General features: G+C 67.1%; 50 protein-coding genes, 4 pseudogenes and 2 riboswitches (1 of these 56 running past the window's edge). Of the genes and pseudogenes, 33 read left to right on the plus strand and 21 right to left on the minus strand.

Going from position 1 to position 57324, the window contains the following annotated elements; translation table 11 throughout:
* Positions 1-1175 precede the first annotated feature (1175 nt).
* Positions 1176-2717, plus strand: coding sequence for a hypothetical protein (locus ACRRRO_RS11330; protein ID WP_434080275.1), 1542 nt, complete (start codon positions 1176-1178; stop codon positions 2715-2717).
* 381 nt (positions 2718-3098) lie between these two features.
* Here the strand turns inward: ACRRRO_RS11330 and ACRRRO_RS11335 are convergent, their stop codons facing one another.
* The 6 genes from ACRRRO_RS11335 to ACRRRO_RS11360 form a co-directional block, all read right to left on the minus strand.
* On the minus strand, positions 3099-3686 hold the full coding sequence (locus ACRRRO_RS11335; protein ID WP_434080276.1) for an ABC transporter ATP-binding protein: 588 nt from the start codon (positions 3684-3686) through the stop codon (positions 3099-3101).
* Entirely contained in the window at positions 3683-4039 is a 357-nt protein-coding gene (locus ACRRRO_RS11340; RefSeq protein WP_434080277.1) for an ATP-binding cassette domain-containing protein, read from the minus strand. Before ACRRRO_RS11340 ends, ACRRRO_RS11335 begins: the two co-directional genes overlap by 4 nt.
* Entirely contained in the window at positions 4026-4976 is a 951-nt protein-coding gene (locus ACRRRO_RS11345; protein ID WP_434080278.1) for an ABC transporter permease, read from the minus strand. The genes ACRRRO_RS11340 and ACRRRO_RS11345 overlap by 14 nt, the downstream gene beginning before the upstream one ends.
* A complete protein-coding gene (locus ACRRRO_RS11350) occupies positions 4973-6445 on the minus strand; it encodes a glycosyltransferase family 4 protein (RefSeq protein WP_424798305.1) in 1473 nt (490 codons plus the stop codon). The genes ACRRRO_RS11345 and ACRRRO_RS11350 overlap by 4 nt, the downstream gene beginning before the upstream one ends.
* A gap of 287 nt (positions 6446-6732) precedes the next feature.
* On the minus strand, positions 6733-7791 hold the full coding sequence (locus ACRRRO_RS11355) for an LCP family protein (RefSeq protein WP_424798304.1): 1059 nt from the start codon (positions 7789-7791) through the stop codon (positions 6733-6735).
* An 84-nt stretch (positions 7792-7875) separates the two neighbouring features.
* Entirely contained in the window at positions 7876-9777 is a 1902-nt protein-coding gene (locus ACRRRO_RS11360) for a CgeB family protein (RefSeq protein WP_434080279.1), read from the minus strand.
* 390 nt (positions 9778-10167) lie between these two features.
* Here ACRRRO_RS11360 and ACRRRO_RS11365 point away from each other — a divergent pair, with 390 nt between their 5' ends.
* From ACRRRO_RS11365 to ACRRRO_RS11405, 9 genes are all read left to right on the plus strand, one after another.
* A complete protein-coding gene (locus ACRRRO_RS11365; RefSeq protein WP_424787324.1) occupies positions 10168-10362 on the plus strand; it encodes a hypothetical protein in 195 nt (64 codons plus the stop codon).
* On the plus strand, positions 10359-11105 hold the full coding sequence (locus ACRRRO_RS11370; protein WP_424798302.1) for a hypothetical protein: 747 nt from the start codon (positions 10359-10361) through the stop codon (positions 11103-11105). Before ACRRRO_RS11365 ends, ACRRRO_RS11370 begins: the two co-directional genes overlap by 4 nt.
* A gap of 314 nt (positions 11106-11419) precedes the next feature.
* A complete protein-coding gene (locus ACRRRO_RS11375; protein ID WP_424798301.1) occupies positions 11420-12655 on the plus strand; it encodes an MFS transporter in 1236 nt (411 codons plus the stop codon).
* A 180-nt stretch (positions 12656-12835) separates the two neighbouring features.
* Entirely contained in the window at positions 12836-14632 is a 1797-nt protein-coding gene (locus tag ACRRRO_RS11380; protein WP_424798300.1) for a DUF5635 domain-containing protein, read from the plus strand.
* A gap of 441 nt (positions 14633-15073) precedes the next feature.
* Positions 15074-15202: a hypothetical protein gene (locus tag ACRRRO_RS11385; RefSeq protein WP_434080280.1), complete on the plus strand. Its 129-nt coding sequence runs from the start codon at positions 15074-15076 to the stop codon at positions 15200-15202.
* 565 nt (positions 15203-15767) lie between these two features.
* Complete coding sequence (locus ACRRRO_RS11390; RefSeq protein WP_434081581.1) at positions 15768-16568, plus strand: ISL3 family transposase; 801 nt, start codon at positions 15768-15770, stop codon at positions 16566-16568.
* 518 nt (positions 16569-17086) lie between these two features.
* A complete protein-coding gene (gene ltrA, locus ACRRRO_RS11395) occupies positions 17087-18541 on the plus strand; it encodes a group II intron reverse transcriptase/maturase (RefSeq protein WP_424798346.1) in 1455 nt (484 codons plus the stop codon).
* Between the two features lie 27 nt (positions 18542-18568).
* Entirely contained in the window at positions 18569-19093 is a 525-nt protein-coding gene (locus ACRRRO_RS11400; protein ID WP_434080281.1) for an ISL3 family transposase, read from the plus strand.
* A gap of 108 nt (positions 19094-19201) precedes the next feature.
* Positions 19202-20536: an ISL3 family transposase gene (locus tag ACRRRO_RS11405; RefSeq protein ID WP_434080282.1), complete on the plus strand. Its 1335-nt coding sequence runs from the start codon at positions 19202-19204 to the stop codon at positions 20534-20536.
* Between the two features lie 148 nt (positions 20537-20684).
* On the opposite strand, the gene ACRRRO_RS11410 is transcribed toward ACRRRO_RS11405, so the two are convergent.
* A complete protein-coding gene (locus ACRRRO_RS11410) occupies positions 20685-21665 on the minus strand; it encodes an ATP-binding protein (RefSeq protein ID WP_434080283.1) in 981 nt (326 codons plus the stop codon).
* Positions 21625-22449, minus strand: a complete 825-nt coding sequence (locus ACRRRO_RS11415; protein ID WP_434080284.1) for an AlbA family DNA-binding domain-containing protein — start codon at positions 22447-22449, stop codon at positions 21625-21627. The genes ACRRRO_RS11410 and ACRRRO_RS11415 overlap by 41 nt, the downstream gene beginning before the upstream one ends.
* A gap of 289 nt (positions 22450-22738) precedes the next feature.
* On the opposite strand from ACRRRO_RS11415, the gene ACRRRO_RS11420 reads away from it, so the two are divergent.
* The 9 genes from ACRRRO_RS11420 to ACRRRO_RS11460 all read left to right on the plus strand — a co-directional run bounded on the left by ACRRRO_RS11420 (position 22739) and on the right by ACRRRO_RS11460 (position 30619).
* Positions 22739-22897, plus strand: a complete 159-nt coding sequence (locus ACRRRO_RS11420; RefSeq protein ID WP_424798324.1) for a hypothetical protein — start codon at positions 22739-22741, stop codon at positions 22895-22897.
* 211 nt (positions 22898-23108) lie between these two features.
* Positions 23109-23258: riboswitch (cyclic di-AMP (ydaO/yuaA leader) on the plus strand.
* Between the two features lies 1 nt (position 23259).
* A complete protein-coding gene (locus ACRRRO_RS11425) occupies positions 23260-24231 on the plus strand; it encodes a LysM peptidoglycan-binding domain-containing protein (protein WP_424798323.1) in 972 nt (323 codons plus the stop codon).
* A gap of 259 nt (positions 24232-24490) precedes the next feature.
* A complete protein-coding gene (locus tag ACRRRO_RS11430) occupies positions 24491-26536 on the plus strand; it encodes a serine hydrolase domain-containing protein (RefSeq protein WP_424798322.1) in 2046 nt (681 codons plus the stop codon).
* A 157-nt stretch (positions 26537-26693) separates the two neighbouring features.
* On the plus strand, positions 26694-27017 hold the full coding sequence (locus tag ACRRRO_RS11435) for an L-rhamnose mutarotase (RefSeq protein WP_424798321.1): 324 nt from the start codon (positions 26694-26696) through the stop codon (positions 27015-27017).
* A 46-nt stretch (positions 27018-27063) separates the two neighbouring features.
* Positions 27064-27222 (plus strand): alpha-L-fucosidase, encoded by a 159-nt coding sequence (locus ACRRRO_RS11440; protein ID WP_434080285.1) that lies wholly within the window; start codon positions 27064-27066, stop codon positions 27220-27222.
* A gap of 19 nt (positions 27223-27241) precedes the next feature.
* On the plus strand, positions 27242-28342 hold the full coding sequence (locus ACRRRO_RS11445; RefSeq protein ID WP_434081582.1) for an alpha-L-fucosidase: 1101 nt from the start codon (positions 27242-27244) through the stop codon (positions 28340-28342).
* Positions 28343-28533: 191 nt separating this feature from the next.
* Entirely contained in the window at positions 28534-29262 is a 729-nt protein-coding gene (locus tag ACRRRO_RS11450; protein WP_434080286.1) for an LCP family protein, read from the plus strand.
* Positions 29250-29597 carry a hypothetical protein gene (locus tag ACRRRO_RS11455; RefSeq protein WP_434080287.1) on the plus strand — a complete coding sequence of 116 codons (348 nt, stop codon included), beginning with the start codon at positions 29250-29252 and terminating at the stop codon, positions 29595-29597. Before ACRRRO_RS11450 ends, ACRRRO_RS11455 begins: the two co-directional genes overlap by 13 nt.
* 50 nt (positions 29598-29647) lie before the next feature.
* Positions 29648-30619 carry an NAD-dependent epimerase/dehydratase family protein gene (locus ACRRRO_RS11460; protein ID WP_424798318.1) on the plus strand — a complete coding sequence of 324 codons (972 nt, stop codon included), beginning with the start codon at positions 29648-29650 and terminating at the stop codon, positions 30617-30619.
* Here the strand turns inward: ACRRRO_RS11460 and ACRRRO_RS11465 are convergent.
* Positions 30616-31683, minus strand: coding sequence for a PucR family transcriptional regulator ligand-binding domain-containing protein (locus tag ACRRRO_RS11465; protein ID WP_424798326.1), 1068 nt, complete (start codon positions 31681-31683; stop codon positions 30616-30618). The genes ACRRRO_RS11460 and ACRRRO_RS11465 overlap by 4 nt on opposite strands.
* Positions 31684-31929: 246 nt before the next feature.
* Between ACRRRO_RS11465 and ACRRRO_RS11470 the strand changes: the two genes are divergently transcribed.
* The 7 genes and pseudogenes from ACRRRO_RS11470 to ACRRRO_RS11500 all read left to right on the plus strand — a co-directional run bounded on the left by ACRRRO_RS11470 (position 31930) and on the right by ACRRRO_RS11500 (position 37882).
* Complete coding sequence (locus ACRRRO_RS11470) at positions 31930-33249, plus strand: APC family permease (protein WP_434080288.1); 1320 nt, start codon at positions 31930-31932, stop codon at positions 33247-33249.
* Positions 33246-33416 carry a hypothetical protein gene (locus tag ACRRRO_RS11475; protein WP_434080289.1) on the plus strand — a complete coding sequence of 57 codons (171 nt, stop codon included), beginning with the start codon at positions 33246-33248 and terminating at the stop codon, positions 33414-33416. The genes ACRRRO_RS11470 and ACRRRO_RS11475 overlap by 4 nt, the downstream gene beginning before the upstream one ends.
* Positions 33403-34110: an SDR family NAD(P)-dependent oxidoreductase gene (locus ACRRRO_RS11480; protein WP_424797134.1), complete on the plus strand. Its 708-nt coding sequence runs from the start codon at positions 33403-33405 to the stop codon at positions 34108-34110. The genes ACRRRO_RS11475 and ACRRRO_RS11480 overlap by 14 nt, the downstream gene beginning before the upstream one ends.
* Positions 34111-34896, plus strand: a complete 786-nt coding sequence (locus ACRRRO_RS11485; protein WP_424797133.1) for an SDR family NAD(P)-dependent oxidoreductase — start codon at positions 34111-34113, stop codon at positions 34894-34896.
* Positions 34897-35024: 128 nt separating this feature from the next.
* Positions 35025-35890, plus strand: a pseudogene (gene speB, locus ACRRRO_RS11490) (agmatinase).
* Positions 35887-36732 (plus strand): polysaccharide deacetylase family protein, encoded by an 846-nt coding sequence (locus tag ACRRRO_RS11495; protein WP_434080290.1) that lies wholly within the window; start codon positions 35887-35889, stop codon positions 36730-36732. Before speB ends, ACRRRO_RS11495 begins: the two are co-directional and overlap by 4 nt.
* Positions 36701-37882 carry an O-methyltransferase gene (locus tag ACRRRO_RS11500; protein ID WP_434080291.1) on the plus strand — a complete coding sequence of 394 codons (1182 nt, stop codon included), beginning with the start codon at positions 36701-36703 and terminating at the stop codon, positions 37880-37882. Before ACRRRO_RS11495 ends, ACRRRO_RS11500 begins: the two co-directional genes overlap by 32 nt.
* Positions 37883-38011: 129 nt before the next feature.
* Here ACRRRO_RS11500 and ACRRRO_RS11505 read toward each other — a convergent pair whose 3' ends face one another.
* The 4 genes from ACRRRO_RS11505 to ACRRRO_RS11520 are packed head-to-tail and all read right to left on the minus strand — an operon-like array spanning position 38012 to position 40709.
* On the minus strand, positions 38012-38686 hold the full coding sequence (locus ACRRRO_RS11505; RefSeq protein ID WP_434080292.1) for a DUF305 domain-containing protein: 675 nt from the start codon (positions 38684-38686) through the stop codon (positions 38012-38014).
* A 36-nt stretch (positions 38687-38722) separates the two neighbouring features.
* Positions 38723-39541 (minus strand): acVLRF1 family peptidyl-tRNA hydrolase, encoded by an 819-nt coding sequence (locus ACRRRO_RS11510; protein WP_424797129.1) that lies wholly within the window; start codon positions 39539-39541, stop codon positions 38723-38725.
* 29 nt (positions 39542-39570) lie between these two features.
* The gene (locus ACRRRO_RS11515) at positions 39571-40512 is read right to left on the minus strand and encodes an NAD(P)-dependent oxidoreductase (protein WP_424797128.1); all 942 of its coding nucleotides are present in this window, start codon (positions 40510-40512) and stop codon (positions 39571-39573) included.
* Positions 40509-40709: a hypothetical protein gene (locus ACRRRO_RS11520; protein ID WP_434080293.1), complete on the minus strand. Its 201-nt coding sequence runs from the start codon at positions 40707-40709 to the stop codon at positions 40509-40511. The genes ACRRRO_RS11515 and ACRRRO_RS11520 overlap by 4 nt, the downstream gene beginning before the upstream one ends.
* Before the next feature lie 412 nt (positions 40710-41121).
* Here ACRRRO_RS11520 and ACRRRO_RS11525 point away from each other — a divergent pair, with 412 nt between their 5' ends.
* Positions 41122-42603: an NCS2 family permease gene (locus tag ACRRRO_RS11525; protein ID WP_434080294.1), complete on the plus strand. Its 1482-nt coding sequence runs from the start codon at positions 41122-41124 to the stop codon at positions 42601-42603.
* Between the two features lie 630 nt (positions 42604-43233).
* Positions 43234-43566, plus strand: coding sequence for a hypothetical protein (locus ACRRRO_RS11530; RefSeq protein WP_434080295.1), 333 nt, complete (start codon positions 43234-43236; stop codon positions 43564-43566).
* 62 nt (positions 43567-43628) lie between these two features.
* On the opposite strand, the gene ACRRRO_RS11535 is transcribed toward ACRRRO_RS11530, so the two are convergent.
* From ACRRRO_RS11535 to ACRRRO_RS11550, 4 genes and pseudogenes are all read right to left on the minus strand, one after another.
* Positions 43629-44315 (minus strand): YkoF family thiamine/hydroxymethylpyrimidine-binding protein, encoded by a 687-nt coding sequence (locus ACRRRO_RS11535; protein ID WP_424797125.1) that lies wholly within the window; start codon positions 44313-44315, stop codon positions 43629-43631.
* A 42-nt stretch (positions 44316-44357) separates the two neighbouring features.
* Positions 44358-44464, minus strand: a riboswitch (TPP riboswitch).
* A gap of 142 nt (positions 44465-44606) precedes the next feature.
* Positions 44607-45560 carry a hypothetical protein gene (locus ACRRRO_RS11540; protein ID WP_424797124.1) on the minus strand — a complete coding sequence of 318 codons (954 nt, stop codon included), beginning with the start codon at positions 45558-45560 and terminating at the stop codon, positions 44607-44609.
* Positions 45561-46189: 629 nt separating this feature from the next.
* Positions 46190-46393: a PLDc N-terminal domain-containing protein gene (locus ACRRRO_RS11545; RefSeq protein ID WP_424797123.1), complete on the minus strand. Its 204-nt coding sequence runs from the start codon at positions 46391-46393 to the stop codon at positions 46190-46192.
* A gap of 46 nt (positions 46394-46439) precedes the next feature.
* Positions 46440-48102 (minus strand): annotated as a pseudogene (locus tag ACRRRO_RS11550) (protein adenylyltransferase SelO).
* 107 nt (positions 48103-48209) lie between these two features.
* Here ACRRRO_RS11550 and ACRRRO_RS11555 point away from each other — a divergent pair.
* Entirely contained in the window at positions 48210-48968 is a 759-nt protein-coding gene (locus tag ACRRRO_RS11555; protein ID WP_424797121.1) for a DUF429 domain-containing protein, read from the plus strand.
* A 392-nt stretch (positions 48969-49360) separates the two neighbouring features.
* On the opposite strand, the gene ACRRRO_RS11560 is transcribed toward ACRRRO_RS11555, so the two are convergent.
* Positions 49361-50137, minus strand: coding sequence for a FadR/GntR family transcriptional regulator (locus ACRRRO_RS11560; protein ID WP_424787360.1), 777 nt, complete (start codon positions 50135-50137; stop codon positions 49361-49363).
* Between the two features lie 375 nt (positions 50138-50512).
* Between ACRRRO_RS11560 and ACRRRO_RS11565 the strand changes: the two genes are divergently transcribed.
* Positions 50513-51388, plus strand: coding sequence for a lysostaphin resistance A-like protein (locus ACRRRO_RS11565; RefSeq protein ID WP_424797120.1), 876 nt, complete (start codon positions 50513-50515; stop codon positions 51386-51388).
* 62 nt (positions 51389-51450) lie between these two features.
* Here ACRRRO_RS11565 and ACRRRO_RS11570 read toward each other — a convergent pair whose 3' ends face one another.
* The 3 genes and pseudogenes from ACRRRO_RS11570 to ACRRRO_RS11580 form a co-directional block, all read right to left on the minus strand.
* Positions 51451-52587 (minus strand): ABC transporter substrate-binding protein, encoded by a 1137-nt coding sequence (locus ACRRRO_RS11570; protein WP_424797119.1) that lies wholly within the window; start codon positions 52585-52587, stop codon positions 51451-51453.
* Positions 52588-52598: 11 nt separating this feature from the next.
* Positions 52599-53485 (minus strand): annotated as a pseudogene (locus ACRRRO_RS11575) (ABC transporter ATP-binding protein).
* Positions 53482-54872 (minus strand): annotated as a pseudogene (locus tag ACRRRO_RS11580) (FecCD family ABC transporter permease). The pseudogenes ACRRRO_RS11575 and ACRRRO_RS11580 overlap by 4 nt, the downstream one beginning before the upstream one ends.
* Here ACRRRO_RS11580 and ACRRRO_RS11585 point away from each other — a divergent pair.
* The 3 genes from ACRRRO_RS11585 to ACRRRO_RS11595 form a co-directional block, all read left to right on the plus strand.
* Positions 54871-55971 (plus strand): ferrochelatase, encoded by a 1101-nt coding sequence (locus tag ACRRRO_RS11585; protein ID WP_424797116.1) that lies wholly within the window; start codon positions 54871-54873, stop codon positions 55969-55971. The pseudogene ACRRRO_RS11580 and the gene ACRRRO_RS11585 overlap by 2 nt on opposite strands.
* Positions 55972-56018: 47 nt before the next feature.
* Positions 56019-56714, plus strand: a complete 696-nt coding sequence (gene hemQ, locus ACRRRO_RS11590; protein WP_424797115.1) for a hydrogen peroxide-dependent heme synthase — start codon at positions 56019-56021, stop codon at positions 56712-56714.
* A 323-nt stretch (positions 56715-57037) separates the two neighbouring features.
* Positions 57038-57324: the 5' portion of a MarR family winged helix-turn-helix transcriptional regulator gene (locus ACRRRO_RS11595; RefSeq protein ID WP_434080296.1), read on the plus strand. 169 nt of this gene lie beyond the right edge of the window; 287 of the gene's 456 nt are visible here — the first part of the coding sequence; it begins with the start codon at positions 57038-57040; its stop codon lies beyond the right edge, outside the window.

The raw sequence follows: 57324 nt of genomic DNA on the forward strand, positions 1-57324 counted from the left end.
ACTGGAATCCCTCAACCGCGTCGTTCGACGAAATGCCTGAATAGAAACGTGGACCAAATACATGAGTTTGCCCCGATCGCCCGATGACTTTGTCCCGGGTGCGACCGATGACCTCCCTGAGCGTTGGCCTGGGCGGGCAGTGAGGGCAAGTTTCGGCCGCCCAAGTCGCGTAGTCGCCCGTCCTATACCAATTAGAGGCGCCGCGCGGTTACCTAGCCCAGTGGCGACTATCTCCCCCAAGACCCCGGCCGTTTCGATAGAGTTCCCACTTTCGTCTATAAGTTCCACGTACCCGTAGTCTTCGTCGATTCGCATCCCGGTGTCGTGCATGCAGTTGTTAGCCAGAGCGACGTGTTCGGACTGGCCGTAAAGGTTTACGTGTGGCACTCCAAATACCTCCGACAAGGCGGATCGCGTGGACGGCGTAAGGATCTCAGAAGAACTCGCTGTGGCACGAATAGAATTCGAAGGGCGCCATCGCCTCGTGCGGAGTGCTTCAGTGTAGATTCGAAGTGCGGATGGGTATCCGCGCAGAAGGTGGGGTTTAAAGTCAAGGATCCGCTCATGATGGGCTCGCAGTAACGATGGATTGTCATCTGGAAGATTCAACCAAAGCGTTCTAGTTGTCGCACGCCAGGGTTGACCATCCCTACTTACGGGGCGACCAACGAGTACACAGATTCGGTCGTCAGTTCCGATTCCGAAGTCCTTCCAAATTGCATCTACGTGCAGGCGTTCCCGTAGCGCATCTCGGTCGTCTCTGTATAGACGTAAGGGCTGCCCGGTTGTGCCGCTAGTTCGGCGGATGGTTAGCGACGAAGGTTCGATTTCGTCAGCGACGATGAGTTTATCCGCACGTATGAGGTCGGACCGGTCTAGCAGCGGGAAGGATTCCAAGCAATTGCTGTGTGAGCACCGTTGCTGTCTCTCTCTGTAGAACGGAACGTGAGTGAGGGCGTACAACGCGAACTCCTCAGCCTTAGCGCGGCTGCCTTGGTTTCGCCTGAGTGTGGATCTGGGGTACATGACTTCACTCTACCTACTGGACTCGACGCGACGTATAGTTGACGATACTTTCTACGTACGCTTTCGCCATTGGTGTGTATGCGACTTAGCCCTTCGGGTAAGGTTGCTGTTAGGTTCGAGTCGATCTGGGCGTAAGAAAGGATGAGTCGATGAATATCACGCTGGCGGTTGTTCCGCGTAGCAAGAAGGCCGAAACCCGGTTGGATGGCTTGACCTATACTGCCGAGCAGGAACTCCAACGGATATTCGGGCACGACTCGCCCGTTGTGACCCGGCACGCAGGGGTGTATTTATACAACTCGGACGCGGGGGGTCGAACGTGGCGCGTTCCCACGAATCTTACAGGAAACTGGGGCCATCTAGCGTTCACTATGCCGCCGGTGTCCGTGATTGACGACATAGACGCCAGCACCTGGGAGGCCTCGATCACCGGCACGATTGTCGATACCTTTCGCCCCGAGACGTTATCACCGAATTATTTCGGCGCGCTCGCCTCTGATGCCGAACTTGTTGTCTGGACCGATCATTTAGGGGTAGGGCGCTGCTATTTGGTCGAGAACGAGCACTTCATTGCGGTCTCAAATCATATTGGGATCTTAACGCTGTTTTCGGAAACTCCTGTGAGCGTAGACGAGGGGGCGGTGTCGGGTTTTGTTCATTTTGGGTGGTTCCCGAATGATTCGACTCCAATCTCGGGAATTAAGCGTGTTCCTCCCGCTACAGAGATCCGAGTATTGGGCGGGCGCGTCTTTCGTCGTGAGTATTTGAATCACGCGGAACTGTTCGGCGCGAATTCAGAAAGAGCCGACTTCGATCAGACAGTGCAGCAAATGATGACTGTGAACCGAAACCTCGATGCAATCGTAAATGGAACCCCAACTGTGTTCCTCAGCGGGGGGCAGGACTCCCGCATGACAACTGCCACTTGGCTGGCCGGCGGAGCCTCTGCAAGGGTTCTCACTTATGGAGACTTAGCCGGCGAGGCCGAGGTCGCGACCGAATTGATGCGGCTCTATGCGGTCGATCATGACCTAGAGCGTCAGGGCGTGAGGCATGAAGTGAAGGTAAAGGGAACATCGACCGTAACCATGCCGCTTTCTCAAAGGCTCAAGAATGCGTTTGATATGTGGGATGGGGATGCCCCGCCAGTGAAGATCAGAGGCAACGTTCGTCCACTGAATCCTCAGTCGTTTTCTGTGAGTGGCCTAGGTGGCGAAATTATCCACGGTCATTATTATGGAACGGAGCGTTTGCGCGATCGTATCAGATCTTCTCGATACCCGTTAGAGTATCTGAATCGGGTTTATCTCGCGAAGGCTGTCGTTACCGACGAAGCTGTGGGATATATGGCAAACTTTATGGAAGAAAAGATGGCGCAGTATCGGCAACTAAAGCTTGACTGGTATGGTCACCTCGACTATTTCTTCCTCGAGGAACGGATGCGCCGAGGTGCTCCGCAATCACTACATACTGTCGCGCCGATACCGTTATGCGTGCCGGAGTTTCAAAGAATGGCGTTTCGGCTCTCGGTCGGAGATAAGGTGGGTAGGGTCGGCTTGTCGGAGTTGGTTGCCCGCGCCATACCGCGATGGTCGGGGGTGGAAACCTACAAGCCGACGCTGGAGGAGGCGCATGCCACGCAAAAGACGGGCAATCGCTTATGGGCTCACAGATCCGGACTACTTCTTTGAGATTCTGTCGAGGCCTGTAAATTGGTCACGCTATATGGACTTCAACGTTATTTGGGAGAACTTGCGCCTCATTGAAGAAGGTCGCATGACGCAGATGTATGAGTCTCGATTTACCTACGCTATCTGGATTGACGCCCTTTATGGGCATGTGGAGGGGCTTGAGCGGCGTCGCTCCGCCGCGCTACAAACGCGGAAGTCGGATAGACCGGGTACGTTAAACATCCAAGCTTTAAAGTACGACCGGTCTAAGGGGTGACGGGCAAGCGCAGGCGAGAACGTTTGGTTTGTTGGATGCTGTCCGACGTTAGGAGCCTGTCCTTTCCGTCCGGGTGTTCCTGCCACAATGGATCGGACTGGGGCACCTCCGGCCGCCAAAACGATTTACCTGGAGCGGCTTCTTGCATGCCGCGGCGGACCTGAAGCGACTCTCGGATTCTCAAGTACCGAGACCTCACTTATGCGTTGCTCCTTGATGGCGTTCTTCAGTAAGCCGTCTGCCGTTTCTGACTCGCCGTTTGCGATTTTCCACGACCACCAACGATACTTCTGGGCGGTCTCGTACGCGGGGCCATCCATTATGATGCGGCCTTGATGAAGCCATATTGCGCGTGTGCATAGTTCCTCGACAGTCTTTGCAGCGTGAGATACCAAAAATACGGTTCCAGCCCGCTTCCGCAGTTCCGTCATACGCTGTTCGCTACGCTCCCGGAAAACTGAATCGCCAGTGGCTAGGGCTTCATCGATGAGGAGGATATCGGGCTCCGCCGCCGCGGCGATCGCGAATCTCAAGCGTGAGCCCATTCCTGAAGAATAAGTCTTCATTGGGAGGTGGATCGACTTACCGATTCCAGCCAATTCGATAACTTCGGGGAGCAATCGTTCAACCTCATGGGGCGTCTTACCCATGGCAAGGAGTCCGATCCGTACGTTCTCCGAGCCAGAGAGATCTGGAAGTAGCGCGGCGTTCACGCCAGCAGCACGGGCGTAGATCCAGCCAGTACCGTGCCACGGGTAGGGGGTTCCAGACCGGCGATGATGCGTAACAAAGTGCTCTTGCCTGAACCGTTCCGCCCGATGATCCCGATTGACTCACCAGATCGAGCCAGTAGCGAAACTCCGCTCAATGCCCGGACAAGCACCTCGGGTTTCGTACCGAGGATCCGTTGTGAGGCGGTCCGCAGCCGGGACCCCTTGGTTCGCTCGGTCCTATCGCTTGAGGGCACCCGGTACCTCATGTGGACATCTGACAACGCGACCGTGGCAGCGCCGACAGGAACCCTGGTACCGGTCTTGGCCCTCTGTGTTTCGCTACTCGCGGCCATAGCGTTCCTCAGCGCGCCAGAAGAAGATTAATCCGGCGACGGCGGCGCCCACCGCCCAGGCACCCAGAATAAGCCAGGACCGCCCTTCAGGGGACGTTCCGTAGAGCAGCAGGTCTCGTGACATGTCTAGTACGATGAATACGGGATTCATGCCGAGGAGGGCGAGAATTTGTGGATCGGAGACGAACCGGTCGAAACTAAACATCACGGCGGATCCATAGAACCACAAACGCTGCACGAACTGAAACAGGTGCCTGAAGTCTGGAATTTGGGCGACGATCCGTGCAGCGAAGAAGGCCACACCCAGGTTGAAGACCGTATGAAGAACAAACACAGCGGGGAAAAGGAACCATCGCCACGTGATGTCCGCGTGGGGTGGGCTCATATCTGCAGCATCCGGCGAAGGAATCAGCACGATGAGCAGGAGCATAGTCCCAATGACGGGGAGCATGTTCAGCGCTTCTCGGAGCACGATCGAGATCGGCAGGGAGGCGCGTGGGAAAGTGAAGCCGCGGATCATCGACTTGGACCCAGTAATAGCTGTCGCGCCATTCATGAGTGAGCGGGCAGTGAATTGGAAGAGGAACACACCGATAATCAGGTAACCGACGAACCGGTCAATGCCGCGCGAAGTCTGCAGGAGTAGGCCGAAGATGAGGAAGTATATGGCGCCATTGAGCATCGGTTGGAGAACGAGCCATGCATTCCCCAGGATCATCCCCCGGCCGGCGGAGAAGGCGCGTGCCCGGGAGTCTGCCCAGATGAAGTGGCCCCGACGCCAGAGATCCAAGAGATACCTTTTGAGTGTGGGACGTTTGCCCACGGGTTTGAGGAACCAACTCCCGATCACCTCTTGTCGGGGTCCGTCGCTCTGGAGGTCCTGGACGAACCGGGCGTTGCCCTGGACCTTCTGTGGGGAACGTTGGTCCGTGCTCATCGCGTCGCCTTCACCTCCTCGTAGATCTCCGCATGGGCTAAGCCAGCGGTCCGCCAGGTTCGGCCGCGGGCGAAGGAACGGCCTGCTATAGCGTAAGCCGTTGCCAAGTCGCGGTCGCACTGCAGCGCAGCAATCTGATCCGCCAGCGCGCGAACGTCACCGGGGTGGAATGTCGTTCCCGCACCTGGTGCGGAAACAATCTCGGCCAGAGCAGGGACGTCGCTGGCAATCACTGGCCGCTCCAGCGCCATGGCCTCCATCGGCTTCAACGGGGTAACTATCCGAGTCACCGGCAGATCGCGCCGCGGAGCGATGAAGGCGTCCAATCCCTGATACCAGGTGGATACGTGGTGCCGGGGCACTCGCCCGGGAAACCGGATCCAATCCTGCAGGCCGAGCCGGCGAGTTTGGGCGATCAAATCAGGCCGCGCCACACCGTCACCGACGATGGCGCCCCGCACATCCAGCCCTTCAGCGCGCAGGGCGGCAATCGCCTCGATGAGTGTGTCGAAGCCTTCGTAGTCCACCAGCGAACTGACCGAACCCACCCAGAAACCTTCAGTAGGAAGCCCGAGTGCCTCCCGGGCCTGATGGGGAGCAAGGTTCTGCTCCAGCAGCGCCGGATCGACCCCATTCGGGATTACCGTGACATCTCCGGCTACTCGACCACGGGCGATGATGTCCTGGCGGAGCGTTTCACTGATCGCGACCACGTGGTCGGCGGCCAGGATCATCTCCGTCTCCTTCTCGCGCAGCAATCGGTAGCGCTCGCTGGCCTCGGCTGCCGATTGAACCGAGGGATGACGAGAGGCCAACCAGGTCTTCTCCAATTGCCCGCGCACCTCGTAGATCCACGGAACACCGAGCGCAGCGGCCAACGCTTGCGTCACGAGGGCGTTGGTGTAGTTAGTGGTGGTGTGGAGCACCGTGGGCGCAAACGATTCCACGATAGGCAACGCCTGCCGGACCATCTGCTGCAACCGCGTGGCAGGCAAACCGGCAAGCCGCGGCGTCAGCAGGCGATGGTAGGTGATGCCCTCGACCTCGTCGGAATCGCGGGCGCCGGTGAGCCCCACGGTGACGGGGTAGCCAATGCGCGTTAGCCCTGCCACGGCAATCCCTGCCTGAGCCTGGGCCTTTAACACTTCATGACTGCGAAAGGCGTAACCGCTGGCCGTGTGCGGCACGGAGTTCGTCAACACATGCAACGCGCGGATGTTGCTCCCGGGTGTCGGGCGGGTTCTAGCGAGGGGGATATCCAGCGCAAAGCCTGGGGCCAGGGTCGCGCGCTCGGAAGCCAGGCGAGCGGCATACCGCTGCCCGGCTCGCCCGGCCGGCCGAGCCAGGCGGATCGCCTCGGTGATGTCGCCGTCGTTCCACGCCGCGCGCGCCCGGGTAAGTGGTCGTGCTGAGTCCAACCCACCAGGTGCCAAGGCCACAGCACCGAGTTGAACGGCCAGTTCAGCCATGACATGCCGAGGCAGTGACCGCTTCGGTGCCGTCGCCGCTGCCAAAGTGCGTGCGGCGTCGTCGACCCTTCCAGCGATGAAGTGGGCCAGCGCGAGCCGTACTCCCGCAGAAGCTCCCACCGCTAGTACGCGGGAGAGGGCGGGTCGGATCCGGTTCGGCAGGCGCCGTGCGGTCTGGACCAGTAGCAGCAGTGGATCGTCAGCGCCCTGCTGCAGCGCGGTCCGGGCGATCAGGAGGAGATTCCGCAGGACTTGGAGCGGTCGGGTGCGCGTGGGGGAGGTAGGCACTACGGCGTGTAATCCGTGCCGTAAGTGCCCACGTACTCATCCATGGAGTCCGTGCGCAATGCCTCGCCCAGATCAGCGGTCTGCGGCCGGTTCACCACATTGACCGACTGGCCCTGCTCCGTACCGAAACCTGTGACCGGGGCCATCAGCGACACCACCGAGTCCGTATCGAAGTCCTCCAGTGCCGCGGCGAGTGTGAGGGTGTCCGCCACGGAGAAGTCACCGGTGACCTTGACGTTCTGATAGAGCATCTCTACCAACTCCGGGAACTCCTCGGGCTCCTCGGTCATCTTCTCCTGGATTCGCTCCAGCATGCCGACCAGGGCGGCCCGGCCGCGTTCGGTGCGGTCCAGATCGCCCAGCGGCATCCCCTGGCGCTGGCGGACGTAGATCAGCCCATCGGTGTTCTCCAGGCGGATGCGACCGGCCGGAAACTCCACGTACCGTCCGGTGCTCTCCACGGTGACCGAGGTGGCGTATTGATTCTCCACCTCGAAGTACTCCAACCACCGGGTGAGGTTAATGAAGGAATTCATGTTCGTCTGCACGGTGAAGTCGATGTCCAGGCCGCCGAGCAGGTCATCCAGGGTCGCGTGCATGGTGTCCAGCCCACCGCGCGGGTAAGCGGAGTTGAGTTTCCCGTTGCCGAAGCCGGGGATGTGCACCCACGAGTCCCGGCTGAAGGAGACCAGGTAGACGTTCTCCCGGTCCTCCGGGACGTGGGCCAGGATCATGGTGTCCGGGTTGCCGACCATGGCGTCGGGGTCCCGGTCGTCCGTGCCCAGCAACAGAATGTTGACCGGCCCCTCGGGCAGTGGGTCCTGGAGTTCGGGCTCCGGTTCCGGTTCAGGTTCAGGTTCGGGTTCCGGCTCCGGTTCGGGTTCGGGCTCCGGTTCCGGCTCAGGTTCGGGTGCAGCGCTGGTGGTCTCCTCCGGCTCGGGCTCCTCCGCGGATGAGCATGCCGTGAGGACCAGTGCCCAACTGAGCACGATCATCAGCAGCGCCAACCCCCGGCGCGGCCGGCGGTCAGTGCGGCGCAGTGTCACGGGTGCAGCCACGACGATCCCCCCTGGTTGGGTCCTGAGCGTAAAGGGTCATCGTACGCAGGCGCTGGTGCATGCATCGGTAACTACCTGTCTGCCCTACACCATCACGTGGGCAGGGTTGTGGCCGTAGAACTGCACATCCGCGTTGGCCAGCAACTCGGTATCGGTGGTGTTCCAGGTGTGCCGGTGGTCGCCAATTCCGGAGGTGGTGGCGCGGCGGTGCTGGATGAAGTTGAACCTGTCGGCCGAGTAGATCGTGGCGCCGGCCGCTGAGGCCGCGTCGAGGAACCCGGTGTCCTCCCCGCGGGGCACGGCAGGGAACGGGTGGGATAAGGCCAGGTCGCGGCGAGCCACGATCGTCGGACCGGCGACGAAGTCGGTGTAGCGGTGCTCGCGCTCGGGGAAGCGCAGCACGGTGGCGTCCGGGTCGGCGAGGTACATGAAGTGCGCTTGTTTGCCGACCACGTCGGCGCCGGCGTAGTCCATGGCATACACCTGGTCGGACAGGTACTGCGGCCCGTACAGATCGTCGTCGTCGACCTTCGCCACCACGTCCCCAGTGGCCGCCCGAGCCAGGATGTTCAAGCACTCACCCAGCGGTGTCTGGGCGTCTGCGCTGAGGAATTCCATTCGCTCGATGCCGTGCTCGTTGGCCTGGGCGCGGGTTTCGGTCTCGGGCAGGTCGAATCCGTGGGCGAGGAGCAGGAGTTCGTAGTCGACATCCTGCTGGGCTGCGATGGTGGTCAGGACGTGCTCGATCTGGGCGGGACGGTTGGTGGACACCAGAATCGAGACCGTGGGGCGGCGCTGCACGCTGTGCTCGGCGCCGATTCGGTCCAGGAGAGCGTCCACCCGGCGGGTGTAGGTGTGCTCGGACCAGATCCGCCGCTGGGCCCGGTGCACCATCCGGTCGCGCAGTTCACGGCTGCGGACCAGGGCGCGCAGGGTGTGTTCGGCCTCCTGGCGATCGTGCACCTGGGCGACCATGTCTGCGGTGAAGTAGTTCTCGATCGCGGGGCTGGGCGTAGAGACCACGGGGGTGCCGCTGGCGGTGATCTCGAAGATGCGCCGGGCGCACATGCTGGGGGAGTCCACGACGGAGTTGACGTTGAGGAACACCTTGTAGGCGCGGTTCGCCGAGAGCATCCGGTCATAACTCAGTGAGCCGACCACACGCTGATCCAGCGGTGGCGGGAACTGGTAGCGATCATCCGCGCCCAAGTACCGGGAGAAGATCTCCAGGCCGGTTTCCATCCTCGGGCTCACGGCCTCGGCGGCGCCCAGGAGAAGATCCATCTGCTCACGCCGCTCGGGGTAACGGTGGGCGAAGTACATGCCCGCGAAGGCGATGTCGCGGTGCTGGTGGCCACCTGAGGGACGCACCGGATTGTGGATCGACTGCTGGGCGGCGGCGAAGGGCAGCAGGCCGATGCGCTCGTGGCCCAGGTCGCGGCGGTAGTCATCAAGGCGGTTGGCGTCGGTGGTGAAGACGTGGTCGAAGAGCCGTGCCGAGTCCAGGAAGTCGGCGTAGTGGGCTGGGTCTTCCTTATTCCAGAACACCGTGGGGACCCCGTTGGCTTTGCACCACTCGACCAGTTCGACGAACTGCGGGCGGGGAGCGCTGGTTCCGGTGAGGTGGTACTGCCACGCGTCGGCATTGCCGTGCCAGGCCGACTCCACGAACAGCATCTCCACCGGGTGCTCGGTGAGCGTCTTCCGCCAGGAGGAGGGGGTGAGCTCGACCTGGTCCCACTCGTGGCTGAGGGCCAGGCGGGAGAAGTCATCGAGGATGACGGCGACCCGCATCTGCCTCCGCGGGGGCCGTTCCGGGAGCGGCCACGGGGGGAAGGTCAGGTGCCCATGGGCGTCACGCTGGCCCTCCAGCAGCGAGGGGGTGTGGCGGGTGGTGGTGCTGCGGTTCAGGTACTTGCGAAGTTGCCGGTGGCCCCCCGTGCGCAGATGCCACAGGGCGACGCGGGCTCGATGGAGCCTAGACAAGGCAGGAGGTTTCCGACGCTGGGTGATGGCCCTCGTGGGTGCCGGGAAGGCGGCGTGATGGCCGCGCTGCGAGATCGCCCTCCCGGGATGCTGCCTCCATGATGTGCCAGCATAGTCAACCGATGCAGGCGGGATTGTGCGGTTGCGGGTCATGCGCGTAGGGGTGGGCGTCGTACGCAACGGGGGTTTCGTGGTCGTCAGTCGACAAGTCCAGAGCGAGGCACTCTGAATTGTCGGTTGGTGTAGCGACCCAGCAGGGCGCGACCGTCCGTGTCGTTGAGCGGTATGTGCCGTTCTACTCTGGCAAGATTGGTGTAGCGCAACGCTGGATTAGGCCGCGATGTCAGACCTCGGCGCAATCATGTGGCGGACGCGTGTGGAGGAGCGACCATGGCACCGAAGACTGCAGTTCGAGTGATGACTGTCGAGGAGGCGAAGGAGTTGCGCGCTGATTTGGTGCGCCGTTTGCCGTTCTCCGAAGAGGAATTGCGCCATCGCGCGCAGCGGTTCGATCTTGATCCTCGGCAGTTGGCGGCCTATGACGAGATCGAAGACCTGGACTACCTACTCAAACACGCCGGATGAGCCAGCTCGCGGTTCAGGCTCGTCAGTTCGCTGATGAGTTGACCGCGACGATCGACGGAGTCGTGGTCGGTAATTCCCAGCCCTTCGACGCGTCTCTGGTAGCAGGTGGTGTGGGGGTGACTGTTCGACAAGAGCCTGGTACGGGCATCCCGTTGTCGGTAGACGGTGACACGACCATGTCCCTGCGAGTGCATTACCGTTGCGCTCTCGATTCATCCGAGAAGTTTCTTCGTGTTGAGAAGTCGACGTTCGCCCTCCATTACGGTGCTGAGGCCGACGGGCCACCGATATTTCGATACGACTACGACAGGGACATGCCGCATCCGCTCCCGCGAGCCCACCTCCAGGTTGATGAGGGCGCGACCTCCGATATCTCCGGGTTGTTCTCCTTGGCTGGATCCGGAACGTCTCGAGCGCGCCGGGTCCGGAAACGATGGGAGCGGGACGACTCGCACGGGCGACAAGGCGACCTGCACTTCCCACTTGGCGGGGATCGCTTCCGGCCGAGTGTGGAGGATGTGCTTGAGATTCTGGTGGACGCGTTCGGCGTGGATTGCGAACGGGGGTGGCGGTCGGTCCTCCGAAGAGGCCGCGTGCGTTGGCGCCGTATACAACTCATGGCAGCCATTCGAGACAATGCACAGGTGGCGGCGGAGGTGCTTGAATCTGAATTCGGCTATAAAGTGATTCCTCCCGCGGGCGGGCACCCGGCGTCGAAGGACGAGAACCTCCGTCGGCTCTGATCTGCCACCAACGAGCCAGTGGCCAGGCGCCCCCGGGTGCGGGCGGTACCAGACAGTTGTGCACATGCGCACGGGTGGGCGTCGGCCGCAATGGGGGTTCGTCGTCGGTCGTGAGGATCTGCGTGCGCGCGGAAGGTGGACGCGATGTCCGAGGCCAGTTTCATCACTCCAGCGACTAAGGCTCGGCGCGCACGTCAAGGGCCGCCCGTGCATCGTCGTCGGCGCGAGTGTCCTACTGCGGATGCACAGGAGGTGGGTGTGCCAAGGAACGGGGGATCGTCCCTCGTTGATGCCGTGCGGGAGAATGCGTGGCGATGACCCCTTCTGACCGATCGAGCACCGTGGTCTCCCTGCGCGCCCTGCTGCCCGGGGTCTATTTGCCCACGCTGTTGTTTGAGATCGGCGTGGGCGCGATGATGCCGATGATCGCGGTGTCCACCACCAGCCTGGGCGGGAGCCTGTCCACCGCGGCACTAATGGTGTCGCTGCTGGCGGTCGGCAAGATCCTGGCCGACGTGCCCGCCGGTGCACTGGCCGCGAAGGTGGGGGACCGGCCGGCGATGGTGGCGGCCTCGGGGTTGGCGGTGCTCGCCCTGGCCGGGCTCGCCCTGGCACCGAACCTGGTCACCTTGGCGATCGGGGTGCTGCTAGTGGGGGCGTGCGAGGCGGTGTACGGACTGGCCCGCCAGTCCTACCTGACCGCCGTGATCCACCCACTGCGCCGCGCCCGGGCGCTGTCCACCCTGGGCGGGGTGGCCCGGATCGGGTTGTTCCTGGGCCCGTTCGTGGGCGCCCTGGCGATGGCTGGGTCGCAGGAGCCATCCCGGTCCTACTGGGTGGGAGTGGTGACCTCCCTGGCCGCGGCCGCCGTCGTCGTCGGTGTTCGTGACCCGGCCAAGCACCTGGCGCACACCGCCGCTCCGAGGGGCGGACGCCCGGCGGTGCTGGCGGTGTTGCGCGAGCACCGGCGCGTCTTCGTCACCCTCGGGGTCGCAGTGCTCGGGGTGAGCGCAGTGCGCGGGGCGCGCAACACGGTGCTGCCGGTGTGGACCGAGTCCCTCGGTTTCGACCCCTCCACGACGTCGTTGGTGTTCGGGTTATCCGGGGCGATCGACATGCTGCTGTTCTACCCGGCGGGCAAGGTAATGGACCGGTTCGGGCGGCTGTGGGTGGCGATCCCCTCCATGGCAGTGATGGGCCTGGCGATGCTGCTGTTACCGCTCACCTCCACGCTGGTGGGGGTGTCGGTGGTGGCGATGGTGCTGGGGTTCGGCAATGGCATCGGCTCGGGGATCCTGATGACGCTCGGGGCCGATACCGCACCGCCGGGCCAGCGCGCCCAGTTCCTGGGGATCTGGCGGCTGTTCGCCGACACCGGCGGGGCAGCTGGCCCTTTGGTGGTGTCGGCAGGCGCGGCGCTCGGATCGCTGGCCGCCGGGATCGTGTCGATGGGGGTGCTCTCGGGCGCCGTGATTGCGGCCCTGGGGCGGTGGGTGCCGCGATGGTCGGTGCACGCCAATGCGCGGACGCGGCGGGAGGCGGGGGTGTGAGGGTCGTGTTGTTCGTGCGGACGCCTGCGATGTCGACTACGGGCTTGCGCGCCAGTCTCGCCCGCTTGCCTCACTGCGATGATCCCCCCGTTGCGGCGCCACGGCAGCGGTCGCGATTCAACAACAACATGCCAACCGTGGCTGTAGTTTAAGTTTAGGCACCCTGCTAAACTTAAACTTATGATCGATTCGCGCGACTCGATTCACTTCCAGCCGGGCACCGAACTTATCGTGGACCGCAACCGAACGGAGATGGCCGTAGAACGTTGCCTCGAGGCAATCCGTCATGGCAGTTTGCCGGATGCAGCCGAGCGACAACGAGTGGATGTCAAGGAAGAAGCGGGCCGGCGGGGTTCGGGCGGTGTGTTGCTGCCCGGAGAGCCAGAGAATGTTAAGGCTGCTGATCATCTCGCAGATGAAGTGGCAGCGATGGCGAACACTCCTGGCGGAGGAGCACTGATCATCGGAATCGAGAACAAGACCGGGGATCTTCTCGGTACTGAACTCGACGCGGAATGGCTTCGGCAGCAGATCTACCGTCGGGTCGACCTCGCTCCGGACGTCGTCGTGCGCTACGAGCAGGGAATCCGCCTCCTGGTCATCTATGTGCCGGAGGCGCGGGAGCCAGTCGAAGATACGAGCGATCGGCTCCGATGGCGCGTTGGGCCAGAGTCCGTTCCGATTGACCGAGGCCAATGGTGGCTCCACCGTCAAGGCCGATCCGGGTGGGACCAAATGGCTAGGCCAAGTTCGATGGCGATGGACAACGTGACGCAGGCAGCGCTCGCTGTGGCGCGCGAACATCTGGAGCGGCGAGAGGCCCAGGACGAAGCCAGTCTCGAATTGTCGGTGGCGGCACCAGCGGAGATGTTGCGCCGACTCGGGCTTCTCACCGTTGATGGTTTTCTCACAGAAGCGGGCGCGCTTTTGTTTTGCCCCGCTCCACGGGCTTGGCTGAACTGGTCACGCCTCGATGTGGAAGGCGGTGACGTCCTCGCCCGGGAGGAGAGTTTCCAGGGGATGAGCCTGCTGGAACAAATCGCACGCGTTGAGGCGCTGTTGGATGCGGCGAATGATCGTGTCACCCTCGAAGGCCGATTCGCCGAGGGCGTAGTGCGGCTCGTACCGAGCAGGTCCGCCAGAGAAGCGATCCTCAATGGCATCGTCCACCGAGATTGGAATCAGCATGCTGCCACCACTGTCACCTGGGTCGAGGAGGACAGGTCGCTGACGGTTGTATCGCCAGGAGGTTTTGTCGGGGGCGTCACCAGTGACAACCTACTCACACAACGATTCAGCCGATCCCCTGCGTTGGCAGACGCTGCCCTAGCGCTCGGATTGGTGGACAAGCAAGGGATCGGGGTGGACCGGATGTACCGCGAAATGGTCACTCTTGGACACCAGCCGCCCTTCATCGCCGAGGAGCCGGGGCCCCGCGTCCGCACTCGGCTCGTGGGTGGGACACCTGTCATCCCGATCATGCGACTTACGAAGCGCCTTCAGCCTGCCGCCAGGCAACGTGACGTACAGGTTGCCCTCATCGTTCACACGCTCCTGTACACCCCATTCGTCGATGCAGCGCACATTGCAGCAGTTCTGCAACGAACGCCGCCTGAGGCAGTCGAGGCACTCGAAATTACCGCGCGCTGCGTGCTTGAGGCTCAGCCGGTCATTGAGCCTCACAAGGACGTCTGGGTGTTGTCGCGCGCGGCTCGGAAGGCAGTCCTGGGCAACCGAAACGACACCGTGGACCTCAAGCGCCGAGGGGTGCTTTGGTATGTGGCGCCGACCGCCGACGAGGCAAGACGAGTGGTCCAGGAATGGGGCGACCGCCACGACCGCATCACCTCAGGCGATTTTGCGGTGCTGAGCGGCCTGACGCAGCAGGGCGCGCTAGGGGTGCTCGAGCGTCTAGAGGGCGACGTCCTCACTCGCGGCGACGGCGCTGGAAGGAGCGCACACTTCGTGTTTGCTTAACAGTTTTCGCCAGATCAGCAACAAGATCGCCACCTCCAACTTCTCTTTCAGATTAGGGGCCCACCGTAAATTTAAACTCTCAAGGAGTTGTCACGATCCGTCGTCATTGACTGGATCTGCTCTGACGGGCGGAGCGGTCGGGCAGGACCGTGACGTGCACGCACACCCTGGTCGGGCACCGAACCGAGCCGTTGGACTCTTAAGGTGAGCGCCGCCGTCGTCCGCCTTTGACTGTAGGAAGGAGTACCCCGAGCGGTAGGGAACAATGCGGCGTAGATAGACGCCCACGACCCCACGCCCCGAGCGCCGCAGTCTCGCTGCGGGCGTTGCTGGCAGGGGTGTATCTGCCCACGCTGCTGTTCGAGATCGCCGTGGGGGCGATGATGCCGATGATCGCGGTGTCCACCACTGCCCTGGGCGGGAGCTGCGACGGCGGCGGTGATGGTGGCGTTGTTGGCGGTGGGCAAGGTCCTAACCGATGTGCCGGTTGGGGCGCTGGCGGCGAAGGTGGGGGACGGGCCGGCGATGGTGGCGGCCTCGTGGATGGCAGAATCCGTCATTGCTGTGTAGGACGAATCGTTCAAGGTTGGTGCCGTTTTCGACCAGAGAGGACGGTCTGGGAGGACTTCGACCGCGTCTACGAGGGGGGCCACCTCGAACCGGACCTGATTGGGTCCTTTATGTTCGTGAACTCGCCCTCGACTACGGCACGCACAATCCGGCCTGGCACCGCACGGAGAACCGTCCCGGGTTCTCGGGCGCGGTGATCGCGGCGCTGGGGCGGTGGGTGCCGCGGTGGTCGGTGCATGCCAATGCGCGGACGCGGCGGGAGGCGGGGGTGGAGTGATGAGCGTCGCAGACGCGTCGGTTCAACCTGGGCGCGACGAGCGCTTCCTGGGCCTGTGGATACCTCGCATGTCGAACTTATTCGGCTCTTCCGGTTTGAGGGTGCGTTGAGGGGCTGATCGAGTGTGGCGTGGTGGGCCGTGAGCGGGTGGGCCTTGGGTGAGGATTGGAGGTGCTAACCAGTCCGATCCGAACACCCAAGGCCCGCGATGAAATCTCTACCTGCTCTGCCGCTGTTTCTGGTTGCCCTGTTGCTGATGTCATCTGTCGCACCGCGGAGTTGGACCTGATGATCACCGGGGCCAGCATCGACGCCGCAGACGTCACCATCATCCAGGCCCGACCGCGCCAGGGGTTGCCGTTCTGCCCGTCCTGCGGGGCCGAAGGGGTCCTGCGGGATCACGTGGTGCGGGTGCTGACCGACGTACCGGTGGCCGGCCATCCCACCAGGTTGCACGTGCGCCTGCCTCGCTATCGGTGCACCGGGACCCAGTGCCCGCAGCGGATCTTCCAGCAACGGCTGGACTGCGCCGCGGTGGGGGCCAAGACCACCAACCGGTGCACCCGGTGGATCCTGCAGCGCTTGGCGATCGACAAGATGAGCATCAGCGCCGTGGCCCGGGCCCTGGGACTGGGATGGGACCTGGTCAATAACCTCGCGGTCGATGCCGCCCGCACCCTGGTCTATGACGACCCGACCCACCTGGAAGGGGTGCGGATCTTGGGGGTCGATGAGCACAAGTGGAAACACGTGCGCGGCGGCGGTGAGGACTCGTATGTCACGATCCTGGTAGATCTGACCCCCACGATCGAGGGCACCGGGCCGGCGCGGCTGCTGGATGTGCAAGCAGGCCGTTCGGCGAAGGTACTCACCGACTGGTTGGCCGAGCACACCCAGGAGTTCCGCGACCGCATCGAGGTGGTCACCATGGATGGCTTCACCGGCTATCACAGCGCCACCAAAGAAGCACTGCCGCAGGCCACACCGGTGATGGACCCCTTCCACACGGTGCAAGTGCGCCGCGAGGCGCTGTGTGTTCGGGGGTGGGTGAGAGGCCCACCCCGCTGGTCTATCGCAGTAGATCGGTGAAGTTGAGGGCAGCCTGATCCCGGAGGTGCGGGGGAGGGTGGGAAGCAGCCCTGACAAAGCCGGGGCGTGTCAGTACTGCCAGATGGCAGCGTGCCCGGCAAGCAAGGCAGAGAGGTGTAACGAGAGTAACGAGATGTGAACCAGTGGTTGAACCCGCTTAAGGGTGGAACCGGCTCGAACCTGGCGGATCTGGGCCGGGCAACAGTGCGCGCTGGTCAGGATGTACGTGGTCAGCGACTCCGAAGCCGACTAGTGACGTCGGCGGGGAGGCCGTCACCGCAGTGCTGCGGGTTCGGTGGCGGCGAGGCTGTAGCGGCAGAGCTGGGCGCCGATCCTGCCAACCGACACGCAGTGAACGCGGGAACCATCCCGAAGTCGCCCCTCCCGGCCAGCAGTCTGCTGGTCGGCGGGCAGGTTCACCGTCAACTGACGGCTCCGGGATGGGGCGGAGGGTCCGTAGTAGTCCGAGGGCGGGAAAGCCGTCCACATGGCGAAGGGACCCAGCGAGTATGCAGTCGATGCGATGGAATGCCGGGAGGTCGCTGGTGAATATCGGCGAGCCGTGGCTCGACCTCGATGAGGCTCGGGTGCGGGTACTGGGTATCCAGACCAAACTGCACCAATGGTCAGCCGATGATGGTGATCGTCGGTTCGATGACCTGTTCAACCTTGTCACCGATCCCGCGTTCCTGACGGTTGCGTGGGATCGGGTGAGAGGGAATCGAGGGGCACGATCTGCCGGGGTCGATGGCGTGGTTCCACGTTCCATCGACTTTGGGGACGCGATGCTGCATCGGCTGCGAGATGATCTCAAGGCCCGCAGTTTCGAACCGCTCCCGGTCAAGGAACGGATGATTCCGAAGACGCCGGGCAAGTACCGTCGTCTGGGCATCCCTGCTGTGCGGGACCGGATCGTGCAAGCCAGCCTGAAGTTGGTCCTCGAACCCATCTTCGAGGCGGACTTTCACCCGTGCAGTTACGGGTTTCGTCCGCGTCGTCGACCTCATGACGCGATCGCTGAGATTCACATGCTGGCATCCAACCGTTACCAGTGGGTGCTCGAAGGTGACATCGAAGCGTGCTTCGATGAGATCTCCCACCCGGCTCTGATGGACCGGATCAGGGAGCGGATCGGAGACAAACGTGTCTTGGCGTTGATCAAGGCGTTCTTATGCGCTGGCATCCTCGACGAGGACGGCGTCACCAGGGACACCAAGATGGGCACACCCCAAGGCGGCATCTTGTCGCCGCTGCTGGCCAACATCGCATTGTCAGTCCTTGACGATCACTTCGCCGAAGCCTGGCAGCGCGATATGGCCACCCGACCCCAGCGGGCGACCCGCCGCAGACACGGAAATGCCACGTATCGCCTGGTGCGCTACGCGGACGACTTCGTGGTCATGGTGGCGGGCTCCGAGGCTCACGCCGAGGAACTGCGGGGCGAGGTTGCAGCAGTGCTGGCTCCGATGGGTCTGCGCCTCTCGGAGCACAAGACGCTGACCGCTCACATCGACGAGGGGTTTGAGTTCCTGGGGTTCCGCATCCAGCGGCAACGCCAACAGGGCTCGAACAAGCGATATGTCTACACCTGGCCCTCCAAGAAGTCGCTGACTTCGATCCGGGCGAAGGTCAAGGCGATCACCAGAATGGGCACGAACCAGCCCCTGTCCGAGTTGCTTCGCCGCATCAACCAGGTGCTGCGGGGCTGGACCGGCTACTTCCGGCACGGCGTTTCGAGCCGGACCTTTGCTCACCTGCACCAGTACACCTGGGAACGGATCGTGCACTGGCTCCGACGCAAACACAAACGTGCCACCTGGCAGTGGCTGAAACGGCATTACCTGGCCAACAACTGGTGGCCAGAGCACGACGGCGTCTCACTGTTCAACTGCGGGACAGTGCCGATCACCCGTTACCGCTACCGCGGAACGAAGATCCCGACGCCGTGGGAGCCGACCATCATCATCACCTGACCTGGGCATGTGCTCGTGGAGAGCCGGATGCGGTGGAAGTCGCACGTCCGGTTCGGGAGACGGGCCGGAGAAACCCACCAGCGGAAACGTTGGCAGGGCGCTCCGGCCCGATCTCACCTGGCTGGGGAGAAACTCACCGTCTGTCGTCAGCGCCTGCAGCAGCAGATCCACGGCCACCGGGGCCGCAAGGAGAACCTGCTCTACCGCGGCCGGCGAACACTGCTGACCCGGCAGTCGCTACTGACCGATGAGCAGATCGCCCGACTGCAGCGGCTGTTCGCCGAACACGAGGACCACGCGGCCTTGGAGGTCTCCTGGCACATCTACCAGGACATCATCAGCGCCTACCAACACCCAGATCCGGCCGCCGGCAAGAAGCGCATGCAGGCCCTCATCACCAGGCTCCGGCGCGGGCTACCCGAGGGGCTGGAGGAACTCGCTCAACTCGGCCGCACGCTCTGGCGCAAACGAGACCAGATCCTGGCGTTCTTCGACCGTGGCGGAGCCTCCAACGGCCCCGTCGAAGCGATCAACGGGGCTCTTCCGGTTTGAGGGTGCGTTGAGGGGCTGATCAGGCGGCGTGGTGGGCCTGGGAGCAGGTGGGCCTTGGGTGAGGATTGGAGGTGCTAACCAGTCCGATCCAAACACCCAAGGCCCGCGATGAAATCTACCTGCTCTGCCGCTGTTTCTGGTTGCCCTGTTGCTGATGTCATCTGTCGCACCGCGGAGTTGGACCTGATGATCACCGGGGCCAGCATCGACGCCGCAGACGTCACCATCATCCAGGCCCGACCGCGCCAGGGGTTGCCGTTCTGCCCGTCCTGCGGGGCCGAAGGGGTCCTGCGGGATCACGTGGTGCGGGTGCTGACCGACGTACCGGTGGCCGGCCATCCCACCAGGTTGCACGTGCGCCTGCCTCGCTATCGGTGCACCGGGACCCAGTGCCCGCAGCGGATCTTCCAGCAACGGCTGGACTGCGCCGCGGTGGGGGCCAAGACCACCAACCGGTGCACCCGGTGGATCCTGCAGCGCTTGGCGATCGACAAGATGAGCATCAGCGCCGTGGCCCGGGCCCTGGGACTGGGATGGGACCTGGTCAATAACCTCGCGGTCGATGCCGCCCGCACCCTGGTCTATGACGACCCGACCCACCTGGAAGGGGTGCGGATCTTGGGGGTCGATGAGCACAAGTGGAAACACGTGCGCGGCGGCGGTGAGGACTCGTATGTCACGATCCTGGTAGATCTGACCCCCACGATCGAGGGCACCGGGCCGGCGCGGCTGCTGGATGTGCAAGCAGGCCGTTCGGCGAAGGTACTCACCGACTGGTTGGCCGAGCGCACCCAGGAGTTCCGCGACCGCATCGAGGTGGTCACCATGGATGGCTTCACCGGCTATCACAGCGCCACCAAAGAAGCACTGCCGCAGGCCACACCGGTGATGGACCCCTTCCACACGGTGCAACTGGCTGGGGAGAAACTCACCGTCTGTCGTCAGCGCCTGCAGCAGCAGATCCACGGCCACCGGGGCCGCAAGGAGAACCTGCTCTACCGCGGCCGGCGAACACTGCTGACCCGGCAGTCGCTACTGACCGATGAGCAGATCGCCCGACTGCAGCGGCTGTTCGCCGAACACGAGGACCACGCGGCCTTGGAGGTCTCCTGGCACATCTACCAGGACATCATCAGCGCCTACCAACACCCAGATCCGGCCGCCGGCAAGAAGCGCATGCAGGCCCTCATCACCAGGCTCCGGCGCGGGCTACCCGAGGGGCTGGAGGAACTCGCTCAACTCGGCCGCACGCTCTGGCGCAAACGAGACCAGATCCTGGCGTTCTTCGACCGTGGCGGAGCCTCCAACGGCCCCGTCGAAGCGATCAACGGACGCCTCGAAGCCCTACGCGGCATCGCCCTAGGGTTCCGCAACTTCGACCACTACGTCCTGCGCTGCCTACTGCACTCCGGCCAACTGGCGACCCGGATCAATGCACTCTAAAACCGGAAGAGCCATCAACGGACGCCTCGAAGCCCTACGCGGCATCGCCCTAGGGTTCCGCAACTTCGACCACTACGTCCTGCGCTGCCTACTGCACTCCGGCCAACTGGCGACCCGGATCAATGCACTCTAAAACCGGAAGAGCCACTTATTCAGTAGGCCCGATCCACTTGTAGTAGAACCCGCGCCCCCGGCCCGTTGTGCTTGAGGGAGCGAGCACATCTTCGGTTGCTAGGCGTTTGAGGACTCCGCCCACGTTGCTGGGACTGGCACCGACGAGGGAACCCAGTTCAGTACTACTGATCCGTCCACGCGCTTGCGCATAGGAACGGGCGATCTCGGGCCGGGTGGGGAGACCTCGAATATGACCGGCTGTCCGATCATGCGCTGCCAGAGACTCTGCGGCGGCTGGATGCAGTCTCCACACCGCTTCAGTGCCTTCTGGTGTTCCCTTGGCGATGATCAGGAGCGGTCGTCCGTCAATGTTTGCCTGCGAGAGTTTGGAGATGGCGCCGCGTGCTTCTTCGAGTGTCAATTGGATCAGTGGAGCGGCTTGAATCGCGTCGACCCAACCAACGGTTACCAGCCGGCGCAGGAGCAGGAGAGAGTAGACATCCATCGATTCGTTCTTCGGTTCGATCGAACCGAGCCACGCGATCCAGGGTTGGTCCAGCGAGTCACCGACCAGTGAGGCTCGTATGAACGGTCCGCTAATTTCACGGATATCGGGTGGCTGGTGCCCGGCTCTCACCATCTCGCGCACCATTCGGTCTACGCCGATGCCCTCTCGTTCGGCGACCTTCAAGTCGGCCAAGAGTTGGGTAAGAGCAGCGTTTCGCGACTGCGACGGGTGAGTGATGATATTGGATGAGTTGACACCCCCGAAGAAGCCACCTGGGCTCGTGACTCGTAGTGTGCGCCCGATGTGCTCCACGATGGTGGGGGCCGAGGACCCCCATTCCCGGTGCGCGACGCCGTTGACGATAGCTTCACGGGCAGCCAGTTCTGGGATCTCTCGGATCTGCCGTATCACCAGGCCGGCTTGAACGTGCCGGGTTGCGTTGTGGGCATCAGTCGCCAAGAACACTTCAGAGAGTTCTTCGAGTAGAGAGCGACCGCTGCGGTTCACGCGTGTGGCGCTGTCGCCACCGGCATACTCGCGACGGACGTAGTCGAGTCGGGCTAGGGCTCTGCCGACCGACGAAGACCAGGACGCCAGCATTGGTAAGCATGCCCTCGCCGGTAACTGCGTTAAGTCGACGCAAGAGTTGACTATCAGTACTACCCGCAACCTGCTCGGCTTCGCTCTCGCCACTGTCGTGCAGGAACTCCCGGGCTAGGTCCAGCGCTTGTGGCCGGGCCGCAGACGCAGGTGTGGTTGATGTGTCTCCGGACCAGTCATAGTTGAGAGTCCGCATGCGACGTGCGTGCCACGTGGCGGCATCAACTTCGACACAATTGTCATTCACTCGCCAATGGATCCGACCACTGATGCGAACCGGTTCGACGGCCGGCGGTGAGATGATGACGAGCAGCCGCTTGCCTTGGACTTCACTCTCGGCGATGTCCACTGTGAGCAGCCGTCCGGTGATCTCATAGATGCGATGCCTGAGCCACTCTGCATCCGTTGCAGCGCCCAGCACGGTGCCGTCGTTGCCTACGCCGACGATGAGCGCACCTCCGCCAGGCGTATTTGCCATGCATGCTGCCTCAGCGGCCAATTGCTGCGCCACTGCCGCGCTTCGTTCCTCGCCCGGGCCGACCTGTCCCGAACGGTCGCGGCGCCCGGTCTCTTCCTTTAGATCCACATGCTTGCGTTCACGTTCCTGGTCGACGGTCTCCCCAGCCGCGATGCGGGCCAGGATGTCGGACACTTCTGCGCGGACCGGGTCCTCACCGAAAGTTATGGCCATGGACCCATCATGGCAGAAGGTCATAATTAACTCACGCCAAAAGTTATGACGAAGTAGCGATGATGCGATAACTCACAACTTTGCTACGGCCCCCGAGGCGCCTCGCACGCGAATGATACTTTTCTTGCCAGTTTGCGGCACCGTGGTGTTTTGCCTTCCAGGTCCGGCCCAGGGATCGACGCGGGCTCCGCGGTCCGGGCGACAGGTGCGCGGTATGCGGTGTCAAGGGCCCTCGCCACGGGTGCTGGGTTCTGGCGGTTGTCGCCGACACCGGGGGGCGGCCGGCCCGTTGGTGGTCTCAGCCGGCGCGGCGCTCGGATCGCTGGCCGCCGGGATCGTGTCGATGGGGGTGCTCTCGGGCGCCGTGATCGCGGCGCTGGGGCGGTGGGTGCCGCGGTGGTCGGTGCACGCCAATGCGCGGACGCGGCGGGAGGCGGGGGTGGAGTGATGAGTGCCGTCGGACTGCCCGCAATCGCCGTCCTGCTCGCGGGCATCAGCCGGTCGCGGACGGGGGCTTGTGAACCGAGTCCCCGGAGCCGCACCGTGACCTAATTGTGACTTATGTTACCGAACCGTGACAATGCGTCGTGGGCGGGTTACGGTCGCGGCACTTCCGAACCTGGAAGTCCGTGGGCGGACGCCGAACTCTGCCACCGTCCGCGGTCCATTAGCCGCCATGGCAGGGGCGGGGGACCCATGAAGACGGGACCGGCGTGCTGGTCCCTGGGGTGAAGTCTGGCCACGGCCAGGCCGGGTGTTTATCCGACCCGAACCCGACAGCTAACCCCGAAGGCAACCGGAGAAAACACCATGACACTACACAGCACCACACGCGCGCGGCACCGAGCCGACGTGCGTCCCACCACCTTCCTCTCCGACCTGCCGGTGGGAAAGGTGGCCCGTCGCGGTACGGCCGGTGTGGCCACCGCGGGCCTGGCCTTCGGGCTGGCGATGCCCGCAGCCAGCGCCGACCCGGACGAGACCTACACCGTGAACGCCGGTGACACCGTCGGCAATATCGCCGCCGAACATGGCGCCAGCATCCAGGGGATCATCGACGCAAACGGCCTTCGCTCCGATGCGCTGATCTTCCCCGGTGACGAACTCACCATCCCCACAGGTTCGGTGACCGCCAGCGCTGGTGGCGCCACCCACACCGTGAGCCGCGGTGACACCGTCGCGGCTATCGCGGCGCGGTACGGCGCCGGCGTCCAGGCGATCATCGACGCCAACGGCCTGGGTGCTGACGCGCTGATCTTCCCCGGTGACGAACTCACCATCCCCGGTGGGTCGGGATCGTCGTCGGGGTCGGCCTCGTCGTCAGGGTCGGTGTCGGGCTCGGGATCGGCGTCAACGTCGGGCTCGGGATCGGCATCCGTGCAACGAGGGGCCGACACGGCCTCCCGTGACGGCCAGCGCTCCGCTGCGCCCTCCCCGCAGGCCAGTGCCTCTGGCAGTGCGATCGTCAACATCGCCCGCCAGTTCGTGGGCACCCCGTACGTGTGGGGTGGATCCACCCCGGCTGGGTTCGACTGCTCCGGGTTCACCTCCTACGTGTACGCCCAGGCCGGCATCAACCTGCCGCGCAACTCCGGGGCCCAGCGCAGCGCCGGCCAGGTGGTCTCCGCCAGCCAGGCCCAGCCCGGGGACCTGGTGTGGTGGCCGGGGCACATCGGTATCTACACCGGCAACGGCAACCACATCGCCGCCCGTAACCCCGGCACCGCGCTGCACGAGAGCAAGATCTGGCGGGCCAACCCGACCTTCATCCGGGTGGCCTGACCGGCTCACGGACTCAACTGCCGCGTGCGAGTCATCGGCCCGCCCCGAACTTCGGGGCGGGCCGATGCGTTTGCGGACCGGGCTGCTCGCCCATGATCAGGCGGCCTCAGCGACGAAGCCAGCACTGGTCGGCTGAGGGGGCGGTTTCAGCCGATTGATGCTGACTTCGGGGGTGGGGTGATGTCGGCGGCCCCTAGGGTCAGGGCTCGTGGGAACTCACTCAGCACGTACAGGCCACGGCCCGCCTCGCACGCCGGCCATGGCACCGCCTGCCGGAGCACCTCAGCGCCGCCGGCGGTCGTGGATCGCCGCGAGCATCGCCGTCGTCCTCGCCGCGGTCCTGGCCGGGTGTGCAGCCCAGCAGGGCGCCCCGGTGAACCCGCCACCGGACCCTCCGGCCGCTCCGTCCTCGGCCGAGGCGGCCGCCGCGCTGACCAGCGAGGACACCGAGGCCTGGCTGGATGGCTTCCTGCCCGCCGCGCTGGAACGTGAGGGCGTGGCCGGGGCAGCGGTCTCGGTGGTCCACGAGGGCGAGGTGGTCACCGAACGTGGCTACGGCTACGCCGACACCGGCTCCGGCTCCGGCTCCGGCTCCGGCTCCGGCGCCGACGACCCTGACTCGGTGCCGCAGCCGGTGGATGCCCAGCGCACGCTGTTCCGGGTCGGCTCGATCAGCAAAGTGGTGGTCGGAATCGCCGTCATGCAACTGGTCGAAGACGGGGCCGTGGGCCTGGATGACCCGGTCGCCGACTACATCGACCTCGACATCCCCACCACCTACGACGAACCGATCACGCTGCGCCACCTGCTGTCCCACACCGCCGGCTTCGAAGAACGCCTGGCCGGTGTCTTCGTCGACCCGGCCGGCGACGTCCCGCCGCTGCGCGAGATGCTGACCGACCCGCCGCGGCAGATCTACGCCCCCGGCACCACGCCGTCGTACTCCAACTACGGCAACGCCCTGGCCGGCTACGTCGTGGAACGCGTGAGCGGGATGGACTTCGCCGACTACGCCGACGAGCACATCTTCACCCCGGCCGGGATGTCCACCGCGACCTTCGCCCAACCGCTGCCCACCGAACTGGCCGAGCAGATGTCCGGCGGCTACCCGCACCTGCGCGCCGAGCCGGCACCCTTCGAACTGATCGGCCTCGCACCCGCTGGGGCGATGAGCGCCACGGCTGCGGACCTGAGCGCCCTCATGCTCACCCTGCTGGCGGGCGAAGTCGGCGACCCCGGCTCCCAGATGCTGTCCCCGGAGTCGCTGCGCACCTTGGCCGAGCCGGCGTTCGGCGCCGTCACCCTCGGCGGGCTGGCCGGCGGGCCGCGCACCGGCCTGGGGTTGTATGAACTGGACCGCAACGGCCAGCGCATCGTAGGCCACGGCGGGGACACCTACGTCTTCCACGCCGAGATGCAGATCTATCCCGAGACCGGCACCGGGATCTACATCGGACTGAACAGTTCAGGCGTGGGTCCGATGTCGACCGCCGTGATCCGCGATCAACTCGTGCACGGGTTCACCGACCGGTACTTCCCCGACACCCGCACCGCTCCGGAGCCGACCGCCACCGCCGGGGAGCACGCGCAGGTGCTCGCCGGGTCCTACATGACCACCCGGGGGGTGCAGAGCAACTTCGTGCGGCTGTACTCCGCGCTCGTACCGGTCACGATCAGCGCGACCGGCGACGGCACCCTCACAATGGACGCGCTGGTGGACGCCTCCGGGTCACCGCGAGTGCTGGCGGAAGTGGAGCCCTGGGTGTGGCAGGAGGTCGGCGGGCAGCAACGCCTGGGCGCCGACGTCGTCGATGGGCAGGTGCGGGTCGTGGGGCTGCACCCGGCGATCGCGCTGGAACCGCTGCCGGCAACGTTGGCGCTGGTGCCGTGGGTGCTGGTGGGGACCTCGGTGGTGCTGGTGGTCGGGCTGCTCGGCCGCCCGGTAGCGGCGCTGGTGCGCCGGCGCTACCGGGGCCGCCTGCAGACCTCGCGAGAGGACCGGTGGCTGCGGCTGGCGTGCACGGTCGGTGCGGCGGTGGCCTTGCTCGCGGTGGGTCTGTGGGCGGTGGTGGCCGCAATGCTGATGGGCTCCGGTAGCGCCCCGGCCCTGCTGATCCGGGTGGCGCAGTTGCTGACCCTGGTGGCGGTGTTGGCGGTGATCCCGGCCGGGATGCGTCTGGTGGGTTCGCTGCGCCGGCGGCGCTGGTGGTCTGCGGGCAGCGCGGCGTTCTTCTCCCTGGCCTTCGCCGGCCTGGGCTACGTGGCGGTGGTGGGCCGGTTGCTGAGCCTGGACATCACATACTGAGGAGTGGTTCTGAAACCGGCTAGACGAACCTCCTATGCCTAGTCTGTTCGCATGCGCGGGACCCACCTCAAAAGGACATCGCTGTCATGGGCAGCGTCCCAGGCTTACAGTCGTGGGAGATCGAGCACGCCATCGCTGACCGAAGTGGAGCGCTGGGATGAGAGTTGCCATTCACACCAGGCTGAAAGCCGGTGCCGAGCAGGCCTACGAGGAGGCACACCGCCAGGTCCCACGAGCGCTGGTAGCGGCGATGCGCCGCACCGGCGTGCACGACTGGCGCATCTGGCGCAGCGGGAGAGACGTGTTCCAGGTCATCCAGTGTGACGACTATGCCGCACTGCTCGGAGCGCTACGCGATCTGCCGGTCAACGTCGCCTGGCAGGAACGGATGGCACAGTTGCAGGAGGTCACCCACGACTACTCCACCGGAGGTGAGGGCGACGGTCTGCCGATGGTGTGGAACCTGAAGGACGCCGAGTGAACGTCGGCTCCGGTGGCAAAGCGCGCGATGAGCAGAGAGGGAGATCATGGTGACAGGTGAAGGTGGATGGTTCACACACGACCGTTTCGGGCTCTTCGTGCATTTCGGGCTCTACAGCGGCCTGGCTCGCCACGAGTGGGTGATGACGCGCGAGCGCACCCCGGCGCAGGAGTACGAGAAGAACGCTGAGTTTCTTCGACCCTGACCGGTTCGATGCCAAGGCGATCGCGAGAGCGGCCAAGGACGCCGGCATGCGCTATGCGGTCCTGACTGCCAAGCATCACGAGGGCTTCGCCCTATGGGACTCGGCACTGTCCGATTACAACTCGATGGCAACGGCCGGCCGGGACCTGGTCCGCGAGTTCGTCGAGGCCGTCCGTGCCGAAGGGCTGCGGGTCGGTCTGTACTTCTCGGTGATCGACTGGCACCACCCGGACTTCACTATCGACTACCACCACCCCCTGCGGGATCTGCCCGACGCCCGGGAGCGGAACAAGACCCGGGATATGAACCGCTACCGGGAGTACCTGCACGGTCAGGCGCGGGAGGTGCTGACCAACTACGGGCGGCTGGACTACTTGTTCTACGACTTCACCTACCCCGAGGCGCGGGACGGCTGGGAAGGCAAGGGCCCCGGGGACTGGGACGCCGAGGCCCTCCTGGCGATGACACGCGAGTTGCAGCCCGGGATCGTCGTCAACGACCGCCTCGGCATCCCAGGGGATCTGGTGACTCCCGAGCAGTACCAACCCGACGCTCCGATGCGCCGCAACGGCGAGGAAGTGGTTTGGGAAGCGTGCCAGACGCTCAACGGCACCTGGGGGTACCACCGGGACAACCTCGACTTCAAACCCCCCGACCTCCTGGTCCGCATGCTCGTGGACACCGTCTCCAAGAACGGCAACCTGCTGCTGAACATCGGGCCGGACGGTCGCGGTGCGATTCCGCCACGCGATGACGAGCGGCTGACCGCTGTCGGACGCTGGATGGACCTGCATGCCCGGGCTGTCATCGGTGCCGGTGCCACGCAGATCCCTGCACCGCCCGGCACGGTGCTGACCCGCCGGGAGGACCGGCTCTATCTGCACCTTCTGGTCTGGCCGTTCGGGCACCTGCACCTGCGCGACATGGCCGACAAGGTCCGCTACGCGCGCTTCCTGCACGACGGCTCGGAGGTGCAGCGCAGCCGAATCGAACCCGGGCAGCAAGCCTGGAACACCACCCCCGGCGGTCAGCCACCCGGAACCCTCACGCTGCATCTGCCCGTCCAACGCCCGCAGGTCGAGGTTCCGGTGATCGAACTCATCCTGGAGGCCCAGGGCTGATCCCCCACCCACCAAGTAAGAACCGAGCGAACAGCAGTAGGGGACCGGCAAGTCGGCCATGGCGGTCGATGGGACCTGGAAAGCGGTCTCCTCAGGTTCCCAGCGGTCCGAGCGCAGCGCATCGCGAACCTGCACCACACCTGCACACCGATGTCCCGTGACCTGGAAAGTCGCCCTCTACGATGAACGCCATGGCCGACAAGTCCAACCGTTCGCGCAGCAGGCTGGCGCTCATCATCGCGCTGTCGCTGGTGGCGCTGCTGATCGCCGTGCCCGTCGTCGCGTTCTTCGTGATGCAGAACCGCATCGATGACCGCATCGAACGCTTCGAAGACCCCTTCGCCGGGCGGGAGGACCGCGACTCCGCTGAGGGCGACGAGTCCGACGACGACGAGGATGACGCCGATGCGGACTCCGACGTCGATGACCCGGTGAACATCCTGGTGCTCGGATCGGACTCGCGGATCTCCGCCGGGGACCCCAGCCAGTGGGAGGCCGGCGGGCAGCGCACCGATGCGATCATGATCGCCCAGGTCTCCGGGGACCGGGAGTCGATGACGTTCATGTCCATCCCGCGCGACTCCTGGGTGCCGATCCCCGGCCACCCCGACGCCAAGATCAACGCCGCGTTCTCCTGGGGCGGGCCCTCCCTGATGATCGAGACGGTGGAAGACCTCACCGGCATCACCCTGGACCACATCATGGTCACCGATTTCGAGTCCTTCCAGGCCATCACCGACGAGCTCGGCGGGGTGGAGCTCACCCTCACCGAACCCCTGCGCAGCGGCGGCACCGACCTGCCCGCCGGCACCCACCGGCTCAATGGGTCCCAGGCCCTGGACTACACCCGCCAGCGCCACGGCCTCTCGGCGGGGACCTCTCCCGGATGCAACGTCAGCAGAACTGGATGCGCGCGATGATGGTCTCGGCGTTTAACCGGGAGGTGCTCACCAACCCCGGGCGGTTGAACGACCTGCTCATCGTGGTCGCCGAGAACGTGGCGGTGGATGAGCACTTCCAGATCTCCCACATGCGCAACCTGGCCCTGTCGATGCGCAACATCCGCCCCGGGGACGTCAACTTCATCTCCGCCCCGGTCACCGGGCTGGGCCGATCCCCGGACGGGGCCCAGTCCATCGTGCAACTGGACTTCGAGGCCCTGGACCAGGTGTCCCAGGCCTTCATCGAGGACCGCGCCGCGGAGTTCGTCGCCGAGAACGAGGACCTGGTCCAACTCGGCGACCTCGTGGAGTAGCCGCAACCGCCACCGGGCCACCTGGCCCGGCCCACCCGAAGGGAGCCGAGGTGCGCATCGCTGTGCTGGGTGCCTCCGGCTTCGTCGGTTCGGCAGTGTGCGCCGCCGCCCGCCACGCCGGCCACCACGTCATCGAGGTCCCGGCACCCCGGCCGACCACCGCGGCCCGCGGCACCGAGGCGGTACTCGCCCAGGCGATGATGACCGACGACGACGCAGCCACTCTGGCCGATCGCCTCACCGAGGCGCAGGTGGTGATCAACGCCGCCGGCCTGGCCACCCCCGGGGCCGGGATGACCGACGCCTTGGTGGGCGCCAACGCTTTGCTGCCCGGCGTCGTCGTCCGCGCCGCTGCGCTGGCCGGGGCAGAGCGGGTGGTGCACGTCTCCTCGGCCGCGGTCCACGGGGAGGCCACGGTGCTGGACACCGCCGCCCAGCCCCGACCGGCATCACCGTACGGGTGGTCCAAACTGTGGGGCGAGCAGGTGGCGTCCGCTGCCGACCTCCAGTCGTCGCCCATGCCCGGCGCGGGACAGTCCGAGCGCGGCGCGGGGCAGCCTGACCACGGCGCGGGACAGCCCGATCGCGGCCCGCGGCATGGCGATCACGGGGCACCCGGCCCCACGGTGGTGATCTACCGCCCCACCTCCGTGCACGGCCCCGGCCGCAGCGTGACCGACCAGGTCCGCCGGCTCGCCCGCTCCCCACTGTCCTGCGTGGCGGCACCGGGGGATGATCCCACCCCACAGGTCACGGTGGAGCAGGTCGCTGCCCACACGCTGCACCTGGCCACGGCGCCCGAGGTTCCCACCGGCCCGGTGATCCATCCCTGGGAAGGGTGGACCACGTCGTCGTTCCTGCAGCACCTGGGCGACGGCAGACGCCCGCGGCACATCCCACGCCCCCTGGCCCGCGCGGCGCTCGCGGTAGCCAAGACCGCCGGCCGTCTGCACCCCCGCGCGCGCGCCAACGCTCGCCGCCTGGAGATGCTCTGGTTCGGCCAGCGGCATAAACCAACCTAGTCGGACGGTTGGGCCTCGCTGTCGCGTGAAGGGGAGTGGTCCAGTGCCCAGAGCGCGATTCGCAAGTCACTCAGCCCTTCGTGGGTGAACGGGTCCTTGTCGGTGATGTCATGAACCTGCCTCAACCGGTACCGGACCGTGTTCACGTGCAGATACTCGCGCTTGGCTGTGGTCTGGGGTGAACCATCGGCTGCAATGAACTGCCGCAACGTGGACAGTAGTTGGCTCCCGCCCCGGGCTCCCTGAATCGGAACGATCACGTGGTCGATGAAGGGTCTGAGCCGCCGACTCGGCAGTTGGGCAAGCAGGGCGTCCAGGGTGGTCAACTCCTCCGCTCCCACGACGAGCCCACGCCGCCACGCGATCCGCGCCGCAATGCGGGCTTCATTCACGGCACGACCAACACTGCGAACCTGCACGGGTGCGCTAACCCCGCAGGCGAGACTGAGCTGCGCTGCGTGTTCTCGAACAGGGAGGTCATGCGGGGTCACCGCGAGTGTCACGTCCCCTACTTCACCGATGAGTGCCGGTACGAGCGTGCGCTCCAACCGTTCCCGCACACCTGGTGGCCATGCCGAGACCACGACGGCCTGATCCCCCCGCACCACTGGCCGGAGATCCAGCAGCACAGCACCGGGCTCGGCCAACCCGTCCGCTATCAGAGTGAGTAGGTGCCCCACGTGCAGACTTCGTGCGTGGGCGGCGCCGTGGGAACTCCCGGAGAGATTGGCGAGACGACTCTCGAGGACGATCTCGTTGATCTGCGAGAAGGAGACCCCGAACGGAACCGTCACCAAGGGCACCGTGAAGTCCCGGCAGGCCCGGACCAAGCCGTCGGGGACCTCGAGGTGAACTTCGCCGAGGCCGAGGCAGATTCCACTAGGTCCAGCGTCCGCAACAGCCTGGACGAACCTGAAACACGAATCGGCATCGTGGAGGGCGCTACCGAGCGTGCAGACCAGCGAGGCCGCCCGCACGTGCGGGCGGGGGTCGAGCATCTCCGTCGGATGAGCCCAGGAGATGGGTGCCGTCCCAGGGGATGGTGTGCCCGGCACCGGCTTCATCAGCAGGTCGGGGTGGTCGATGAGGTCCTCAGGGGCGTACCCTCCTGGGTCTCTTCCACGACGAACCTCCTTGGCCCGCCATCCGCGACGGCACTCAGTACGTAGGTGAGGCAACGGTTGTATCTTCCTACAACTACCGGCGTCGATGCGGTGGATAGCACCTAAGCTTGCGAAGAAGTGTGCTCCCGATGACACGTCGTGCCCCAGACTCTCCAGTGAGATTCGACTGCATCAAGGGAGAGCAAGATGAGTCACGCCCCATCAACCAGCGCAAAGCCGGAGGCTCGCACCCTCAAGCGAGAATTCACCCTCTGGTCGTCATTCGCATTCGCTTTCGCCTTCATCTCACCGATCGTTGCGCTACACGGGATCTTCGGTCTGGCCTACATCGGAGCCGGGCCGTCGTTCTGGTGGGGATTCTTCATCGTCTTTGCCGGGCAGTTCCTCGTTGCGTTGATCTTCGCGGTGCTGGTGTCCCGATGGCCGTTGGAGGGCTCCATCTATCAGTGGGCGTCACGGCTCATCGGACCGGGTTACGGATGGTTCGCCGGGTGGTTCTACATCTGGACGCTCGTGATCGCCATGTCGACCGTCGCGCTGGGGGCCGCGGGATTCCTCGCGGCCATCTTCGGCGTCGCCGATCAGGCAACTACAGTCGCGCTGATCGCCTTCGGCATATTGATCTTCGGTACCGGCATTAATCTCGTCGGCAGAATTGTCCTCAAAGCCTTTATGGGCATCGCCATCGTGGCGACAGTCATCGGGTCGGTCGGACTATCCATTTGGCTGCTGCTCTTCCACCGGGTCCAGAGCCTCTCGGTTCTGCTCGATGGCGGCGCAAGCATCGGGGAGAGCCTGCAGTACTTCGCCGTGGGCGGACCGTTCCTGCTCGCCCTGGCCTTCATCGGGTGGAGCTTCGTCGGCTTCGAGAGCGCAGCAGCCATCTCCGAGGAAGTCGCGGAACCCCGTCGAGACGTGCCGAAGGCGATCCTGTCATCGCTCGTCCTCATCGCTATCGTCGTGATGTTCTCCGCGTTGGCGCTCATCCTCACGATCCCTGATGAACCCGAGCAACTCGCCGGGTGGGGAGCGGACCCCGTGTACGCAGTCTTGACCGCGCATCTGGGCACGGGTATCTCGGTCTGGATTCAGATACTTTTCGTCATCGGGTTCGTCGCAAGCTTCCTCGCATTGCAGACATCGGCCTCGAGGTTGATCTGGGCGAAGGCGCGGGACAACGCGTTGCCTGCGTCCGGCGTGCTGGTCAAACTGACGAAACGTCAACATCAGCCGATCGCGGCCGTTCTATTCACCACGGCGGTCGGTACGCTGCTCCTGCTCGTCTCGAGTCTGGCGGAGAACGTGTACGCGATCGGCGTGAATTTCACGGCCGGCGGCTTCTACCTCTCCTTCCTGTTCCCGGTCCTTGGCTTCGCCATCGTCTATCTGCGGGGGCGTTGGGTGAGTGGGAAATTCAGCCTGGGGTCAGTCACAGGAATAATCGCCATTGTTGCGACCGTGTGGGCGTTCTACAACTGGTCAATATCGCGTGGCCCCGGGCGGTGAACGACCTTCCCGTCATGGACTGGTCGATCGTCATCGGTGCCGCGGTTCTGACGATCCTCGGATTGATCGCGTACATGACGGTTCGCCGTAACATCCCGGACATGACGGGAGTCGAGGTGACCGATGACCAGATCGGCGAGGAGATGCGTCCCGATGGACTCGGGTGAGGCCGTGCCGGTCGCAGTGGTGACGGGCGCCGCGAGCGGCATCGGATCCTACGTAGCCCACGAACTCACCGATGCGGGGTGGGCGGTCGCCGGGCTGGACCTGCACGAGGCCCAGGGATTGGCGGCGTCATACACCGTCGATATGCACGACGCTGACGCCGTCCTGCGGGTGGTCGACCAGGTGACCAAACGGCTGGGGCCCATCAGGGCCGCGGTCTCGGCTGCGGGACACTACGAGATGACGCCGGTCTCCGAGATTGGCCATGACCAGTGGAACCGCATGCTCCGCGTACATCTCGGCGGCTTCATCAATCTGACCCGAGCAGTTGCTCCTTCCATGCGCGCCGGTGGCGGCGGAGCGATCGTCGCGATCGCGAGCGAACTCGCTATTGGCGGCGGAGACCGGGACGCACACTACGGGGCTGCCAAGGGTGCTGTTCTCGGTGCTGTTCGTTCGGTCGCGCTGGAGATGATCGGTGACGGCATCCGGGTGAACGCCGTCGCTCCAGGGCCCACCGACACGCCGCTGTTGGCTCACGATTCACCCTGGCGCGAGGACGGCTTCCTGGCCACGTTGCCCAGCCGCCGACTGGCGACGCCCGCCGAGGTGTCGGCCACAGTGCGGTTCCTGGTCGAGCGTGGAACGTTCTGCGTTGGTGAAGTGTTCGGACCGAACTCGGGAGCGGTGATCTGAGTGGAACGTAGGACTTCGGGTGGGCGTCCTGATCTCGAAGGTCGGGTCGCGCTCGTCACCGGCGCCACGGGCGGCATCGGGCGGGCTGAATCTCGGAGGCTGGCCGCCGCTGGGGCAACGGTTGCCGTCAACGCCCGGCGCAACACGCCAGAACTCCAGGCCCTTGCCGAGGAGATCGGTGGCGTCGTTGCCCCGGCAGATATCCGGGATTGGGAACAGACGCGAGCAGCAATCGCCCAGCTTGAGGGGTCGATCGGTCCCGTCAGCGTCCTGGTAGCCAACCACGCGGCGATGACGATGGCCCCCCTGATCGAGGCAGACCTCGAGGACTGGTGGCACGTGGTCGACACGAACCTCGGCGGCACCTTCAACCTCATCCAGTCCGTCCTGGCAGGGATGCGCAGGATCGGAGAGGGCCGGATCGTCGTGGTCTCGAGTGAGTGGGGCGTCACCGGCTGGCGAGACGCAAGCGCGTACGCGGCGTCGAAGTCGGGTCTGATATCTCTCGTGAAGTGTCTCGGGCGTGAACTCGGGCCGGAGGGAATCATGGTTAATGCTGTGGCGCCCGGGGTGATCGACACGCCACAACTCCAGGTCGATGCCGATGCAGCGGGCCTGACGATCGAGCAGATGCACGACGAGTACCGGGAAGGAATTCCCGCCGGTCGGCTCGGTCAGCCCGAGGAGATCGCGGACCTCATCGCCTTTCTCGCCGACTTCGAACTCCGCTCCTTCGTCGGCCAGACGATCCAGGCCAACGGTGGTACCACGCGTTCACGCGTGTGAGGGCGCAACATCAGGCAGCAACCAGAGGGGTAAGGATGGATGTACGTAACCCGGGACCGATCGGACCGACGGACGGGCAACGATCGCCCCGATACGCGGGACTGACGACGTTTGCCAGGCTGCCCAGGATGTCCGACGTCGGTGAGGCGGACGTATCGGTGGTCGGGGTGCCCTTCGACGCGGGTGTGACCTTCCGTCCCGGGGCTCGGTTCGGGCCTTCTGCAATACGGGAGGCGTCGCGACTGCTTCGGCCGTACAACCCGGCCCAGGACATCTCGCCCTTCGCCACCGCCCAAGTTGTCGATGCCGGGACCTGGACTGCAACCCATTCGACATCGAAGCAGCGCTCAATGACATAGAGACTGGCCTGCAGCCGCTACTCGAGGGTGGCCGGCCGGCGGTCCTGCTCGGTGGCGACCACACCATCGCGCTCGCTTCATTGAGGGCGCTCACCAGAGTCCACGGTCCCGTCGCACTCTTGCACTTCGATGCACACCTGGACACCTGGGATACGTACTTCGACGCCCCCTATACGCACGGGACGCCCTTCCGGCGAGCCATCGAAGAGGGACTGCTCATCAAGGACCATTCCGCACATGTCGGAATCCGGGGATCGCTCTACGGGCGTGCGGACTTGGAGGACGACGAGCGCCTCGGCTTCACCATCGTGCATACCCGCGACTTCGATCGCGTCGGAGTCGACGCTGTGCTCGCGCGATTGTGCGAGCGGGTGGGCAATGCCCCTCTCTATGTTTCGGTCGATATCGACGTGCTGGATCCCTCGATGGCTCCGGGAACCGGAACCCCCGAGGCGGGCGGCCTGACGAGCCGCGAACTGCTGGAACTGCTGCGAGGCCTCGGCGACCTCAACGTCGTCGGCGCTGACATCGTGGAGGTGTCGCCGCCGTACGATCATGCCCAGATCACGGCGGTGGCAGCCGCGCACATTGCCTACGAACTGCTCTCCATCATGGCCGCGCAGGTGCGGCCGTGACGAACCCCGGACAGCCCTTACCCTGGCCGGCAGGCGCCACGAGTGCTGCTTCCTTCACGTTCGACGTCGACGCCGAGTCGGCGGTGCTTGCGATAAGTCAGGCAGCGGAATCGAGACTGAGCGTGATGTCGCACCAGGCCTATGGGCCACGAGTGGGTGTGCCGCGGCTACTCGGCCTGCTCGACCGTCATCGGATTCGGTCCACCTTCTTTGTTCCCGGTATGACCGCAGAGCGCTACCCGGAGGTTGTCAGAGATATCGCGGCTGCCGGCCATGAGATCGCTCACCACGGGTACCGGCACCTGCCGCCGAGCTCGGTATCGGTTGACGAAGAAGTCGACGAACTGGATCGCGGCCTGGACATCCTCGAGGCCCTGACGGGCTCACGGCCTGTGGGCTACCGGGCGCCGATGTGGGACATGTCCACTCGCACCCCTGACCTTCTGGTGGAGCGAGGGTTCCTTTACGACTCATCCTTGATGGACGCCGATGCCCCGTACGAGCTAACGGTCGAGCACCACGCCGAGTCGCTCGTTGAGATCCCGCTGCACTGGGCGCTGGACGACTGGGAGCAATACTGCTTCCTGCCTGATATTTCGATGCTGGGGCCGATCCAGACGGCTGCGAACGCCACTGCGCTGTGGCGTGAAGAATTCTACGGATTGCACGAGGCGGGTGGGTGCTGGGTGTTGACGAACCATCCGTTCCTCTCCGGCAGGCCCGGGCGCGCCAAGGAACTCGGCCGACTCATGCAGGAAGTCGTGCAGACGCAGGGAGTGTGGGTGGCCACGATGGCGGAGATCGCCAGCCATGCCCGCAGCATCATCTTCGACCAGGGATGACCTCACCAGTCACGCCCTGGCCGGGACGTGGGTGCGCAGCGTCAGTGGACTTCTCGGGCAGAGCCACGCGCGGGAGGAGAAGGCCGGGGTGCGAGCACGTTCGACGGGGAGCCGGCTGGCGTCCTCGCGGCTGGCCCGCCGGTTGCGTACCTCCGCCGGCGCCCGAATCCCGGCCATCGCGGGCTTGGGTGGCGCCCCGCGCGAACTGGACCCGCTCATCGAGGCGGTCCTGGTCGCCGTCACCCGCCGCGAACTCAGCCCGGCCGAACAGCAGGTCGCCGAGCGCATCGAGGTCCGCCGGGAGGAACTCAGGGCCTCGGACCGGATGGTGGAGTACCGCGACTACGGCGCCGGCGCTCCCACCACCGCAAGGCCGACCGACGACGAGGCCGCGGCCGGGCGCCTGGGCACCCAGTCTTTGGGGCGCCTGACCACGGTGGCGAGCAAGGACGGGATGTGGGCGGCGCTGCTGATGCGGCTGGTGCGGCACACCCGCCCCCACTCATGCGTGGAGATGGGCGCAGCGGTGGGGATCTCCGCCGCCTACCAGGCCGCCGCGCTGCGCCTGAACGGGCACGGCCACCTGGTCACCTTGGAGGGCGGGCAAGCCCTGGCCGAGGTTGCCGAGGCGACCCTGGCCTCCCTGGACCTGTCCGGCATCGCCCGGGTGGTCCCGGGCCGCTTCGCCGACACCCTACCCGCGGTCCTGGGCGAGGCCGCACCGGACTACGTGTTCATCGACGGCCACCACGACGGGCAGGCCACCACCGACTACTTCGCGCGGGTGGAAGCCGTGATGCCCCGCGGGGTGGTGGTCCTCGACGACATCGACTGGTCCGAGGGCATGCGGCACGCGTGGCAGGAGATCAGCACTGCACCCTCGGTGGCGGCGTCGGTGGACCTGGGCCCGTTGGGGGGGTGTGCGTGTTGGGTGAGTCGCGCGCTCCGCTGCACTGCCGCCTGGAGTACTGACCGGGGCGCCACCGCCACCACCGTGCTCACCCTGGACTGGCCCCTCAGACCCGCCCCGAGGGCCCGCGGCCGCGACCCCCACCCAGCGGGCCGCGCGGGCCGGGTCGGCGCCCGCGCGCCGACCCGGCCGGCACGTCGCGCCGAGGGCGAGCCTGGCAGCCGAGGGCGAGCCCGGTAGGTATCGCCCTGGGTGGCAACGATCGCCCTCGGTGGCCGGGGAGCGTGGGCGGCCCGCCCCGAGGGCCAGCGGACGCTGCCCTCGCCCAGCGGGGCGCGCGGGTGCAGGCGATGCAAGGGCAGTGGTGCCTCAGTCGTCGTCGGCGGTGTCGTCGTCGGCGGTGTCGCCGTCGCCGCCGTCGTCGGGCTCGTCCTCGACGTCGAGCCCGCCGAGGATCTCCCGCATGTGCGTGATCTCGTGCTGCTGGCTGTTCAGCATCGACTGGGCCAGGTCCACCAACTCAGGGTTCTCCCCGTCCAGGATCACGTCCTCGCAGATGCTCGAGCGGGCCTCGTGCAGCGCGATCATCTGCTCCAGGTAGAGCGCGTTGGCCGCATCCCCCGACGCCGGACCGAGTTCACGGATCTCGGCATCGGTCACCACCTCGGTGTCCTGCTCCTGGGGAACCTCCGCACCCCAGTCGGTGAGCATACCCTCCAGGGCCTGCACCTCGTCGTAGTGGGAGGTGTACAGACTCAGGGAGAGCGTGTCCACCTCCTCCACCACATCGGCCTTGGACCGGATCACCTGGTGCAACTCCAGGCTGGTGCGGTGCAGCGCGATGAGTTCCTGGGCGTGGGTGACGTCGTCGTCGCTGAACTGCGGCTCGGCCTCCGGTTCGTCCTCCTGCTCCTCCTCTTCGGCGGCGGTGGTCTCCTCGGTCTCGGTGGGCTCGGGGCGCTCCGGGGAGGGGTCGGTGCAGGAACTGAGTGCCAGTGCGGCCACCAGGGCCACCGCGGCGCTGACCAGGCGGCGGCGCATCATGCCGGGCTGGGGGTAGGAACGATCACGCGCTCCACCCTACTTGGCCGGGGTGATCCGGATGGGGACGCTGCGCCCGCGTCGCAGGGCCTGTTCGAGCACGACGAAGCGGGGCTCGGGCAGATCGGCGAACGTGCGCCGGGGCAGCGCGGCCACCTGCGCCAGCACCGGATCGGCCAGCACCTGCTCACCCAGCGCCCGGTCCCCGCCGACCACCAATCCCTGCGGCAGTTCCGGCGCGGACCCGGCCGGGCCGGGCAGCAGGTGCGCCGCGGCCAACTCCACCACCGCACCCACCAGCGCATCGGCCTGGTTGCCGCGCCGGCGGGCGAACCGCTGCTGGGACCACCCGCCGGCCGCGGTGCGTGACTGCACGTACTTGGTGCCGCTCTTGTGGGAGCGCAGCCGGGGGCCTTCGGCCCGGCCGACGGCGTAACCTCCGCGGCGGATCAGCACCAGTCCCAGGTGGGTCGGCGGGGCGCACCAGGCGCTGATCGCGGCCAGCGTCGCCGCGCTGGTGGCGTCGGGGTTGGTGGCGTCGGGGTCGGGGTAGTCCGCGCTGGTGGCGTCGGGGTTGGTGGCGCCCGGGTCGGTGGCGTGCGCGGTGCCGGGCTCCTCCCCGGCCCGCAGGTCGAGGCCGGTGCCATGGCTGGCCCGCCCGCCGGAGGCACCGGAGCCGAGGGGCCACCGGGAGAACTCGGCGAGTTCCCCGTCACCGCCGCGGATCCGCACGACCTCGGTTCCGTCGTCGTCGGCCGTGCTTTCGGGCAGCACCACGGCCCCCTCGTGACGGTCGGCGAAGCCGGTGATCCACGTACCGATCCGCTCGATCGGCACGTGCACCGTACGGACGGTCATGACGTCCTCAGCGGGCCGATGCGCACCGGTCAGCGGGTGACGAGCCCGGCCAGTTCCTCCCCGGCCAGGTAGGCGCGCACGTTCTGCTCGATCAGCGGCTCGGAGTTGCGCGGACGCCCACCGGCCGAGTGCGGGGTGATGATCACGTTCGGAGCGGACCAGTACGGGTCGTCGGCTGGCAGCGGTTCGGTGCGGAACACATCGAGTGCGGCTCCGCCGATGCTGCCCTGGTGCAACGCCTCCAGCAGCGCCGCATCATCCACGGTGGCCCCGCGGCCCACGTTGACGAACCAGGCGTGCTGCGGCAGCGCCTCGAACACCGCGGCGTCCACGATGGCCTCGGTGCGGGGGTTGGCGGGCAGGATGTTGATCAGCACATCGGTGCGGGGGAGTTCGTCCGGCAGGTCCGCCGCGGTGATCACCGGGAACCCGGCTCGCTCCCCGGCGGTGGAGGCCACCCCGGTCACGGTGGCGCCCATCGCGGCCATCCAGGGGGCCAGCTTCTGCCCGATGGAGCCGAAGCCCCAGATCAGCACCCGGGCCCCGGACAGGGTGGAGAAGTTGCCGGTGCGCAGCGCCTGGTTGCCGCCCAGGCGGGTCTCGTCCCATTCGTTGTCGGCCTGGTAGAGCACGCACAGGTCCAGTCGGCGGGCCGCGGCCAGTACCATCGCGAGGGTGTGCTCGGCCACTGGACCGGCGTGCAGACCCAGCCCGGAGGTCATCGTGATGTCCTCGCTGAACCCGGCGTTCACCGCGGCGTCCATGCCGGCCATCAGGCCCTGCACCCACTTCAGGTTCGGCAGTTCCGCCGGGAGTTCGCCCATGCGGTGCCCGGGTGTGGCCCACAGCACGATCGCTTCGGCATCGCGGTGCTCCTGCGGGATCGGCTCGGTCACCGCGTAGGTGACGGGCTGCACCTGGTCGGGCAGGTTGAGGTCAAGGTTGATGGAGTCGGGCAGGAGCAGTTTCACGAAGGGTCCTGGGGGTCGGGGGCGGGTTCGGTGGTGGGTGCGCCGGTGGGTGCGGCGAATTCGGGACGTGGGCGTAGCCAGGCCCAGATCAGGCCGGCCGCGCCCAGCACGACGCCGGCCACGGCGAGCGAGACGAGTCGGCCGTCGGCGCCGTAGCCGAGCAGGTGGCGGGCGCCGAGCACCAGCAGGACGGCCAACAGATCAGGATGCCCACGCTGAACATCAGCACGGAGGGCACCCTGGCCGGCTGCAACTCCTGTGGTGTTCGTTCGGGGTCGAGGCTGCGCACCTGTTGATGGTAGAGCCTCGGGCTACTGCGGTGGTGCGGCGGGTGCGGCGGCGCTGGCGGGCCGTGCGGCGGCGGTGGTGAAGGGCGCGCCGACGGCGGTGAGTGGCGCGGCGTTAGTGAGGTGTGCGCGGCGGTGGTGAGGTGTGCCGACGGTGAGGCGTGCGCGGCGGTGGTAGGGACGCGCCGACGGTGAACCGTGCGGCGGTGGCGGTGCTGCGGTGGTGACCCGCTGCGGTCGGGCGAGGTGCCGTCGTCGGGCAATTCCCACCTGATGGGCGGGATTGGACGGAACCGAGTTGGGCTGGCCAAGATAGTGCCCCATGGGACAATCCACGCGCGAGGATGAGCGCACCTCCGGATTCGCCGGCTTCCTGGACCGCTACTTCGAGATCTCCGCGCGTGGCTCCACCATCGGGCGTGAGATCCGCGGCGGCCTGGTCACGTTCTTCGCGATGAGTTACATCATCGTCATCAACCCGCTCATCCTGGGCACCGTGCCCGACGGTACGGGCAACTTCATCGGCGGGATCGAGGAGCTGGCCGTCCCCCGGGTGGCGGCGACCACCGCCCTGGTCGCCGGGGTGCTGTGCATCGCGATGGGTCTGGTGGCGCGATTCCCACTGGCCATCGCCGCAGGCATGGGCCTGAACGCCGTAGTGGCCTACTCGATCGCCGCGCTGCCCGACGCCGGGCTGACCTGGGCCGACGCGATGGGCATCGTGGTGCTGGAGGGCATCATCATGCTCGTCCTGGTCCTGACCGGGTTCCGGCAGGCGGTGTTCCGCGCGGTTCCGTTCGAGTTGAAGATGGCCATCAGTGTGGGCATCGGATTGTTCATCGCCTTCGTCGGCCTCGTCAACGCCGGCATCATCCGGATCCCGGCCTCCATGGCCACGCCGGTGGAACTGGTGAACGGGTCGCTGGGTGGGTGGCCCTCGCTGATCTTCGTGATCGGGCTGTTCACCGCCGGCATCCTGTGGGTGCGCAAGGTTCGCGGGGCGCTGCTGATCGCGATCGTGGTCGGCACCGGCCTGGCGATGCTCGCCGAGGCGTTCCTGAACGTGGGGCGGGCCTCGGAGGACAACCCCTGGGGTTGGCAGCTCAACCCGCCCGAGATCAGCGGTGAGATCATCTCGCTGCCCGACTTCGCCCTGCTGGGCCACTTCTCCCTGCTCGGGTCGATCGAGAAGGTCGGCATCGTCGTCGTCCTGCTGCTGGTGTTCACCCTGATGCTGGCCGACTTCTTCGACACCATGGGCACGATGGTGGCCGTGGGCGCCGAGGCCAAGTTGCTGGATGAGCAGGGCAACCCGCCGCGGACCCGAGAGATCCTGGTGGTGGACTCCTTCGGTGCCATCGCCGGCGGCGCGGGATCGGCCTCGACGGCGACCGCTTACATCGAATCCGCAGCCGGTGTCGGTGAGGGTGCCCGGACCGGGCTGAGCAGCGTGGTGGTCGGCATCGCGTTCCTGCTGGCCACGCTGTTCTCCCCGATCGTGGCGCTGGTGCCTTTCGAAGCGGCTACGCCGGTGTTGGTGCTGGTGGGCTTCCTGATGATGGCCCAGGTGACCGGGATCGACTGGAAGCGCACCGAGGTGGCGATCCCGGCGTTCCTGACCATCCTGATGATGCCGCTGACCTTCTCCATCGCCGCGGGGATGGGCGCCGGGTTCATCGCCTACGTGATCATCCAGGTGGGTGCCGGCCGGATCCGCAAGGTGCACCCGCTGATGTGGGTGACCTCGCTGATGTTCGTCTTCTACTTCGTGCGCGGTCCGATCGGAACGCTGCTCGGGGGTTAGTCCGGGCGGCGGTCCGGGCGCTGGGCGGCGCGGGCGGGCGCGGGGCGGCGCGGGTGGCGCGTCCGCCGGCGGCTTGGGCTTGGCGCGTGGTCCGGGTGGGCCGGTGTTCTGGGTGGGCCGGTGCTCCGGGTGGGTAGGTGCACCGGGTAACTGCTGCTCCGAGTGACCGCGCTGCGGTTGGTGCACCGGCGCCCGCCGATGGACCATGGGGTATGACCCGCTCCGCTTCGCCCCGCACCTGGAGGTTCTCCGGTCGGATCGCCGGGTGGGGGACCGCGGGTGGAACCCGGTTCGTCGTGGGCAACTGGCACACCACTCCGCTGGGGCCATTCGCGGGGGTGATGGTGCAGCATCCGCACGGGCATCGAGTGCTGCTGGCGCCATCGACGGAGGTCGCCGAGTTCGTCTCGGCCACGTACCAGTTCGATGCCGTCGAGCCCGCGAACGTGACCGTGCACCGGTATGCACCCAGGCCCCCGGCAGGTGCGCGTGCGCGTGACGCCGTTGCGTGGGGAATGGCAGATCCCGGCTCCTCCCAGCCGCCCGTACCGGCCGAGGCGCTGCCGCGGACCGTGCCCACCATGGCGGGGGAGCGGTGGCAGAGACGAAGCCGGCCCGCTGTCCGCAACCGTGCAGATCGGCAAGCGGGCAGCGGTGGGTTGGCTGTTGCGCGCGCTGCCCGCTGCGGTGGCCGGTGCGCCCTGGTTCACCCTCCTGACCGATCCGGTCGCGCGGGTGGCCCTGCCAGGGGTGCGTACCCGCGGTTCGGCCGGGGGTGGGCGCAGGGAGTACTACGGCGCGAGCGACCTCCATCGTCTCGCCGGTGCTCGTACCTCGTGGGATGGAACGGACCTGGGCGCGATGGTTCCGATCGACCCGCCGGTGCGGTTCGGGTTCGCCTCCACCCCGGCGACGCCCAGCCTCACCGACTTGGTCACCACGGTGCGCGGCGGGGCTCCCTGAGCGCGTACCCCACACGGCCAGTGCGCGAGGCGGACGGGCCCTCGTGAACTGGTCTGGCGCGGTTACCTCCCGCGGGCCCGCGTGGGTGAGCCAACCGAGATGGTCAGGTGGGTCGCCACGTGCGGGACGGTGGTGCCCACCTGGGCCCACGCGTCGACGGCGGTGGCCACCACCTCCGCGAGGTCACCGGTGAGTTTGGTGGCGTAGTGGGCCGCTGGGGCGGCAACGCCGCGCTCCTGCGCTCGGGTGATGGCCGCCTCGATGATGGACATGTGTTCGCCGGCATCGTCCCCACCATCGAGTAGCGGGTACAGCGACCACTGCGCCACCGCCTCGATTCCGGTGGGTTCCAGGCGCACCGGGGCCACCTCGGGCAGGATCGTGGAGGTCAGGTCGCAGGTACGTTCGCCCGGGCAACCGCGGGAGAACAGCACATGGGCGGCGACGTGCCCGCCACCGGAGTGCCGGGAGGCGGCGGCGATGGCAGCCACGAGGTAACCGGCCAGGTCCTGTTCGGCCGGCACCGCCCGGGCACCGACGTATGTGCTGACCTCGTCGGTCTCGATCACCAGCCCCTCGGCGACGCCGCTCGCCTCCACCTCGGTGAGGGAGTCCAGGATCACGCGCACGAAGTCGTCGGTGTGCGGGTGGATGCTGAATCGCATCCCGACGCCCAGTTCGCGTGGGGTGGCCGCGCTGGTGCCGGTCGTGGCGACCTTCTCCGTGCTGCCGTGGCCGGTGGTGCTCATCGGTGTCCTCCGGCCCCGGGGTACCTCATGAGCCGCCGATGCTCATCGGCGGGTGCCCAACTCCCTACGCCGGTACGAACCGGATCAGGTGGACGGGTCTGCGGACTCTCCGCACTCTCAGCGCTCTGCGCGCTCCCCGGGGGTTGGTTCGACGCTAACCGTGGCGGACCGGCGCTGTCCACTCGGGTGCCGATCGGCCTCGGGCGCCTACCGGCGAAATCAGCATTAGTCGGTTCTACCTGCAGGTTCAGCCGATCAATGCTGACTTCGGCGGGGTCTGGTGGGCTGGGGTTAGGGGGTGGGGGTGGGTGAGGTGGGGGTGAGGGCTTGGCGGACTTGGTTGGCGATGGTGCCCGAGGGACGCAGGTCGCGGCTGGTGAATCGCAGGATGGTGGCATCCGCCTCGGCCAGCAACCGGTTCTGGCGCTGCCGGTCCCGGAAGAGCGCCTCGGGTTCGCTGTGGACCTGGCGTCCGTCCATCTCGACGATGATCCAACCGCCGTCACGGCGCCGCCACCCCATGTCACCGCGCCCGATGAACGTACCGGTGGCATCGCGCAACACCACCTGGAGTTGATCCGGTGGCAGGTCGTGGTCATGGCAGTCGAGCCGTGCCCACGTCTCTAATGGCGACTCGGCGCGACCATCCACCAGCGGCCACCACGAGCCGACCCGAGCGGCACCGCGCCGCCCCTGCAGTCGCCGGCGGACGTCGGTGAGGTCGCTGGTGTTGATGAGCCCTTGGTTGAGGGCCGAATCGATTACGGCCACCCCGTGATCACGTCGCAGGAGCGGCAGAGCGTGGACGAGCGCGGTGGGGACGTCGCTCACCTGCCAGCCGGCGTACCGGACCCGGACCGGTACGTCGCGATATCGGCGCACGACGACGCCGACCGGTCCCCGCAGCCAGCGCCCACCCGTGATTGCTACCTCCGGCGTCAACTGCTGGGGCAGTCCGGCGACCCCGTGCAGGGCCAGGGCGCAGCAACCCACGGCGATGGCGTTCTTACCCATCGCCAGCAGGCCGGTCCAGGCGGCCTTGCGCCGGGCCACGTCGAAGTTCGTTGGACGGTCCGGCTCGGTGTCGTAGACGCCGCGTACGACCCGCTGCCACATCCTGCGAGCCACCAGGGTGGCGCACCGGTCGGCACTGATGCCCAGAGCCCGACATTGCGCGGTCGAAATGAGGCCGCACTGCCAGCGGGTGTACCGCAGCAGGCCCTCCGGGATCGGCACCGTGCGCATGACGCCAGTAAGCACCAATCCCCTGCGCCCATAGCGGCTGCAGGTCAGCACCTGTGGACACAGTTTTCCCCCTGTGCATACCCGCCCACCCCCTGCCTCAACCATGCCCATCGCCCCCGCCCACCCCGTCATCCCCCGGCCGGGGGCGGGAGTCGGGGGCCCGGGGGCCCGGGGGCCGGGGCCGGGAGTCGGGGGCCCGGGGGCCGGGGGCCGGGAGTCGGGGGCCCGGGGGCCGGGGCCGGGAGTCGGGGGCCCGGGGGCTGGGGCCGGGAGTCGGGGGCCCGGGGGCCGGGGCCGGGAGTCGGGAGCCCGGGGGCCGGGGCCGGGAGTCGGGAGCCCGGGGGCCGGGGCCGGGAGTCGGGAGCCCGGGGGCCGGGGCCGGGAGTCGGGAGCCCGGGGGCTGGGGCCGGAAGTCGCGGGCCGGGGGCTGGGGGCCGGGGGCTGGGGCTGGGAGTCGGGAGCCCGGGGGCTGGGGCCGGGAGTCGGGAGCCCGGGGGCTGGGGCCGGGAGTCGGGAGCCCGGGGGCCGGGGCCGGGAGTCGGGAGCCCGGGGGCTGGGGCCGGAAGTCGCGGGCCGGGGGCTGGGGGCCGGGGGCTGGGGCTGGGGCCGGGTGGGGGGCTGGTGGGTTGTTAGCCGTAGGAGTGGCGGCCGATGAGGAACCAGGCCAAAGGGCCCAGGAAGGGTAGGGCGAACACGGCCAGCACCCACAGCGCCTTGATTCCGGAGGTGTAGTTGCGCGACTGCGCGATGGACATGAGCGCGGCGACGATGAGCGCCAGCCACGCCAGCGCGAAGACGACGACCACGAGGCCTCCTGCGGCGGCTTCAAACATGTCCCGACCCTAACAACGCGCCCGGATGGGTACGTGACCTGGGAAGTCAGGTTCCGCAGTAGGTCACGAACGGGGCGGCCTCGGCCGGGGCGGGCTCGGTGTAGCGCTCCAGTCCCGGGCGCTCGGTGAAGGGCTGGGTGATCACGTCCAGCAATTCCTCGAAGGGGCCCAGGTCCGCGGTGCCGGCAGCGGCGAGGGCCTCCTCGACCAGGTGGTTGCGCGGGATGTAGATGGGGTTCACCTGGGCCATCACGCTCGCGTCCGGGCGATAGGAGAGCCAGCGTTGCAGCCACGGCTCGAAGGCAGGCCGCTCGGTCGATGACGCCGCGTCGCCTCCGTTACCGTCGAGCGATGCCGGGGCCGGAACCCCATCGCCACCGGCACTGCCGGACAGCGTCGGTGCCGGAACCTGGTCACTATCGACGTCGCCGAACAGCGTCGGTGCCGGAACCTGGTCACTATCGGCGTCGCCGAACAGTGTCGGCGCCGGAACGTCATCCCCACCCGCACCCTCGAACAGCGCCCGCACCGGGCCCGCGTCCCCGCCGGCCGCTGTGGTCAGGTGGCGGAAGAAGGAGGTGTAGTCCACACCCCAAGCACCCAGGAGCGAGGTGAGGTCGCTGATCAGGTCGGTTGCGTCGTCGTCGGGCGTGAATGACTCCAGTCCGAGTTTGGCGCGCATGCCGCGCGTCCAGGCGGCGGAGTAAACCGCCGGGAAGGTGTTCAGCGCCGCGGTGGCCGACTCGACGGCCTGCTCCTGGTCCGCACTGATCAGCGGCAGCAGCGTCTCGGCGAACCGGGCCAGGTTCCACTGCGCGATCTGTGGGTTGGCGGCCGTAGGCGTAGCGACCCAGGGCGTCGATGGAGCTGAACACGGTGCCCGGGTCGAAGGCGTCCATGAACGCGCACGGACCGTAGTCGATGCTCTGCCCGGAGATGGTGGTGTTGTCGGTGTTCATCACCCCGTGCACGAACCCGATCAGCATCCACTTCGCGACCAACTCGGCCTGCGCGGCCAACACCGCCTCGAACAGGGCCAAGTAGGGGTTCTCAGCCTCGCGCGCCTGCGGGTGGTGCCGGGTGATGGCGTGATCGGCCAGACGGCGCAGCAGATCCTCATCACCGGTGGAGCGGGCGTAGGCGAACGTGCCCACCCGCAGATGACTGTCCGCCACCCGGGCCAGGACCGCACCGGGCAGCGGACGCTCACGCATCACCGCCTTGCCGGTGGCCACCACCGACAACGACCGGGTGGTCGGCACCCCGAGAGCGTGCAGCGCCTCGCTGATGAGGAACTCCCGCAGCATCGGGCCGATCGCGGCCAGCCCGTCCCCGCCGCGGGCGAACGGGGTGGGCCCCGAGCCCTTCAGGTGCAGGTCACGCAAGTCGCCGTGGCTGTCGGTGACCTCCCCCAGGAGCAGGGCCCGGCCATCACCCAGCCGCGGCACATAGGTTCCGAACTGGTGGCCGGCGTAGACCTGGGCAACCGGGGTGGCGCCCTCGGGCACCTCGTTGCCGAGCAGGAACCGCAGGCCGGCCGGGCTGCGCAAATACTCCGGGTCCAGACCCAGTTCACCGGCGAGGGTGTCGTTCAGCGCGACCAGCCGGGGCTCGGGGGCCTTCTCGGCCTGCCACGGCACAGCCAATTCCGGCAACTCACGGGCAAAGGTGCCGTGCAGCAGGTTGCTCGGTGGGGCGGTGGTGGTCATGTTTCGACGATACGCCGCCCCCGGCGCCGATGCTCGGGCAGACCCTCGAGGCCCCGGTGCGGGAGAAGCCCCGGACCGTGCCAACCCGGGGAATAGTGTGGCCGGGCATGAGCATGCACATCGGGATCGACCTGGCCTGGTCCACCCGCGCCCGCACCGGGCTTGCCGCGGTGGACCAGGGCGGAGCGCTGGTGTCCTCGACCAGCATGGTCACCGATGAGCACATCGATGACTGGCTGACCGGGCTCGGGGCCGGTGTGGTGAGCGTGGCGATCGACGCACCGCTGATCGTCACCAACCCCACCGGGATGCGCCAGTGCGAACGCCTCATCGGACAGTCCTACGGGGCGTATGAGGCCAGTTGCCACACCAGCAACCTCGGGCGGGCGCACTTCAACCCGCCACGGGCCGCGGTGCTGGCGGGCCGCCACGGCTGGCACACCGATCCCGCGCACCGGGGCGACGTTGCGACACCGGTGGCGATCGAGGTCTACCCGCACGCGGCGATGGTGGGGCTGTTCGAGCTGGGGCGCACGCTGAAGTACAAGAAGGGCCCGGTGCCATCGCGGCGCATCGGCATGCTGGCCGTGCTGGACCGGATGGAGACCCTGGCCGAGTTGGCCCTGGTCGGCAACCCGCGGTGGCAGCAGATCCGCCTCGCGGCCGACCGGGCGAAGCGACAGATCGACCTGAACCGCATCGAGGACGAGATCGATGCGATCCTGTGCGCCCACCTGGCCTGGCTGTGGCACCACCGCCCCGGCGCCCTGCAGGTCTACGGCGACGCCGCGGCCGGCTACATCATCGCCCCGCCACGGCCTACCCATCCACACACCCCGCGAGTGCCACGGTCGGGGCGGGGGTAGTCATCCAGGATGCGCGATGGCATGCTCGAGGTGTACGTCGCAGCCAGCGTGAACGCGTCACTCCGGGTTCACCCGACCGATGCGGAGTTCTGAACTATCGAGTCCGGTTTTGCCACCTATGACCTGGTGACCACGGTGATCGTGATCCTTCTGATCACCGCCACCATTGCCGCCGTCGCATTGATCGCGCGCAAGGTCTTGCGGCAACGGCACCGTGAAGGCGCTGACCCGCGGTCCACCCGGGGCGCTGACCCGCGGTCCACCCGGGGCGCCGACCCGCGGTCCACCCGGGAGCCACGGGACAGACAGACCTGAAGCCGCCCAGACCACGCCGCGCGGGTAGGGATATGACCGGCGCAGTGCCGGCGAGCAGGCGGGCCGGGGCGAACCTCTCAGCCTGTGCTGCGCTCGGCCGACTCGGCGCGGGCGGCCTCGACCCGCACCTGATCGTCGGGTGAGCGGCGCAGCGGCGGGATGATCTCATCGTCGGGGGTGAGGATCACCAGGTCGTTGTCCATGTGATCGGCCATCGCGTGCACGGCGTCGATGAAGTCGCCGCGGCGCACGGCATCCACGATGCGTTCGTGCTCCTTGTGCATGGACAGCACATCGCTGGCGTGGGTGAGCCGCTCGGCGTTGGCGGGTTCGGCGAGTTTCTCGGTGATCCCGGCATACAGGGAGGCGAGCAGGCGGTTCTTGGCGGCGTCGAACAGCAGGTAGTGGAACCGGGCGGCCAGGTCCGCATCGGGCTGCGGTGTCATCACCGGGCACTGCCCGGGCCGCAGGGTCGCGGCTGCCGCGGCCTCCAGGGCCTCGACGTCCTCGTCGCTGCGATGCAACGCGGCTTGCTGGGCGGCCTCGACCTCCAGGGCACGACGGTAGGAGAGCAGTTCCTCCAACGTGTAGGCGGTGAGGAACTCCGAGAGCACGCTGGAGGTGGGCGTCGCCGAGCGCACGAACGTGCCACGCCCGGGCAGGGTCTCCAGCATCCCGATACTGGCCAGGGATCGCACCGCCTCACGCACGGTGGAGCGCCCCACGCCCAGGATCTCGGTGAGTTCGGGTTCGATCGGGATGCGCTCGCCCACCGCCCAGGCACCGGTGGTGATCTGGCGGCGCAGATAGGCGAGCGTGGTGCGGGCCCGCTCGGTACCGCTTGTGGTGGCCATCACAGGAGTATAGGAAGGCTGCCGGTGCAGGCGTGGCCCGCTGCACCGAGCACCGGTGGCGTCCTCAGCCGTATTCCGGCTCCTGCAGGGCGGTGGTCTGGAGCGGCAAGGGCCGAGGCCAGTTCCGCTGACTCATGACGTCTGACACTGCCGCGCACGCCGGGGTGCTTACTAGCGTGTCGGCTGCGCGGCTCGAGCCCGTGGGACAGGAACAACCCTCCACAGGCACTGCGCCGGCCGGGCACCGCCCGTGCGCACGCGTGTCATCTCCCTGCCCACCCCCTTGATAAGGAGAGCCTGATCGACCCGCACGCCCACATCTCCACCGGTCCGCCGTCGTCGTCCCGGTCGCCCTCCCCGGGCGAGCGTCCGCCCATGCCGACGGAGCGCCCGCCCTCCCCAGCGGACACCACCCGCTGGGTGCTGCCGGTGCTCGGCACCGTGGCGGTCATGGTGGCGGTGGTGGCCGTCGTCGCCGGTCCGGTACGCACCATCACCGAGGTCGGTGCGGGGGCGGCCTCGTTCGTATTGCAGTGCCTGGTACTGGCGCCGATAGTGCTGCTGGCTGCCCGGCGCCGCCCCGGTTCCGGCCGGCCGGTCGTGGTGGCCGCGGCGTTCCTGCTCCTCAGCTTCACGGTGCACGCCCTGCCCGGAATCGGCTTCTTTGCCGACCTGGACTGGAACTGGCAGGGCAAGACGTTCGAGTTGATCTGGCTGACCATCCTGCTGGTCATGCTCGGCCGATGGGCGCGCGCGGACGTCGGCGTGCGCGCACCCGTGCAGGGGTCGTTGCGCCCGGCCCTGGTGGTGATCGCCGTGGTCTTCACGATCCAGGCGCTCCTGGTCACCCTGACGGTGGCCTCCGGGGACAGCACGTTCGACGGCTTCCACTCCACCGAGCGGCTGCTGTTCGACCTGGCTCACGCCAACCTCGTGGAGGAACTGCTCTGGCGTGGCGTGCTCATCGCCCTGCTGGACCGCGCCCTGGGCACGCCGTGGCGATTCTTCGGCGCCAAGGTGGGGTGGGGCCTGGTGCTGACCACGCTGAGTTTCGGCCTCGGCCACGGGTTGCTGCTCACCACCGAAGGGCTGGTGTTCGCGCCGGATCAGATCATCCTGACCGGCCTGCTGGGCCTGATCATGGGGTGGGTGCGGGCACGGACCGGGTCGGTGTGGCTGGCCTACCTGGCCCACTGCGCGCCGGAGATCGCGATCCACGCCGGGGTGGGCGCCGGCTCGCTGCTGACCTGAGGTGGCTTCTGGTCGCCGGCTGACCCCCCAACGACCGACGCAGCGCCACGGTGGTCCGTCGGCTACTGATCCAACCACGTTGCGATCTGATCGCGGCCTTCCACCGTGCTGGTGAACCCGAGGGCCTGGACGTACTTGCCCTCCACGAGGAAGGGCTCATGCTCGGCCACCGCCGGCAGCGCGGCCACCGCCGGGTTGTTCAGCAAGTCGGCGAAGATCGTCTCACCGGAGCCGTTCATGTCCACCAGCAGGATCCGGTCCGGATCGGCCGCCAGCACCTGCTCGGCCGAGATCGGGCCGCTGCGGACCATGCCCAGGTCGGCGCTGGCGTCCCGGCCACCGGCCAGGCGCACCACCTCCAACGGGAAGGCACCCCCGGCGGTCACGAACGGGCGACCGGCCTGGTTGCTCAGCACCAACACACTCGGTCCGTCCTCGTCGGAGGCATCCACCAGCCCGTCCGACAGGGTGGTCGCCAGGTCCGCCGCCTCCTGCTCCATCCCCAGCGCGGTGCCCACCAGATCGATGTTGGTGAGCATCTCGCTCACCGAGGAGAACGTGTTCGGCAGCACCAGCACCGGGAAACCGGCCTCAGTGAGCACCCGGCCCACCCCTTCTTCCATGCCGTGCCGGTCGTTGAAGACCACCAGATCCGGGTCCGAGGCGATCACGGCCTCGGCGTCCACGGCGGACTCGGAGGCGATGTGGTGCTCCACGTCCGCCATCACGTCCGGTTGGTTGGACAGCACCGGGTTGGCCGCTTCGGCCGGGGCCATCACCAGGTTCTCACCCGCGCCGAGCTCGGCCACCAGGGCGGCGGTCTCATAGGTCAGCGCGGTCACCCGCTGCGGTTCGGCGGGGATCGTCACCTCGGTGGCGGGGCGGTCGTCGCCGGCCGGCACGTCCACGGTGCGGGGGAAACCCTGCTCCTGGGTGCCCTCGTCCTGCGCGGAGGCGTCGTCGTCGGCGGTTCCGGTCTCCCCGGACTGCTCGCCGCCGGACTGCTCGGTGGCGTCCTCGGTTGCCCCGTCCGGCTCGTCCGCGGGCACTCCCGAGGAGCACGCGCCCAACATCAGCAGCAGCGCGGCCAGTGGGAGGAACAGCAGGCGCAGGAGCCCCCGGCCGGACCGGGTGGGCGGCGGGGCGGCACCAGCGGATCGGGTGGGCGGCAGGGCGGCACCAGGCGACGTCGGACGCATCGGCACCCCTTTCAGGGACGGGCCACCTCGGGGTGGCGGCGGGTGAAGGTACTGGCAGTGGGACAGGTGGGGCGCACCAGGCTGAGCGTCGGGGCGCCGCTGGGGGAGTCGAACACCTCGGCGGTCACCCCGTACACATCCCGGATCAGCCCGGGGGTGATGACCTCAGCGGGGGCGCCGAAGGTGGCCCGGCCCTCGGCGATGACCGCCACCCGGTCTGCCCAGCGCAGCGCTTGGGTGAGGTCGTGCATGGTGACGATCACGATGTGCCCGGCGCCGGCGCGCTCATGCAGGGCGTGCATCACGGTGAGTTGGTGACCCAGGTCCAGGGCCGCCGTCGGCTCATCGAGCAGCATCACCGGCGCGTCCTGGGCCAGGATCCGAGCCACCTGCACAAGCTGGCGCTCCCCACCGGACAGGCGGGCGTAGCGACGCGGGGCCAACTCGGCCACGCCGACACGGTCCAGCGCGGCCATGATGCGCTCCTCGGTGCCGCCGGACCGCTCGCTGGCCCGGGCCCCGACACCGACCACGTCGCGCACCCGCAGTTCGTTCGGGGCGTAGGAGTCCTGCGTCATGTAACTGAGCACCTCGGCCAGGCGGCGCGGGCGCAGTGAGTGCAGGTCCGCTCGCCGTAGCGCACCCCTCCGGAGGTGCTCACCCCGTGCCCGACGACGGCGGAGAGCAGGCTGGACTTGCCCGCCCCGTTGGGCCCGACGAGCCCGAGCAGGGTGCCCGGGGTCACCGTGGCATCGATCGGATCGAACAGGGGCCGGTCGCGGTGGGCGACCAGGCCGGACAGGACCAGATCGTGCGCGGCGGCCGGGGGGTGCGTGGCGCGGGCCTCGGTGGCGCTGGCGTGGGTGGCGTGCGCGCTCGCGGTGTGCCCGGCGCTCATGTGTGCCGCCTGGATAGCAACAGCGCCAGGAACACCGGCGCGCCGATGAGGGCGGCCACCGCTCCGGTCTGGATCACGAGGGTCACCGAGGCTGCCCGGGCGGCGGTGTCGGCCAGCACCAGGAACAGCGCCCCACCCACGATCGAGATCGGCAGCAGCAGGGCGTGCTTGGCCCCGATCACCAGCCGCACCGCGTGCGGGACCACCAGCCCGACGAAACTGATCACGCCGATACCGCCACCGCCGCACCGGTCACCAGGGAGGCGATCAGCAGCAGCACCAGTCGGGTGCGGTGCACGTTGTACCCGGAGGTGGAGGTGACGTCGTCGCCGAGTAGCAACGCGTCCAGGGCCCGGGTGCGGGTGAGCAGCAGGCCCAGGCCGAGCGCGATCGGGATCACCGCGATGGCGGCGTGGTTCCAGGTGCGTAGTTCCAGGTCGCCGGCCAGCCAGAACACGGCGCCGCGGGCCAGGGCGTCGTCGTGGGCGTTGGCCACCAGGATCGAGATCAGCGCCCCGGCGAAGGCGTTGATGGAAACCCCCACCAGGATCAGGGTGTAGGTGGAGGCGCCACGGTTGGTGTGCAGCACCGCCTGCAGCAGCAGGGCCACCACCAGGGCCCCGGTGAACGCCGCGATCGGTACACCCCACTGCAGCGACCCGGCCAGCCCGGCTGTGATCCCGGCCACGGCGCCCACGGCGGCGCCGGAGGAGACTCCGGTGACGCCCGGGTCGGCCAACGGGTTCCGGAACACCGCCTGCATCACCACGCCCACCCCGGCCAGGGCCGCACCCACCAGCATCGCCACCACGATCCGGGGCAGCCGGATCGCCCACACCACGGTGGCCACCTGGGAGTCATCGGGGCTGAACACCGCGCGAACAGCGGCCACCGGGTCCAGGCGCAGGGTGCCCAGGCTCACGCTGATCCCGGCGGCAAGGAACAGGGCCAGGGTGGCGCCCACGGCCAACCACAACGCCCGGCGGGCGACCCTGGGCGCAGGTGCGGCGACGTGCTCGGGGGGCTGCGTCGTCGGCCGTGGCGGGCTGGCGAGATCGGTCATCGAGGGTTCAACCTGACACATCCACTTCATCAGATCAAGTAGTTCATCTGATGTTACGGTGGGCCTCGCCACACCGGCTTCGGAGCCGGCGCGCGGCCGGTTCGTTGCGCCGGTTGGCGCGGCCGGATCGGGTGCCAGGTCCACACCGGCACCCGCCCCGACTGCCGACACCGCCCCGCCACCGACCACTGCCCGATCACCGGCTACCGCCCCGCCACCGACCACCACCCCAACACCGACACCGCCCCGCCACCGACGGACTCCCCGATCACCGACCACCGCCCCGCCACCGACGACCACCTCGACAAGGACCGCGACACCCATGACCCACGCCGCCGCTCCCTATGACGCCCTGCTGCTGTGTTCCTTCGGGGGCCCCAACGCCGAGCAGGATGTGCTGCCGTTCCTGCGCAACGTGGTGCGGGGCAAGGGGGTGCCGGAGGAGCGGCTGGCCGAGGTGGGGGAGCACTACTTCGCCTTCGGGGGCAAGAGCCCGATCAACGAGCAGAACCTGGCCCTGCGGGCGGCGCTGGCGGCCGAGCTGCGGGCCCGCGGCGTGGAACTTCCGGTGCTGTGGGGAAACCGGAACTGGCACCCCTACACCACCGACACCCTGCGCGATGCGGTGGCCTTCGGTGCCAGGCGGATCCTGGTGCTGGTGACCAGCGCGTATGCCTCCTACTCCGGGTCGCGCCAGTACCGCGAGCACCTGGCCGCGGCGGTGGCGGACCTGGGCGTCGAGGGGGAGGGGTTGGTCATCGACGTGCTGCGGCCCTTCTTCAACGACCCCGGCTTCATCGCCGCCAACGTCCACGCGATCACCGACGCCGTGGGCCAGGTGCCAGAGGCCGATGCCGGCGTGCACATCGCCTACGTCACCCACTCGATCCCCACCACCATGCAGCAGGCCTCGGAGGTCACCGGCCCGGGTTACCGCCAGCAGCATGAGGACGTGCGGGCGGTGATCGATGCGGACCTGCGCGCAGCGGGGATGGAGGTGTCGTCGTCGCTGTCGTACTGCTCGCGGTCTGGCAGCCCGCACACGCCGTGGTTGGAACCGGACATCAACGACCACCTGGCCGAGTTGGCTGGCGCGGGCACGCAGCGGGTGGTGATCGCCCCGATCGGGTTCATCTCCGACCACATGGAGGTGGCCTGGGACCTGCAGACCGAGGCGCTGGAGACCGCTGCCGAACTGGGCCTGCAGGCTGCCTGCGCCACCACCGCGGGCATCCACCCGGCGTTCGTGTCCGGGCTGGTGGACCTGGTCCTGGAGCGCGCCGGGCGCGAGCGCGGGGAGGACCCCGATGTGGTGGTGCGCGGCGAGATGGCCGCCTTCCCCGATGAGGCCCCACCCGGCAGTTGCCGGATGCGCCACGGCGAGGTCACCGGTATCCCGGTATTGGCGGGCACCGCCGACTGAGTGCCACCGCCCCGACAGCACCCCCGATCTCGTACTGAAGGAGCAACATGAGCACCACCCCAGAGGCGATCAACGCCGCCACCTCCTACGCGATGTACTCGGTGTTCCGCGTCACCGAAGCGGTCCCGGCCGACGACGAGGACCGCGCCCTGGTGGTGCGCAACGCCCTGGCCGCGCTGGACCTCATCGACGGGCTGCAGGTGCGGGGCTGGTACGACGTGGCCGGGTACCGGGCCGATGCCGACCTGATGGTGTGGTGGTGGGCCGAGGACGTCGAGGTCGTCCAGGAGGCCTACCAACGGCTCCGTGCGAGTGCGCTCGGAGCCATGCTGGAGCCGGTGTGGTCCCAGATCGGCACGCACCGGCCGGCGGAGTTCAACCGCGCCCACGTGCCGGCGTTCCTCTCCGGGGAGGCGCCGCGCGGGTACCTGTGCGTGTACCCGTTCGTGCGCAGTTACGACTGGTACCTGCTGCCCGAGGCCGAGCGCAGCACCATGCTGCGTGACCACGGCATGGCCGCCCGCGATTACGGCGACGTACGGGCCAACACCATCTCCGCCTTCGCCCTGGGGGACTACGAGTGGTTGCTCGGGTTCGAGGCCGACGACCTGGGCCGGATCGTGGACCTGATGCGTGAGTTGCGGGCCACCGAGGCCCGCCGGCACGTGCGCGAGGAAGTGCCCTTCTTCACCGGCCCGCGCCGGGAACTGGCCGAGATCGTCGACCGGCTGCCGCGCGCCTGACCAGTCGGGGCCGCGGGGCGCTCACCCGGTACCGTGCCCGCCGCCTGTGGCCCATGGCGGGATGCGGTCATCGATCGCCTGTGAGCGCTGCTTGCACCCATGGTGGGCTGCGTCGTCGGTGATCGCTTGCACCCATGGTGGGCTGCGTCGTCGTCGGCCTCCGGCCTCCGGCCGCCGGCCGGATGTGACCCGCAGACGCGGGCACCACCGGAAACCCAGTCGCTTTTCATGGTTTCCGCACTGGCGCCTAAAGAGCGCGTTTATTTCGCAAAACTAAGGTCAAGACCTTTACTTAGCGAAACTAACGATGTAGTATCTCCGCAGTGAGCATTTCTCCTGCCCCCAAGCACCCCGGCCCGAGGGTGGCCGACGTCGGGTTCCCGACGCGGCTGCGCATGACGCTGCTGAAACTCACCCGCAGTCTGCGGGCCCAGCGGTCCATGTCGATCCCCGAGGGTCAGCACGCCGTGCTCGCCACGGTGGTGGCACTGGGTGCGATGACCCGGGGAGAGCTCGCTGAACGTGAGCACGTGCGACCACCGTCGATGACGCGCACCGTGCAGTGTCTGGTCGATGCCGGCCTGGTGGAGCGCACCACCCATCCCGAGGA

The sequence above is a fragment of the Sanguibacter sp. Z1732 genome, from assembly GCF_051020515.1.
GTDB lineage: Bacteria > Actinomycetota > Actinomycetes > Actinomycetales > Beutenbergiaceae > CALKWS01.

Bases quoted from the DNA above. Each gene is read 5' to 3' on its own strand.
- ACRRRO_RS11330 (WP_434080275.1), top strand. From the start codon at position 1,176: ATGAATATCACGCTGGCGGTTGTTCCGCGTAGCAAGAAGGCCGAAACC.
- ACRRRO_RS11340 (WP_434080277.1), bottom strand. From the start codon at position 4,039: ATGGCCGCGAGTAGCGAAACACAGAGGGCCAAGACCGGTACCAGGGTT.
- ACRRRO_RS11345 (WP_434080278.1), bottom strand. From the start codon at position 4,976: ATGAGCACGGACCAACGTTCCCCACAGAAGGTCCAGGGCAACGCCCGG.
- ACRRRO_RS11350 (WP_424798305.1), bottom strand. From the start codon at position 6,445: ATGGCTGAACTGGCCGTTCAACTCGGTGCTGTGGCCTTGGCACCTGGT.
- ACRRRO_RS11365 (WP_424787324.1), top strand. From the start codon at position 10,168: ATGGCACCGAAGACTGCAGTTCGAGTGATGACTGTCGAGGAGGCGAAG.
- ACRRRO_RS11370 (WP_424798302.1), top strand. From the start codon at position 10,359: ATGAGCCAGCTCGCGGTTCAGGCTCGTCAGTTCGCTGATGAGTTGACC.
- ACRRRO_RS11375 (WP_424798301.1), top strand. From the start codon at position 11,420: ATGACCCCTTCTGACCGATCGAGCACCGTGGTCTCCCTGCGCGCCCTG.
- ACRRRO_RS11380 (WP_424798300.1), top strand. From the start codon at position 12,836: ATGATCGATTCGCGCGACTCGATTCACTTCCAGCCGGGCACCGAACTT.
- ACRRRO_RS11385 (WP_434080280.1), top strand. From the start codon at position 15,074: ATGGTGGCGTTGTTGGCGGTGGGCAAGGTCCTAACCGATGTGCCGGTT.
- ACRRRO_RS11390 (WP_434081581.1), top strand. From the start codon at position 15,768: ATGATCACCGGGGCCAGCATCGACGCCGCAGACGTCACCATCATCCAG.
- ltrA (WP_424798346.1), top strand. From the start codon at position 17,087: ATGCGATGGAATGCCGGGAGGTCGCTGGTGAATATCGGCGAGCCGTGG.
- ACRRRO_RS11400 (WP_434080281.1), top strand. From the start codon at position 18,569: ATGCGGTGGAAGTCGCACGTCCGGTTCGGGAGACGGGCCGGAGAAACC.
- ACRRRO_RS11405 (WP_434080282.1), top strand. From the start codon at position 19,202: ATGAAATCTACCTGCTCTGCCGCTGTTTCTGGTTGCCCTGTTGCTGAT.
- ACRRRO_RS11415 (WP_434080284.1), bottom strand. From the start codon at position 22,449: ATGGCCATAACTTTCGGTGAGGACCCGGTCCGCGCAGAAGTGTCCGAC.
- ACRRRO_RS11425 (WP_424798323.1), top strand. From the start codon at position 23,260: ATGACACTACACAGCACCACACGCGCGCGGCACCGAGCCGACGTGCGT.
- ACRRRO_RS11430 (WP_424798322.1), top strand. From the start codon at position 24,491: ATGGCACCGCCTGCCGGAGCACCTCAGCGCCGCCGGCGGTCGTGGATC.
- ACRRRO_RS11435 (WP_424798321.1), top strand. From the start codon at position 26,694: ATGAGAGTTGCCATTCACACCAGGCTGAAAGCCGGTGCCGAGCAGGCC.
- ACRRRO_RS11440 (WP_434080285.1), top strand. From the start codon at position 27,064: ATGGTGACAGGTGAAGGTGGATGGTTCACACACGACCGTTTCGGGCTC.
- ACRRRO_RS11450 (WP_434080286.1), top strand. From the start codon at position 28,534: ATGGCCGACAAGTCCAACCGTTCGCGCAGCAGGCTGGCGCTCATCATC.
- ACRRRO_RS11455 (WP_434080287.1), top strand. From the start codon at position 29,250: ATGCGCGCGATGATGGTCTCGGCGTTTAACCGGGAGGTGCTCACCAAC.
- ACRRRO_RS11465 (WP_424798326.1), bottom strand. From the start codon at position 31,683: ATGAAGCCGGTGCCGGGCACACCATCCCCTGGGACGGCACCCATCTCC.
- ACRRRO_RS11470 (WP_434080288.1), top strand. From the start codon at position 31,930: ATGAGTCACGCCCCATCAACCAGCGCAAAGCCGGAGGCTCGCACCCTC.
- ACRRRO_RS11480 (WP_424797134.1), top strand. From the start codon at position 33,403: ATGGACTCGGGTGAGGCCGTGCCGGTCGCAGTGGTGACGGGCGCCGCG.
- ACRRRO_RS11500 (WP_434080291.1), top strand. From the start codon at position 36,701: ATGCCCGCAGCATCATCTTCGACCAGGGATGACCTCACCAGTCACGCC.
- ACRRRO_RS11505 (WP_434080292.1), bottom strand. From the start codon at position 38,686: ATGATGCGCCGCCGCCTGGTCAGCGCCGCGGTGGCCCTGGTGGCCGCA.
- ACRRRO_RS11510 (WP_424797129.1), bottom strand. From the start codon at position 39,541: ATGACCGTCCGTACGGTGCACGTGCCGATCGAGCGGATCGGTACGTGG.
- ACRRRO_RS11525 (WP_434080294.1), top strand. From the start codon at position 41,122: ATGGGACAATCCACGCGCGAGGATGAGCGCACCTCCGGATTCGCCGGC.
- ACRRRO_RS11535 (WP_424797125.1), bottom strand. From the start codon at position 44,315: ATGAGCACCACCGGCCACGGCAGCACGGAGAAGGTCGCCACGACCGGC.
- ACRRRO_RS11540 (WP_424797124.1), bottom strand. From the start codon at position 45,560: ATGCGCACGGTGCCGATCCCGGAGGGCCTGCTGCGGTACACCCGCTGG.
- ACRRRO_RS11545 (WP_424797123.1), bottom strand. From the start codon at position 46,393: ATGTTTGAAGCCGCCGCAGGAGGCCTCGTGGTCGTCGTCTTCGCGCTG.
- ACRRRO_RS11555 (WP_424797121.1), top strand. From the start codon at position 48,210: ATGAGCATGCACATCGGGATCGACCTGGCCTGGTCCACCCGCGCCCGC.
- ACRRRO_RS11560 (WP_424787360.1), bottom strand. From the start codon at position 50,137: ATGGCCACCACAAGCGGTACCGAGCGGGCCCGCACCACGCTCGCCTAT.
- ACRRRO_RS11565 (WP_424797120.1), top strand. From the start codon at position 50,513: ATGCCGACGGAGCGCCCGCCCTCCCCAGCGGACACCACCCGCTGGGTG.
- ACRRRO_RS11570 (WP_424797119.1), bottom strand. From the start codon at position 52,587: ATGCGTCCGACGTCGCCTGGTGCCGCCCTGCCGCCCACCCGATCCGCT.
- ACRRRO_RS11585 (WP_424797116.1), top strand. From the start codon at position 54,871: ATGACCCACGCCGCCGCTCCCTATGACGCCCTGCTGCTGTGTTCCTTC.
- hemQ (WP_424797115.1), top strand. From the start codon at position 56,019: ATGAGCACCACCCCAGAGGCGATCAACGCCGCCACCTCCTACGCGATG.